This is a genomic window from Citrobacter sp. Cm046 (assembly GCF_030333065.1).
Classification (GTDB): domain Bacteria; phylum Pseudomonadota; class Gammaproteobacteria; order Enterobacterales; family Enterobacteriaceae; genus Citrobacter; species Citrobacter murliniae.
The window spans coordinates 57,672-115,342 of sequence record NZ_JAOWGP010000035.1; the positions used below are offsets into that span (position 1 = coordinate 57,672).

A 57,671-nucleotide genomic window follows, 5' to 3' on the forward strand; every position below is an offset into this window, starting at 1 on the left:
CGGAATTTCATCGCAAATCATTAGCACTGCCATTCCCTGTTCGGCCAGATCGCGGGCGATCTGGTAAATGCCCTCTTTGTTAGCGATGTCCACGCCAACGGTTGGTGAGTCAAGGATCAGGATGCGCGGATTAGTCGCCACCCATTTGGCAATGGCAATGCGCTGGGCATTGCCCCCGGAAAGTGTTTTCACTGGCAGATGCGGATCGGAGACTTTAATGTTCAGCTCGCGGATCAAATCAGAGACCAGCTTCTGCGCTTTGCGATGATCGAGCAGACCGCTGCGAGTGTGCAGTTGGTCAAATACGGTGACGATGGTGTTGTCGTAGATCGACTGCTCCATGATCAGCCCTTGCGTCAGGCGATCTTCCGAGACATAGCCGATCCCGTGTTTAATGGCGTCGTGGTTATTGCGAAGCTGAACCGGCTGACCGTTAATACGGATCTCACCGCTTTCAGGATGCGTCATGCCGAACAGGCTCAGGCATAGCTCGGTTCTCCCGGCTCCCAGCAGGCCGACAATGGAAACAATCTCACCGCTACGCAGAGACAGATTGATATTTTGGTATTTTCCTCTACGACTGAGATCGCGCAGTTCCAGTAACGGTTCCTGTTCGACGGGCGGTTTCTCTGGCAACGGGCTGTAGTGGAAGCGCTGCCCGGTCATCAGGAAGGCCAGTTCGTGACTGTCAAGTTCACTGGCAGGGAAAGTCCCCACCAGCTTACCGTCGCGCATTACGCTGATACGGTCTGCGACTTCCATCACTTCATCAAGGCGATGGCTGACAAAGACAACGCAGATCCCGGCTGCTTTTAATTCGTTGACTACCCGCAGCAGACCATTCACTTCCTGGCGGGTCAGGGAGGCGGTTGGTTCATCCATGATCACCAGACGGGCGTCGGCAGCAATTGCCCGACAAATAGCCACTAACTGGCGATCGGCAATAGAGAGTTTTTCGACTTTTTTATCAGGATCGATGGTCACACCGATACGCTTCATTGCGGCCAGAGCCTGTTGCTTCATGGACCCGCGACGCACCCAGATATCACCACCCGGCAGGTAGCGGTTGACCGCAATATTTTCCGCGACGCTAAAATTTGGAAATAACGACAGGTCCTGATAAATAACCTGAATGCCGTAATGTGAAGACAGCTGTGGCGTCAGGTGGTGGAACAATTTGCCGTCGAGTAAAATCTGCGCACCTTTTTCAGGATGATAAACCCCGGAGATCACTTTAATAATGGTGCTTTTGCCACAGCCGTTCTGACCTGCCAGACAGTGAACTTCGCCTTTTTTCAGCGTCAGATTCACGTTATCCAGCGCCAGCACGCCCGGGAATTGTTTGCTGATATTCTCAAGAGTGATAAATGCGGTGGTGTCTGTCATGGACAATACCCCTGCGAGCGTCCTGCTGGACGCTGAGTGTTAGTTTTGTGGATAACGCCGACCAGGCGGTCGGCGTGAGGTTCCCTGGTGTTGGCTAAGGCCTTAGAAACCGAGTGATTGTGCGTTATCTTTGGTGACTTCGAGGATCTTGTTAAAGCGGATCACTTTCTTCTCCATGTCGACATCGGCTTTCCCTAAACTATCGATACTTAGATCGGCGTTGACTTCTTTACCCTGCAACAGTTGATCGGCAACCGTGACCAGTGCGTAGCCAGCGTCTTTCGGATCCCACAGCAGCGCTTTTTTGATATCGCCGCGCATCAGGTAAGGTGCAGCCTGTGCTGGCATGGCGATACCAACAACGGCAATCTTGTCTTTAGCGCGTTTTTTCTGAACGGCCTGACCTGCTCCGATAGGACCCAGTGAGCCGAAACCAATGATGCCTTTCATCTGCGGATAGGTTTTCATCAGATCCAGCGTAGTGGAGTAGGATTTATCGATACTCTCCGCTACTGGCAGGCGCGAAGTGACTTCAAACATCTCAGGGTATTTTTCTTTCTGATATTTAATCGCGTAGTCAGCCCATGCGTTATGCAGCGGCACCGTCAGCGAGCCTACATAGATGGCATAACCGCCTTTGCCGCCCATATTTTTTGCCAGCTCATCGACGTTGGCCTGTGCGTATTTTTCACTGTCGATGGTTTCGATATCCCACTGACCAATTTGTTCGTCCGGGGATTCGTGGGTCAGAACGACAATGCCTTTCTCGCGAGCTTTTTTCAGGACAGGCTCAAGGACCTTGGCGTCATTCGGCACTACGATTATCGCGTTGACGTTTTTGGCGATCAGATCTTCAATCACTTTTACTTGCTGAGCCGGATCCGGCGTAGAAGGACCGGTCTGGTAAGCATTTACATCCAATTTTTTTGCTGCTTCATTGACGCCGGTTTCCATGCGGTTAAACCATGGAATACCGGTGACTTTAGCAACCACAGCAATCTCATATTTTTCCGCCGCAAAGGACGTACCGGACAACATGCATGCAGAAACCAGGGTTGCACTGAGTAATGCGAGTTTGAATTTCATAGTTGTACCTTTAGTAGGGGGCAGGGCATGTCACGGCGTGAAGTTAACAACGAATGGAAGAGGGAATGAATCATAAGTTTGGTAAATGTGATCTGCGCCCGTTTTTGTGATTTTTTAGATAAAAAATGGTTAAATTTTAGTTAAATATGAATGGTTGAGCATTCATGCACTTCAATTGTTTGTTAATAAACAATTAAAATGAAACCATTAATTAACAATTAATTATCATCTCCCTTAAGTTAATGCCTCATGGAAGCATTTTTGCCTTTATCGTCGGGAAACAAAATTTCAAAATTGAGAACTGAATCGAGACCACAAAGAGGGGCTAAATATTCTTCCGTTCAATGGTATGCTCACCACACTTTCGCCAAAGACGTCATCATTGCGATTGTGGCGGCCTGTATTTTTATCGTGGAGAACTCATGCAACGCGTTAAACATATTGTCATAACGTTGCTTCTCGCTGTTCTGTCCTTTAGTGCTGGCGCGCATCCGCATAGCTTTATTCATCTGAAAACCGAGATAGTCAGCGAAAATAACCAGTTTGTGGCGTTGAAAATGCGCTGGACAATGGACGAAATCACCTCGGCCGACCTGCTATATGACGCGGGCAATGCCAAACCGGGAGATGAAGTGTGGAAAAAACTGGCGGCAGAAGTGATGGCGAATGTACTCGGACAACACTACTTCACCGAAGTGTGGCATGCCGGGCAAAAGGTAAAATTTAAAAATCGCCCGACAGAATATGGCATGGAGCGTAAGGAACACCAGGCGGTGCTGACGTTTGTTTTGCCGCTGGCCGAACCGCAGCCGCTGGGTGGACAGACCTATGTCATATCCACGTTTGATCCAACCTATTACGTGGATATGAGCTACGACAAAGACAGCGATGCCACCCTGGCGCCGGCCATAAGCAAGCAATGCCGGATTAGCGTGCACACGCCTACGCCTGATGAAGAAACGCTGAGTTTTGCGCAGTCGCTGGATAAAGAAGATGCGCCGCCGGAGGATATGGATTTGGGTAAACAGTTTGCACAGAAGGTAACGGTGGAATGTCAGTAATCTGGCAACAACGCATATTCGGCCGCCGCTGGCTGACACTGTGGCCGCTGGTCGTGTTTTTGCTGCTGGCGACAGGCGGTGGGCTGTGGTTATGGCATGCCTGGCCGCAGGTCATGGTGAAAAGTATTCTCTGGCAGCGTGAGGTCAATCAGCAAATGAGTGGCTTGCTTAAAGCCGTCGCCGCCAGCCCCACCCAGGCAGGTGGTTCGTTGCTGTTGTTTAGTTTTGTTTATGGAGTATTGCACGCGCTGGGGCCGGGGCATGGAAAAATCGTCATCACCACCTGGCTGGCGACGCACCCTTCTAAGCTTAAATCGAGTATCGGACTGACGCTCGCCTCTTCCTTATTACAGGGGCTGGTAGCGATTGGGCTGGTGGTTGCGGTGCTGACAGTTCTGCAATTGCCGGCTCGACAGCTACACATGAGCAGTTTCTGGCTGGAAAAGGGGAGTTATGCGCTGGTGGGCACACTGGGCGTTTTGCTGTGCTGGCGGGCGCTGAAAAAATTAAGCAAGCTGTTGCGTCGCCCCAAATTTACCTCCTTCACGGCCCATCATGTACATCACGACGGTTGTGGTTGTGGGCATCAGCATTTACCTGACCCTGAACAGATACAGAGCGGTGATGACTGGCGCGCCCGGATGATGATTATTCTCTCAATGGGTATGCGCCCGTGTTCCGGGGCGATTATGGTGTTGCTGTTCAGTAAAGTGGTTGGTGTATTTAGCTGGGGAATGGCATCGGCGCTGGCAATGGCGGCGGGAACATCCCTTACCATTTCTTCTCTGGCATTACTGGTACACTTTTTCCGTACGCTGGCGGTGAGGCTCAGTAGAAATAAGGCACCGGTGTTATGGCGTCAGGTCGGCTGGAGCACGCTGGCATTAGCCGGGGGGGCGGTGTTGATTGTTGCTGCTGTGGTGATGTGGGTAAGTGCAGTACCGGTTGGCAGGGGATTAAGACCGTTTTGAAAAGTGCCGGATAGTTTTCAGGCCCGGCAGGCGGTAACGCCACCGGGCACTGCTGAGATTAACGCTTCAGCGCATCACTCAGTTCGTCACGCATGTTCGCCAGCATAGCTTTAACGACGCGCGGATTGCCTGCAACGATGTTGCCGGTTGACATGTAGTTATGACCACCGGTGAAGTCGCACACCAGTGCGCCTGCTTCACGAGCAATCAGTTCACCTGCGGCAAAATCCCACGGCTTAAGGCCGATTTCGAAGTAACCGTCAACACGAGCGGCGGCAACATAGGCCAGATCCAGCGCAGCAGAGCCGGTGCGACGGAAGTCAGCGCACTCGGTAAACATTTTGCCAAGGATCTTCATGTAAGAGGCGGCGTGTTGCTTCGCTTTAAACGGGAAACCAGTAGCGATGATAGTGCCGTCCAGATCGCGAGCGGTGCTACCACGCAGACGGTAACCATTCAGCTGTGCGCCCTGGCCGCGAGTTGCGGTGAAGAGTTCGTTACGCATTGGATCGTAAACAACAGCGACTTCAGTACGGCCTTTGATGCGTACTGCGATGGATACCGCGAAGTGCGGCAGACGTTTTACGAAGTTGGTAGTGCCATCCAGTGGATCGATAACCCATTGAACATCCAGATCTTCACCAACATGTTCACCGCTTTCTTCGGTGATGATGGTGTGCTGTGGGTAAGATTTGCGGATCGTTTCGATAATAATCGCTTCTGCGGCTTTATCGACGTTAGTCACGAAATCATTGCTGCCTTTCTGGCTGGTTTCTACAGAGTCAGGCGTTTCGTAGTGTTTGGCAATTACATTACCCGCCTTGCGCGCTGCGCGCACGGCGATGGTCAGCATCGGATGCATCGGTCTCTCTCACTGGATGTTAAAGAACGGGAAAACGGCGCAGAGTATAGCAGCGAGTTCGGAATATGTCTTCGTTTTATGATAATATGGCCGAATAATCTTAAGCTGAAGAAATACAATGCTGCAAAATATTCGAATTGTGCTGGTGGAGACTTCTCACACTGGCAATATGGGTTCTGTCGCCCGTGCCATGAAAACCATGGGTTTAACCAATCTGTGGCTGGTAAATCCACTGGTAAAACCGGACTCCCAGGCCATCGCCCTGGCGGCCGGTGCCAGTGACGTGATTGGCAGTGCGCAAATCGTTGACACGCTTGATGAAGCGCTGGCCGGTTGCAGTCTGGTTGTCGGTACCAGTGCGCGTTCGCGTACATTACCGTGGCCGATGCTCGACCCACGCGAATGCGGATTAAAAAGCGTCGCTGAAGCGGCGAATACTCCTGTGGCGCTGGTCTTTGGTCGTGAGCGCGTTGGGTTGACCAACGACGAACTACAGAAATGCCATTATCACGTCGCCATTGCGGCTAACCCGGAATACAGTTCGCTCAATCTGGCGATGGCAGTACAGGTCATTTCTTATGAAGTGCGCATGGCCTGGCTGGCAACGCAGGAAAGCGGTAAGGCTGCGGACTATGAAGAAACTCAGTATCCGTTGGTGGATGATTTAGAACGTTTTTACGGTCATCTGGAACAGACGCTGTTGTCGACGGGCTTTATTCGTGAGAACCATCCGGGGCAGGTAATGAATAAACTGCGCCGTCTGTTTACCCGTGCGCGCCCGGAGAGCCAGGAGCTGAATATTCTGCGTGGAATGCTTGCATCTATTGAGCAGCAGAATAAAGGAAAATAGACCAGCTTTAATGCTGGATGGCGCTGCGCTTATCCGGCGCTAAGAATAGCGCACTGAAAGTTAAATACTTGACTAAATTAGTCAAGTAAATAGTTGACTGATTTAGTCGGGAATGTCAGACTTGCCCCTGCTATGCAATACCCCCATTTTACAATAAAAAACCCCGGGCAGGGGCGAGTTTGAGGCTAAGTAAGACATGAGACTGACATCAAAAGGGCGTTATGCCGTGACCGCAATGTTGGACGTTGCGCTCAACTCCGAAACGGGCCCGGTACCGTTGGCTGATATTTCTGAACGTCAGGGAATTTCCCTGTCATATCTGGAGCAGCTGTTCTCCCGTTTGCGTAAAAACGGTCTGGTTTCCAGCGTACGTGGACCAGGCGGCGGGTATCTGCTGGGTAAAGATGCAGGTAGCATCGCAGTAGGTGAAGTAATCAGCGCTGTTGACGAGTCGGTTGACGCCACTCGTTGCCAGGGCAAAGGTGGTTGTCAGGGTGGTGATAAGTGCCTGACACATGCGCTGTGGCGTGATTTGAGTGACCGTCTGACCGGTTTCCTCAACAACATAACCTTAGGTGAACTGGTGAATAACCAGGAAGTACTGGATGTGTCTGGTCGCCAGCACACGCATGACGCTCCACGCACTAACCGTGCACAAGACGCGATCGACGTTAAGTTACGCGCTTAATAATAGTATTTCAGAATCAGGCCGGGGTGTTGCACACCCCGTTAACTCGGTCGTACATCCAGCCGGTTGCCTGATTCCTTGCATTGAAGCGATGTACGGAGTTTATAGAGCAATGAAATTACCGATCTATCTCGATTACTCCGCAACCACGCCGGTGGACCCGCGTGTTGCCGAGAAAATGATGCAGTTTTTGACCCTGGACGGAACCTTTGGTAACCCGGCCTCTCGTTCACACCGTTTCGGCTGGCAAGCAGAAGAAGCGGTAGATATCGCCCGTAATCAGATTGCTGATCTGGTCGGTGCCGATCCGCGTGAAATCGTCTTTACCTCTGGTGCGACTGAATCCGACAACCTGGCGATTAAAGGTGCTGCCAACTTTTATCAGAAAAAAGGCAATCACATCATCACCAGCAAAACGGAACACAAAGCCGTGCTGGACACCTGTCGTCAACTGGAGCGTGAAGGGTTTGAAGTGACTTACCTCGCCCCACAGCGCAACGGCATCATCGATCTGAAAGAGCTTGAAGCGGCGATGCGTGATGACACCATTCTGGTTTCTATCATGCACGTGAACAACGAAATCGGTGTGGTACAGGATATCGCGACTATCGGCGAAATGTGCCGTGCGCGTGGCATCATCTACCACGTTGATGCGACCCAGAGCGTGGGCAAACTGCCTATCGATCTGAGCCAGCTGAAAGTTGACCTGATGTCCTTCTCCGGTCACAAAATTTACGGTCCGAAAGGTATTGGTGCGCTGTACGTTCGTCGTAAACCTCGTATTCGCATCGAAGCTCAGATGCACGGCGGTGGTCACGAGCGCGGTATGCGTTCCGGTACGCTGCCTGTCCACCAGATCGTTGGTATGGGTGAAGCTTACCGTATCGCGAAAGAAGAGATGGAAACCGAGATGGCGCGTCTGCGCGGTCTGCGTAACCGTCTGTGGAACGGCGTAAAAGATATGGAAGAGGTGTACCTGAACGGTGACCTCGAGCATGGCGCACCGAACATTCTCAACGTCAGCTTCAACTTTGTTGAAGGCGAATCGCTGATTATGGCGCTGAAAGATCTGGCTGTTTCTTCCGGTTCTGCCTGTACGTCTGCAAGCCTGGAACCTTCCTATGTGCTGCGTGCGCTGGGTATGACTGACGAGCTGGCACACAGCTCAATCCGTTTCTCTTTAGGTCGTTTTACTACCGAAGAAGAGATTGACTACACCATCAATCTGGTTCGCAACTCCATCGGCCGTCTGCGTGACCTTTCTCCGCTGTGGGAAATGTTCAAACAGGGCGTGGACCTGAACAGCATTGAATGGTCACATCACTAATCGGTAGATAAGGAGAATTCATCATGGCTTACAGCGAAAAAGTAATCGATCATTACGAGAATCCACGTAACGTGGGCTCTTTTGACAATAGCGACGAGAACGTGGGCAGCGGCATGGTGGGTGCACCTGCTTGTGGCGACGTGATGAAGTTGCAGATCAAAGTCAACAATGAGGGTATCATTGAAGACGCGCGTTTCAAGACTTATGGCTGCGGTTCCGCGATTGCCTCCAGTTCTCTGGTCACCGAATGGGTGAAAGGGAAATCACTGGACGAAGCACAGGCGATTAAAAATACCGATATCGCTGACGAACTTGAACTGCCACCAGTGAAAATTCACTGTTCTATTCTGGCTGAAGACGCGATCAAAGCCGCGATTGCGGATTACAAAAGCAAACGTGAAGCAAAATAATTAAGAGTTGAGGTTTTATTATGTCGATTACCTTAAGCGACAGTGCAGCAGCGCGTGTAAATACCTTCCTGGCAAACCGCGGTAAAGGGTTTGGTCTGCGTCTGGGCGTGAGAACCTCCGGCTGCTCAGGTATGGCCTATGTACTGGAATTTGTTGACGAGCCGGCGGCTGAAGATACCGTGTTTGAAGACAAAGGCGTTAAAGTTGTGGTCGACGGCAAGAGCCTGCAATTCCTCGACGGTACGCAGTTAGACTTCGTCAAAGAAGGTCTGAACGAAGGGTTTAAGTTCACCAACCCGAACGTGAAAGACGAATGTGGGTGCGGCGAAAGCTTCCACGTGTAACGCGCTTACCGATAACCCCACCGTGGTCGCCTGCGTGTGGGGTTTGTTTTACCTGACTCTCTGGTTTTGCCACATCGAACAACAGAGAATCGATGCCCTGAGAATGTTATGGACTACTTCACCCTCTTTGGCTTACCGGCCCGTTATCAGCTCGATACTCAGGCGCTGAGCCTACGTTTTCAGGATCTACAACGTCAGTATCATCCTGATAAATTCGCCAGCGGTTCCCAGGCGGAACAACTCGCTGCTGTTTCGCAGTCCGCCACTATCAACCAGGCCTGGCAAACGCTGCGCCATCCCTTGATGCGCGCCGAATATTTACTGTCTTTACACGGCTTTGATATCCAAAGCGAGCAGCATACGGTGCGTGATACCGCGTTCCTGATGGAGCAGCTCGAACTGCGCGAAGAGCTGGATGAAATTGAACAGGCAAAAGACAGTGAACGTCTGGATGCATTGATGAAACGCATCAATGACATGTACACCGTTCGTCATCAACTGATGGTGGAACAGCTGGATAGCGAGGCGTGGGACGTGGCGGCAGATACCGTGCGTAAACTGCGTTTTCTCGATAAACTGCGAAGCAGTGCAGAACAACTCGAAGAAAAACTGCTCGATTTTTAATTTCGGAAGCGAAAATGGCCTTATTACAAATTAGTGAGCCTGGTCTGAGCGCTGCGCCACACCAGCGTCGTCTGGCGGCAGGCATCGACTTAGGCACCACCAACTCTCTGGTCGCGACCGTACGCAGCGGCCAGGCCGAAACGCTGGCTGACCACGAAGGTCGCCACCTGTTGCCGTCAGTGGTTCACTATCAGCAGCAGGGGTATTCGGTTGGTTACGATGCTCGTGCCAACGCTGCGCTTGATACGGCAAACACTGTTAGCTCGGTAAAACGTATGATGGGCCGCTCGCTGGCGGATATCCAGGCGCGCTACCCGCATCTACCTTATTCGTTCCAGGCGAGCGAAAACGGCTTGCCGATGATCGAAACCGCTGCCGGTTTGCTCAATCCGGTACGCGTCTCAGCCGACATACTGAAAGCGCTGGCCGCGCGGGCGACCGAAGCGCTGTCCGGCGAACTGGATGGCGTGGTGATCACTGTTCCGGCTTACTTTGATGATGCTCAGCGTCAGGGGACGAAAGACGCCGCGCGCCTGGCTGGCTTGCACGTGCTGCGCCTGTTGAACGAACCGACAGCTGCGGCAATCGCCTATGGCCTGGATTCCGGTCAGGAAGGTGTGATTGCCGTTTATGACCTCGGTGGCGGTACTTTTGATATTTCTATTCTGCGTCTGAGCCGTGGCGTGTTCGAAGTACTGGCGACCGGTGGTGATTCCGCGCTCGGCGGCGACGACTTCGACCACCTGCTGGCTGATTACATTCGCGAGCAGGCGGGCGTTGCCGATCGCAGCGATAATCGCGTGCAGCGTGAACTGCTGGATGCCGCCATTGCCGCTAAAATTGCGCTCAGCGACGCCGGGTCCGTGACGGTCAACGTGGCGGGCTGGCAGGGTGAAATCACCCGCGAAACCTTTAATGAACTGATTTCCGCACTGGTTAAGCGCACGCTGCTGGCCTGTCGTCGCGCGTTGAAAGATGCGGGCGTAGAGCCGCAGGATGTGCTGGAAGTGGTGATGGTCGGTGGTTCAACGCGCGTGCCGCTGGTGCGTGAGCGCGTGGGTGAATTCTTTGGCCGTACGCCGCTGACTTCTATTGATCCGGATAAAGTGGTCGCCATCGGCGCGGCAATCCAGGCTGATATTCTGGTCGGGAATAAACCAGACAGCGAAATGCTGTTGCTGGACGTTATCCCACTGTCCCTGGGGCTTGAAACCATGGGCGGTCTGGTGGAAAAAGTGATCCCGCGTAACACCACTATTCCGGTGGCGCGCGCACAGGATTTCACCACCTTTAAAGACGGTCAAACCGCGATGTCCATCCACGTGATGCAGGGCGAGCGTGAGCTGGTGCAGGACTGCCGTTCACTGGCGCGTTTTGCGCTGCGTGGTATTCCGGCGCTGCCAGCAGGCGGCGCACATATCCGCGTCACCTTCCAGGTCGATGCGGACGGACTGCTAAGCGTGACCGCCATGGAGAAATCCACTGGAGTGGAATCCTCCATCCAGGTCAAACCATCCTACGGATTGACCGACGGTGAAATCGCCTCAATGATTCAGGATTCGATGAGTTTTGCCGAGCAGGATGTCAAAGCCCGCATGTTGGCAGAACAAAAAGTCGAAGCGGCACGTGTGCTGGAAAGTTTATCCGGTGCGCTCGCTGCTGATGCCGCGCTGTTAAGCGCCGCAGAACGTCAGGCTATCGACGCCGCCGCCGCGCATTTGAGCGAGGTTGCACAGGGCGACGATGTTGACGCTATCGAACAAGCCATTAAAAACGTAGACAAACAAACCCAGGAATTTGCCGCTCGCCGTATGGATAAATCCGTCCGTAGCGCGCTGAAAGGCCATTCCGTGGACGAGGTTTAATATGCCAAAGATTGTTATTTTGCCTCATCAGGATCTCTGTCCCGATGGCGCAGTTCTGGAAGCTGAGACCGGCGAAACTATTCTCGACGTTGCCCTGCGTAACGGCATTGAGATTGAACACGCCTGTGAAAAATCCTGTGCCTGCACTACCTGTCACTGCATCGTACGTGAAGGTTTTGACTCTTTACCGGAAAGTACGGAAGAAGAAGACGACATGCTGGATAAAGCCTGGGGGCTGGAGCCGGAGAGCCGTTTAAGCTGTCAGGCGCGCGTCACCGGGGATGATTTAGTGGTCGAAATCCCACGTTACACAATCAATCATGCGCGTGAGCATTAACAGAGGGTAGTATGGGACTGAAGTGGACCGATAGCCGCGAAATCGGCGAGGCGCTGTATGATGCGTTCCCCGATCTCGATCCTAAGACCGTTCGTTTCACCGATCTTCATCAGTGGATCTGCGATCTTGAGGAATTTGATGACGACCCTGGCGCATCCAATGAAAAAATTCTGGAGGCGATTCTGCTAGTCTGGTTAGATGAAGCAGAGTAAGTCACATAACGGGCTGCCATATGGCGGCCCGTTTGCTAATAAGGATAAATAAAATGACAGAAGCCATGAAAATTACGCTTTCCACGCAACCGGCCGATGCTCGCTGGGGTGAAAAGGCGACATACAGTATTAATAATGACGGCATTACCCTGCACCTTAATGGAAAAGATGATCTGGGGCTTATTCAGCGTGCCGCGCGTAAAATTGATGGTCTGGGTATCAAACATGCCCAACTTGACGGCGAAGGCTGGGATATCGAGCGTAGCTGGGCATTCTGGCAAGGCTACAAAGGGCCTAAAGGCAGCCGCAAAGTTGAATGGGCAACCCTGGATGAGGCGCAGCGCAAAGAGCTGGACAGCCGCCTGAAAATCATTGACTGGGTACGAGACACCATCAATGCCCCGGCAGAAGAGCTTGGCCCGGAACAACTGGCGCAGCGTGCTGTTGACCTGCTGTGCAGCGTGGCGTGTGATAACGTTTCTTATCGCATCACCAAAGGTGAAGATCTGCGCGAACAGAATTATATGGGACTACATACGGTTGGCCGGGGTTCTGAACGCCCGCCGGTACTGCTGGCGCTGGACTACAACCCGACAGGCGATAAAGAAGCGCCTGTCTATGCCTGCCTGGTCGGCAAAGGGATTACCTTTGACTCCGGTGGTTACAGCATCAAACAAAGCGCGTTTATGGACTCCATGAAGTCTGACATGGGCGGTGCGGCAACGGTGACCGGCGCGCTGGCGTTTGCAATCACCCGTGGTCTGAACAAACGTGTGAAGCTGTACCTGTGCTGTGCGGATAACCTGATTAGCGGCAACGCGTTCAAGCTGGGCGATATCATTCGCTATCGCAACGGCAAAAATGTTGAAGTGATGAACACTGACGCTGAAGGGCGTCTGGTACTGGCGGATGGTTTAATTGACGCCAGTGCGCAGAAGCCGGAGCTGATTATTGATGCCGCTACCCTGACAGGTGCAGCGAAAACGGCGTTAGGTAATGATTATCACGCGCTATTCAGCTTTGATGACAAGTTAGCGGCTCGCCTGCTGGCAAGCGCTGCTGAGGAAAACGAACCGTTCTGGCGTCTGCCGCTGGCGGAATTCCACCGGAGTCAGTTGCCGTCTAATTTTGCGGAACTGAATAATACCGGTAGTGCTGCCTATCCAGCAGGTGCGAGTACCGCTGCGGGGTTCCTGTCACACTTCGTCGAAAACTATCAGCAAGGCTGGTTGCATATCGACTGCTCTGCAACTTATCGTAAAGCGCCGGTTGAGCAATGGTCCGCGGGTGCGACCGGTCTGGGTGTACGCACGATTGCTAACCTGTTAACCGCGTAACTTATGACTGTATTGCCGGATGGCGTTTCGCGCATCCGGCTTGCACGTATTCATCCAATTTGTGGTTCTTATGTCTGAAACAAAAAACGAATTAGAAACGTTGCTGGAAAAAGCCGCGACAGAGCCTGCGCATCGTCCGGCATTTTTTCGCACTTTGCTGGAGTCTACCGTCTGGGTACCGGGTACAGCCGCAGAAGGTGAGGCGGTGGTTGAAGACAGTGCGCTGGATTTGCAGCACTGGGAAAAAGAAGACGGCACTACTGTAATCCCGTTTTTCACCTCCCTTGAAGCGCTGCAACAGGCCGTTGAAGATGAGCAGGCGTTTGTCGTCATGCCGGTGCGTACACTGTTTGAAATGACGCTGGGCGAGACGCTGTTTCTCAATGCCAAGCTGCCGACGGGCAAAGAATTTATGCCGCGCGAAATCAGTCTGCTGATAGGTGAAGAAGGGAATCCGCTGAGTACCCAGGAAGTGCTGGAAGGCGGCGAGTCGCTTATCCTCTCTGAGGTTGCGGAACCGCCGGCACAGATGATTGACTCACTGACCACGCTGTTTAAAACCATTAAACCCGTTAAACGGGCATTTATCTGCTCGATTAAAGAGAGTCCTGATGCTCAGCCGAACCTGCTGATTGGCATTGAAGCCGATGGTGATATTGAAGAGATTATTCATGCAACAGGTAGCGTAGCAACTGACACGTTACCGGGGGATGAACCTGTTGATATCTGCCAGGTGAAGAAAGGTGAGAAAGGGGTAAGCCACTTTATTACTGAGCACATCGCACCGTTCTATGAGCGCCGCTGGGGCGGTTTCCTGCGCGATTTTAAACAGAATCGAATTATCTAAAAGATGTTGCCGGATAAGCGAAGTGTTATCCGGCATTTCAAACGTTATGCCGGTTCTACTGGTAAATCGTTGCGCGCTCCCCATTCGCTCCACGCGCCGTCATACAATGCGACGTTGGGGACACCCAGCGTGGCAAGTGCCAGCACCACGACGGCAGCCGTAACGCCGGAACCACAACTGGCAATGATTGGTCTGTCGAAACTGACGCCGTGGCTAAAGAAAATGGCATCCAGCTCGTCGGTTGTTTTTAATTCCCCGTCACGAACCAGTTCTGTCCACGGTACGTTCAGTGCACCGGGAACATGGCCGCGCTTCAGGCCAGGACGCGGTTCGTCAATCTGCGCATTAAAACGTGCAGCCGGACGGGCATCCACGATCTGTGCCGTTTTTTCATGGCTGGCCAACAGGACATCGGTCACCTTAACTACAGCTTCTGGTGTAAACGCCACGTCAAACTCACCCTCTGGTAAATCAACGATTCCTTCCTGCAGCGGTAGCTCATCACGCTGCCAGCCCGCCAGCCCGCCCGCCAGAATAGAGACATTTTCTACGCCAAATGTCCTCAGCATCCACCATGCGCGCGGGGCAGAGAACAGATTGCCTTCGTCGTAGATCACCAAATGTTTATCCTGATGAATACCAGACTCGCGCATGGCGACGGCGAAAGCTTCCGGGCGCGGCATCATATGCGGTAACGGTGATGTATGGTCGGAGAGTGCTTCGATATCAAAAAAGATCGCGCCGGGAATATGGCCAGAACGATACTCTTCGCCAACATCGCGATCTTCCTGTCCTGGCGGTGCCATACGGGCATCAAGAATTTGTATTTCCGGATCGTCAATATGTTCGATAAGCCAGTCGGCAGCGACAAAGAAGGCGGTGGTCATAGGCATCTCCATTTTTACCAGGTTTCGGCAAATTGTCGGATGTTTACCTGAAAGGGACAAGTAAAAGAGGCTGATTTGTCAGGCGGATCCACATTAATCACGAAAATTTAGACTACGCGGACGAGTTACTGGCTTCCACAACCTGAAATCTCACGCATAATAGTTGTTCTACGTAGCTAACAGGCCACTACGGCCAGGGATGAAAAATGAAATATATACGCGTAGCGGCCTGTATGCTGATGTTGGCGCTGGTGGGGTGCGATAATAACGATAAGCCGCCGACGGACGGGAAAAATGATGCACCAGCCCCGCAAACCGCCCCGGCAAAAGATAAGGCCCAGTTAGAGAAACTGACGCAGCAAAGTCAGGGTAAGGCGTTGACGCTGCTCGATGCCTCTGAAGTTCAGTTAGACGGTGCGGCGACGTTGGTGCTGACTTTCTCCATTCCGCTCGATCCAGAGCAGGACTTTTCCCGTGTCGTGCACGTTGTTGATAAGAAAAACGGCAAAGTTGATGGTGCCTGGGAACTGGCGCCAAATCTGAAAGAATTGCGTTTACGTCATCTGGAACCTAACCGCGAACTGGTGGTGACCATTGAGCGTAATTTGCTGGCGCTGAATAAGGCAACATTTGGCATCGATTATGAAAAAAACATCACCACGCGCGACGTCCAGCCGAGCGTAGGATTTGCCAGTCGTGGTTCTCTGTTGCCGGGTAAAGTTATCGAAGGGCTGCCGGTGATGGCGCTGAATGTCGATCGTGTGGACGTGAACTTCTTTCGCGTGAAGCCGGAGTCGCTCGGAGCGTTTATCAGCCAGTGGGAATACCGCAACTCCCTGTCCAACTGGGAGTCCGACAATCTTCTGAAGATGGCCGAACTGGTCTATACCGGGCGCTTTGACCTCAATCCTGCGCGCAATACCCGTGAGAAGCTGTTGTTGCCGCTGGGCGATATCAAACCGTTGCAGCAGGCAGGCGTTTACGTTGCGGTGATGAATCAGGCCGGGCATTACAACTACAGCAATGCCGCCACGCTGTTCACCCTCAGCGACATTGGTGTTTCCGCACACCGTTACCACAACCAATTGGATGTCTTTACCCAGAGCCTGGAAAATGGAGCTTCCCAGCAGGGAATTGATGTCACCTTGCTGAATGAGAAAGGGCAGACGCTGGCGCAGGCGACCACTGATGCACAGGGACACGTTAAGCTTGAGACCGATAAAGAAGCGGCGTTACTGCTGGCGCGCAAAGACGGGCAAACCACGCTGTTGGATCTGAAGTTGCCCGCTCTGGATTTGGCTGAATTTGATATTGCGGGCGCGCCGGGATACAGCAAACAGTTCTTCATGTTCGGCCCGCGCGATCTTTATCGTCCTGGTGAAACGGTGATACTTAATGGATTGCTGCGCGACAGCGACGGCAAAACGTTGCCCGATCAACCGATTAAACTGGAAGTGATAAAACCCGATGGACAGGTGTTACGCACTGTAGTCAGCCAGCCAGAGAACGGTCTTTACCGTCTGAGCTGGCCGCTGGACAGTAGCGCGCCAACCGGAATGTGGCATATCCGGGCAAACACCGGGGATAACCATGCGCGGATGTGGGATTTCCACGTCGAAGATTTTATGCCAGAGCGGATGGCGCTCAATCTCACCGCCAGCAAGATGCCGATAGCGCCGACTGACGACGTGAAGTTCTCGGTTGTTGGTTACTATCTGTACGGTACGCCAGCGAATGGCAATGCCTTGCAGGGACAGCTTTTCCTGCGGCCACTGCGTGAGGCGGTGCCGGCATTGCCAGGATTCCAGTTTGGTAATATTGCCGAAGAAAACCTCTCCCGCAGCCTGGATGAAGTTCAGCTCACGCTGGATGAAAACGGTCGTGGTGAAGTGGTAACGAATAGCCAGTGGCAAGAAGCGCACTCCCCTCTACAGGTTATTTTGCAGGCGAGTTTGCTGGAATCGGGCGGTCGTCCGGTGACGCGCCGGGTCGAACAGTCTGTCTGGCCTGCCGATATTCTGCCGGGCATCAGGCCACAATTTGCAGCGAAATCTGTATATGACTACCGTACGGATACCACCGTTAATCAGCCCATTGTTGATGAAGACAGCAATGCAGCTTTTGATGTTGTGTATGCTGATGCCCAGGGATCGAAAAAAGCCGTTTCAGGTTTACAGGTTCGTTTGATTCGTGAACGCCGGGATTACTACTGGAACTGGTCAGAAGGCGAGGGGTGGCAATCACAATTTGATCAAAAGGATCTGGTTGAAGGTGAACAGACGCTGGATCTTAAGGCCGATGAAACCGGTAAGGTTAGCTTCCCGGTTGAGTGGGGGGCTTACCGTCTGGAGGTCAAAGCGCCGAACGATACGGTGAGCAGCGTGCGCTTCTGGGCCGGATACAGCTGGCAGGATAACAGCGATGGTAGCGGTGCGGTGCGTCCCGATCGCGTAACGCTGAAACTGGATAAACCCAACTATCGTCCTGGCGATACCATGAAGTTACACATCGCTGCGCCAACCGCTGGCAAAGGCTACGCGATGGTGGAATCCAGCGAGGGGCCACTGTGGTGGCAAGAGATAGATGTACCTGCTGATGGACTGGATCTCTCTATCCCGGTCGATAAAACCTGGAATCGACACGACCTTTATCTCAGTGCACTGGTAATTCGTCCTGGTGACAAATCGCGTTCTGCAACACCAAAACGCGCAGTCGGATTGCTGCATCTGCCGTTGGGTGATGAAAACCGCCGTCTTGATTTGACGCTGGATAACCCTGCCAAAATGCGTCCAAATCAGCCTCTGACCGTTAAAGTGAAGGCCAGTGTTAAAAACGGTGCAGTGCCAAAACAAGTTAACGTACTGGTTTCTGCGGTGGACAGCGGAGTGTTGAATATTACGGACTACACCACGCCGGATCCATGGCAGGCGTTTTTCGGGCAGAAACGCTATGGGGCGGATATTTACGATATTTATGGTCAGGTGATCGAAGGGCAGGGCCGTCTGGCGGCGCTGCGTTTTGGTGGCGATGGCGATGAGTTAAAACGTGGCGGTAAACCGCCGGTCAATCACATCAATATCGTGGCACAACAGGCGTTGCCGGTAATACTCAACGATCAGGGTGAAGGCACGGTGACGTTGCCGATTGGTGATTTTAACGGTGAACTGCGGGTGATGGCCCAGGCCTGGACGGCGGATGATTTTGGCAGTAGCGAAAGTAAAGTGATTGTCGCCGCGCCGGTCATTGCCGAACTGAATATGCCGCGCTTTTTAGCCGGAGGCGATAGTTCGCGCCTGACGCTGGATGTGACTAACCTGACTGACAGGCCGCAGACGCTGAATATCAAGCTTACCGCCAGTGGATTACTGGAGCTGATTGGTCAGGCCCCTGCGCCGGTGAATCTTGCCCCGGGAGTGCGTACTACGTTGTTTATCCCGGTGCGGGCGCTGGAAGGGTTTGGCGATGGCGATATTCAGGCGGTTATCAGTGGTCTGGTGTTGCCAGGAGAAACGCTCCCGGCTCAGCATAAGCAGTGGAAGATTGGTGTTCGTCCGGCATTCCCGGCGCAGACCATCAATAATGGCGTGGCGCTGCAACCTGGTGAAACGTGGCAGATCCCGGGGGAGGAACTGATCAATTTTTCCCCTGTAACCATGCAGGGGCAACTACTGTTCAGCGGTAAGCCGCCGCTAAATCTGGCACGCTACATCCGTGAACTAAAAGCCTATCCGTACGGTTGCCTGGAGCAAACGGCAAGCGGATTATTCCCGTCTTTGTATACCAATGCCGCGCAACTGAAGGCGTTAGGTATTGCTGGCGATAGTGATGAGAAGCGTCGTGCAGCGGTTGAGATTGGTATTTCCCGGTTACTGCAAATGCAGCGTGACAACGGAGGTTTTGCTCTGTGGGACAAGAACGGTCCTGAAGAGTACTGGCTGAGCGCGTATGTGATGGATTTCCTCGTTCGCGCTAACGAACAAGGCTACAGCGTTCCGGCAGAAGTGATTAACCGGGGTAACGAACGACTGCTGCGCTATTTGCAGGATCCGGGCATGATGTCGATTCGCTACACCGACGATACACCGGCAAGCAAATTTGCCGTGCAGGCATACGCCGCGCTGGTACTGGCTCGTCAGCAAAAAGCACCGCTTGGGGCACTGCGTGAGATTTGGGAGCGTCGTGCTCAGGCCGCTTCCGGTTTACCGTTGCTGCAACTGGGGATTGCGCTGAAAAACATGGGTGATGCGAATCGCAGTGAACAGGCGTTGACGCTGGCGCTGAATACTCCGCGTCGCGATGCACAACAGTGGATGGCGGATTACGGCAGTCAGCTTCGTGATAATGCACTGATGCTGGCATTGCTGGAAGAGAATAAGCTTAAACCTGATGTGCAGAACACGTTGTTGAATACGTTGTCGGAACAGGCTTTTGGTCAGCGTTGGCTCTCAACTCAGGAAAATAACGCGCTGTTCCTGGCCGCGCGTACCCTACAGGATCTGCCGGGAACCTGGCAGGCGCAGACCTCGCTCTCCGAACAACCGTTGGCAGGTGAAAAATCGAAAACCCATAATCTGGATGCCGACCAGTTATCCACGCTGACGGTAACCAATACGGGGAATCTGCCGCTGTGGCTGCGCCTGGATGTGAGTGGTTATCCGCAAACTTCACCGCTGCCGGCAAGCAATGTGCTGAGTATTGAGCGTCAGGTGCTGGGTACGGATGGACAAAGTAAATCACTCTCGACGTTGCGTAGTGGGGAACTGGTGCTGGTATGGCTGATGGTGAAAGCTAACCAGAATGTACCGGATGCACTGGTGGTTGATTTACTGCCTGCCGGACTGGAGCTGGAAAACCAGAATCTGGCTAACGGCAGCGCGAGTCTGCAGGACAGCGCAAGCGATGTGCAGAATCTGCTTAATCAGATGCAGCAGGCGGATATCCAGCACGTTGAATTCCGTGACGATCGCTTTGTCGCTGCAGTGGCTGTCAACGAAGGGCAACCTGTCACGTTGGTGTATCTGGCGCGAGCGGTAACGCCGGGAACGTATCAGGTTCCCGTCCCGCAGGTGGAATCGATGTATGTTCCGCAATGGCGAGCCACCGGTACGGCAGAGGGACCACTGATTGTCAGACCGTAAATGATGCGCTGGGTTGGTAAACGCGGCCGCTGGCTTTGGCTGGCAGCCGCACCGCTTTTGATGGCGGCAGTTGTCTGGGGTGCAGACAAAATCTGGCCACTGCCGCTCACTGAGGTCAACCCGGCACGCGTGGTGGTGGCGCATGACGGTACGCCGCTGTGGCGCTTTGCCGACGCTGAGGGTATCTGGCGTTATCCGGTAACCATTGATGAAGTATCGCCCCGTTACCTTGAGGCGTTGATCAACTATGAAGATCGCTGGTTCTGGAAACATCCCGGCGTCAATCCGTTATCAGTGCTCCGCGCTGCCTGGCAAGATCTCTCATCGGGGCGAGTGATTTCTGGTGGCAGCACGCTCACCATGCAGGTGGCCAGGCTGCTCGATCCTCATCCGCGCACCTTTGGCGGCAAGTTTCGCCAACTCTGGCGCGCACTCCAGCTTGAGTGGCATCTCTCCAAAAATGACATTCTGACACTGTATCTGAACCGTGCGCCGTTTGGCGGCACGCTTCAGGGGGTCGGCGCGGCAAGCTGGGCGTATCTTGGCAAATCACCTGCGCAACTGAGTTACTCCGACGCTGCTTTACTGGCTGTTCTGCCACAGGCACCAAGTCGTCTGCGCCCCGATCGTTGGCCGGATCGTGCCGAAGCCGCGCGCAATAAAGTGCTCGAGCGCATGGCGACGCAGGGTATCTGGTCAGCTAAGCAGGTGCAGGAATCCCGTGAAGAACCGGTCTGGCTGGCACCAAGACAGATGCCGCAATTAGCACCATTATTCTCGCGCATGATGTTGGGCAAAAGTCAGCGTGACAAAATTGTGACCACGCTGGATGCAGGACTGCAACGCCAACTGGAAGAACTGGCGCAAAACTGGAAAGGACGGCTTCCGGCGCGCAGTTCGCTGGCAATGATTGTCGTTGATCATACCGATATGAGCGTCCGTGGCTGGGTGGGGTCAGTGGATATGAATGACGACGCCCGCTTTGGTCATGTGGATATGGTGAATGCGATTCGCTCGCCAGGCTCGGTGCTTAAACCCTTTGTCTATGGTCTGGCGTTGGATGAGGGACTGATTCATCCGGCTTCCCTGTTGCAGGACGTACCGCGACGTACAGGAGATTATCGTCCCGGTAATTTTGACAGCGGTTTTCATGGCCCAGTGAGCATGAGCGAGGCGTTGGTACGTTCGCTGAATTTACCTGCTGTCCAGGTGCTTGAAGCCTATGGCCCGAAGCGATTTGCCGCTAAATTGCGTAACGTCGGTTTACCGTTGTACTTACCAACCGGAGCGGTGCCGAATCTTTCGTTGATCCTGGGAGGTGCAGGTGCAAGGCTTGATGACATGGCGGCGGCGTACAGCGCATTTGCCCGGCATGGCAAAGCGGGGACATTGCGCTTGCAACCAGACGACCCACTGCTGGAACGTCCGCTGATGTCACCGGGGGCGGCATGGATCATTCGTCGGATTATGGCGGATGAAGCCCAGCCGTTACCGGATAATGCCCTGAGCAGAGTTGTGCCGCTGGCATGGAAAACCGGTACCAGCTACGGCTATCGCGATGCGTGGGCGATTGGTGTTAACGCGCGATATGTGATGGGTATCTGGACTGGCAGACCGGATGGTACTCCGGTGGTCGGGCAATTCGGTTTTGCCAGTGCTGTGCCTTTGCTGAATCAGGTTAATAATCTGCTGCTGGCGCGCGGGGCGAATCAGCCTGAAGATCCACGTCCAGATTCTGTCAGCCGTGGTGTGGTGTGCTGGCCTGGGGGGCAATCGCTTCCAGCCGGTGATAGCAACTGTCGTCGTCGTTTAGCCACCTGGCTACTGGATGGCAGCCAACCGCCCACGCTGTTATTACCTGAGCAGGAAGGGGTCAGTGGTATCCGTTTTCCAGTCTGGTTAGATGAGGCGGGAAAACGAGTGGCTGCGGATTGCGAACAGGCGCATGAACAAACGTTAATCGTCTGGCCTTTACCACTGGAATCCTGGCTACCACCTTCTGAACGCCGTACTGCGCGGCTACCGCCAGTTTCATCAATTTGTCCTCCGCTGGGACAGGACGCTCTGTTACCGCTCCAGTTGACAGGTGTGCGTGATAGCGCGATTGTGAAGCGCTTACCCGGCTCACCGGAAGTCTCAGTACCGGTGTATATCAGCGGTGGAGCAGGTGAGCGCTGGTGGTTTCTTAACGGCGAGCGACTGGAGGAGCGAGGACGCTCTCTTACCTTGCGGTTGGCGGTTAAAGGGGAATATCAGTTGCTGGTCATGGATGATGCCGGGCAGGTTACGGCGGTGAGATTTTCTTTGCAATAGACTCGTTTGATAGCGGTTGTTGCTAAAATTCATCTTATTTTAAAGAAATGTTACCTTCGTCAATAGTCAACCGCCGGGATGCTCTTTATAATCCGCGCCAGGTAAACCACAACAAAACATCTTTTTTCAGAGGTAATCATGGCTATTGAACGTACTTTTTCCATCATCAAACCAAATGCGGTGGCAAAAAACGTTATTGGGAACATCTTTGCGCGCTTTGAAGCTGCAGGGTTCAAAATTGTCGGTACTAAAATGCTGCACCTGACCGTTGAGCAGGCTCGTGGTTTCTATGCCGAGCACGACGGTAAGCCGTTCTTTGACGGTCTGGTTGAATTCATGACCTCTGGTCCAATTGTTGTTTCCGTGCTGGAAAGCGAGAATGCCGTCCAGCGTCATCGTGATCTGCTGGGCGCTACCAATCCGGCGAATGCGCTGGCGGGTACCCTGCGTGCGGACTACGCTGACAGTTTCACCGAGAACGGCACTCACGGTTCCGACTCGGTAGAATCTGCCGCGCGCGAAATTGCCTATTTCTTCGGTGAAGGCGAAGTGTGCGCTCGTACTCGTTAATTTAACGGGTTCGTTTACATATTATTTTCGCTAATGCTTCGTGCAAACGTGGCATCCCTGCGCCAGACTTTGTACAATGCAACGCCCCGGAAGAGCAGACCGCTTGCCGGGGCGTTTCTTTTTAACCCTCCACGGGCCATAACGTGTAACAACGAGGCCGGAAAATATTATGTCTGAATTAGTTAACACCTCTGAAGTCGCCATTGCTGCGGTTCCAAATAAAAATGGAAAAATTAACCTGCTGGATCTGAACCGTCAGCAGATGCGCGAATTCTTCAAAGAGATGGGCGAAAAGCCGTTTCGTGCCGATCAGGTCATGAAATGGATGTACCACTATTGCAGCGACAACTTTGATGACATGACTGACATCAATAAAGTGCTGCGTAACAAGCTGAAAGAAGTGGCTGAAATTCGTGCGCCTGAAGTTGTTGAAGAACAACGTTCGTCTGATGGCACCATCAAATGGGCCATCGCGGTTGGCGATCAGCGCGTTGAAACGGTCTACATCCCGGAAGATGACCGCGCTACCCTGTGTGTTTCTTCACAGGTTGGTTGTGCGTTAGAGTGCAAATTCTGCTCTACGGCTCAGCAGGGCTTTAACCGCAACCTGCGAGTATCGGAAATCATTGGTCAGGTCTGGCGCGCGGCGAAGATCGTCGGGGCGGTGAAAGCGACGGGCGTGCGCCCGATTACCAACGTAGTGATGATGGGCATGGGTGAACCGCTGCTCAATCTGACTAACGTGGTACCGGCAATGGAAATCATGCTTGATGATTTCGGTTTTGGCCTGTCAAAACGCCGCGTGACGCTGTCTACTTCAGGCGTTGTACCTGCGCTGGATAAGCTGGGTGATATGATTGACGTTGCGCTGGCGATCTCTTTGCATGCGCCGAACGATGAAATTCGTGACGAGATTGTGCCGATCAACAAAAAATACAATATTGAAACGTTCCTGGGGGCTGTGCGTCGTTATCTGGAGAAATCCAATGCGAACCAGGGGCGCGTTACGATTGAGTATGTGATGTTGGATCACATCAACGATGGTACCGAACATGCCCATCAGCTTGCCGAACTGCTGAAAGATACGCCGTGTAAGATCAACCTGATCCCATGGAACCCGTTCCCTGGCGCGCCGTATGGCCGTAGCTCCAATAGCCGTATCGATCGTTTCTCCAAAGTGTTGATGAGCTATGGTTTCACGACCATTGTGCGTAAAACACGTGGTGACGACATTGATGCAGCCTGTGGTCAGCTGGCGGGTGATGTTATTGACCGCACCAAGCGTACTCTGCGTAAGCGTATGCAGGGTGAGTCTATCGATATCAAGACCGTTTGATGTTGAGCGCACTACGGTATAATTAATGTGCCGTAGTGCGATATAAGTACATGAGGTTCTTTGTTGTCGCTGCCTCGACAATAATAACGGTGCGTTTTTGTCGACTTTAAGGCAGTATGTAGCGGCGCAACAAGAGTTTAGCCCTCAGGTTTACGCTGTTTTGTCATTGATAGTCAGACCGTTTTATACTGTCAGACTAAGGTTAACTGACCAGATGTTTCGCGGTGTGGGTGAGCATTGTGACTCACCGGCATCAGAACCCCAATTTACGCAGCTGTAGCGAATGAATACTGAAGCCACGCACGACAAAAATGAAGCACTAACCACCGGCGTTCGTCTGCGCAATGCCCGTGAACAACTCGGATTCAGCCAGCAGGCAGTCGCGGAGCGACTTTGCCTGAAGGTTTCCACGGTACGTGATATTGAAGAAGATAAGGCGCCAGCCGATCTTGCTTCAACATTCCTGCGTGGATATATCCGTTCCTATGCGCGTCTGGTGCATATTCCTGAAGAAGAACTGTTGCCAGGGCTGGAAAAACAGGCTCCGATTCGCCCAGCCAAAGTTGCCCCGATGCAAAGCTTTTCGCTGGGTAAACGTCGTAAAAAACGTGACGGCTGGTTAATGACCTTTACCTGGCTGGTGCTGTTCGTCGTTGTAGGACTGACAGGTGCCTGGTGGTGGCAGAACCATAAAGCGCAGCAGGAAGAGATCACCACGATGGCCGATCAGTCTTCTGCTGAGTTGAATGCCGGTAAAGATAATGCACAAAGCGTGCCGCTGGATACCAGCGCAGCAGCAAGCCAGGATAATACCCCGGCTCAGGAAGAGAGTGCAGTAGCCGGTTCAGCGCAAACGCCTGATGCTGCTACGACACCAGCACCTGCTACAGATGCTTCGCAAAATGCTGTTGTGGCACCTTCCCAGGCGAATGTTGATACTGCGACCACAGCCCCCGTTGCGCCAGATACAGCTGCGCCGTTGCCTACTGATCAGGCGGGTGTCACAACACCTGCTGCTGATGCTAATGCCCTGGTAATGAACTTTACCGCCGACTGCTGGCTGGAAGTTACGGACGCGACCGGTAAAAAACTGTTTAGCGGCATGCAGCGTAAAGATGGCAATTTAAATCTTACCGGCCAGGCACCGTACAAACTGAAAATTGGTGCTCCGGCAGCAGTGCAGATTCAGTATCAGGGTAAACCTGTCGACCTGAGTCGTTTTATCAGAACTAACCAGGTTGCGCGTCTGACCGTTAATGCCGAACAATCACCGGCTCAGTAACAGACGGCAATGCGGGAGATTTTTTAATGCATAACCAGGCTCCAATTCAACGTAGAAAATCGACACGCATTTACGTTGGGAATGTGCCGATTGGCGATGGCGCACCCATCGCCGTACAGTCTATGACGAACACACGCACCACTGATGTGGCGGCGACGGTCAATCAAATCAAAGCGCTGGAACGCGTAGGCGCTGACATTGTTCGTGTCTCAGTACCGACAATGGATGCCGCCGAAGCGTTCAAGCTCATCAAACAGCAGGTATCTGTCCCGCTGGTTGCCGATATTCACTTCGACTATCGCATTGCGCTGAAGGTGGCGGAATACGGCGTCGATTGCTTGCGTATCAACCCTGGCAATATTGGTAACGAAGAGCGTATCCGCATGGTGGTGGATTGCGCTCGTGATAAAAATATTCCTATCCGTATTGGCGTAAATGCCGGATCGCTGGAAAAAGATCTACAGGAAAAATACGGCGAACCTACGCCGCAGGCGTTGCTGGAATCAGCTATGCGTCATGTGGATCATCTCGATCGTCTGAACTTCAACCAGTTCAAGGTCAGCGTTAAAGCTTCGGACGTTTTCCTCGCGGTAGAATCCTATCGTCTGCTGGCGAAACAGATCGATCAGCCGTTGCATCTTGGGATCACCGAAGCCGGTGGCGCGCGCAGTGGTTCGGTTAAATCTGCGATCGGACTTGGATTGTTGTTGTCCGAAGGGATCGGCGACACGCTGCGAGTCTCTCTGGCAGCCGATCCGGTCGAAGAGATCAAAGTGGGATTCGATATTCTGAAATCGCTGCGCATCCGCGCGCGCGGGATCAACTTTATCGCCTGTCCAACCTGTTCCCGTCAGGAATTTGACGTCATTGGTACGGTTAACGCGCTGGAGCAACGTCTGGAAGATATCATCACGCCAATGGATGTTTCGATTATCGGTTGTGTGGTAAATGGACCTGGTGAAGCACTGGTTTCGACGCTGGGCGTGACCGGCGGCAACAAGAAAAGCGGCCTGTATGAAGACGGCGTGCGTAAGGATCGTATCGATAACGACGATATGATTACGCAGCTTGAAGCCCGCATTCGTGCCAAAGCCAGCATCCTGGATGAAACGCGTCGAATTGATGTGCAGCAGGTTGAAAAATAATAACGTGATGGGAAGCGGCGTGCTTCCCGTGTATGATTGAACCCGCATGGCGCCCGTAGTATTCGGGTTAGCGTTGAGGGTTCATTTTTATATTCATAAAGAGAATAAACGTGGCAAAAAACATTCAAGCCATTCGCGGCATGAACGATTATCTGCCTGGCGAAACCGCCATCTGGCAGCGCATTGAAGGCACACTCAAAAACGTGCTCGGTAGCTACGGTTACAGTGAAATCCGCTTGCCGATTGTAGAGCAGACCCCGTTATTCAAACGCGCGATCGGTGAAGTTACCGACGTGGTTGAAAAAGAGATGTATACCTTTGAGGACCGTAATGGCGACAGCCTGACTCTGCGTCCTGAAGGAACCGCGGGCTGCGTACGCGCCGGCATCGAACATGGTCTCCTGTACAATCAGGAACAGCGTCTGTGGTACATCGGGCCGATGTTCCGTCACGAACGTCCGCAAAAAGGACGCTATCGCCAATTCCATCAGTTGGGTGTCGAAGTGTTTGGCCTGCAAGGTCCGGACATCGATGCAGAGCTGATTATGCTGACAGCTCGCTGGTGGCGCGCGCTGGGTATATCCGAGCATGTTAGCCTGGAGCTGAACTCTATCGGTTCACTCGAAGCGCGTGCAAATTACCGCGATGCACTGGTGGCCTACCTGGAGCAGCATAAAGAAAAGCTGGACGAAGACTGTAAGCGTCGCATGTATACCAATCCGCTGCGCGTGCTGGACTCTAAAAACCCTGAAGTACAGGCCCTGCTTAATGATGCTCCTGCACTGGGTGACTACCTGGATGACGACTCTCGCGAGCATTTCGCGGGTCTGTGCAAGCTGCTTGAATCTGCTGGAATTGCCTACACCGTTAACCAGCGCCTGGTTCGTGGCCTCGACTACTACAACCGCACCGTGTTTGAATGGGTAACCAGCAGCCTGGGTTCGCAGGGTACCGTGTGTGCGGGTGGACGTTATGATGGCCTGGTAGAGCAACTTGGCGGACGTGCGACTCCGGCAGTGGGTTTTGCCATGGGTCTGGAACGACTTGTTTTGTTAGTTCAGGCAGTTAATCCGGAATTTATTGCTTCCCCTGTTGTCGATATATACCTGGTCGCTTCGGGCGTGGATACACAGTCGGCGGCAATGACGCTGGCTGAACGTCTGCGTGATGAAGTTCCCGGTGTGAAACTGATGACCAACCACGGTGGCGGCAACTTTAAGAAACAGTTTGCCCGCGCCGATAAGTGGGGCGCCCGCGTTGCACTGGTACTGGGTGAGTCCGAGGTGGCTGACGGTACTGTTGTAGTGAAGGATTTGCGCTCTGGTGAGCAAACGGCAGTAGCGCAGGATAGCGTTGCCACGCATTTGCGCACTTTACTGGGCTAAGGAGAAGGACAGCGTGGAAATTTACGAGAACGAAAACGACCAGGTTGATGCGGTTAAACGCTTCTTTGCTGAAAACGGCAAAGCACTGGCTGTTGGGGTAATTTTAGGGGTTGGCGCGCTGGTCGGCTGGCGTTACTGGACCAGCCATCAGACGGAGTCCGCACGCTCTGCTTCTCTGGCATATCAAAATACGGTGACTGCGGTAAGCGCAGGTAAACCGGATAGTATTCCTGCAGCAGAGAAGTTTGCCGCGGAGAACAAAAATACATACGGCGCGTTAGCTTCAATGGAACTTGCGCAGCAGTTTGTTGACCAAAATGAACTTGAGAAAGCCGCTACCCAATTGCAACAAGGACTGGCGGCCACCAGCGATGAGAATCTCAAAGCGGTGATTAATCTGCGTCTTGCACGCGTGCAGGTTCAGCTTAAACAAGCCGATACTGCGCTGAAAACACTCGATGCTGTTAAAGGCGAAGGGTGGGTGGCTATCGTGGCCGATCTGCGTGGTGAAGCGTTGCTGAGCAAAGGCGATAAACAAGGTGCGCGTAGCGCATGGGAAGCTGGCGTGAAAAGCGATGCCTCTCCTGCTCTGAGCGAAATGATGCAGATGAAAATCAATAATTTGTCCATCTGAGAGGGACCCGATGCAATTGCGTAAATTACTTCTGCCAGGGCTGCTTTCCGTTACCCTATTGAGCGGCTGTTCACTGTTTAGTGGCGAAGAAGATGTCGTTAAGATGTCCCCATTACCGGTGGTCGAAAATCAGTTTACTCCGTCTACAGCCTGGAGCACCTCTGTAGGCAACGGTATTGGTGATTTCTATTCTAATCTTCATCCTGCGCTGGCGGATGACGTCGTTTATGCTGCCGATCGTACTGGTGTAGTTAAAGCATTGAACGCGGCCGATGGTAAAGAAGTCTGGTCCGTCAATCTGGCGGAGAAAGACGGCTGGTTCTCCAGAACGTCAGCACAGCTTTCCGGTGGTGTGACGGTATCCGGTGGTCATGTTTATATCGGTAGCGAAAAAGCACAGGTTTACGCATTGAATACCAGCGATGGTACTACGGCGTGGCAGACGAAAGTCGCCGGTGAAGCCCTGTCTCGTCCGGTTGTCAGCGATGGCGTGGTGTTGATTCATACCAGCAATGGTCAGCTACAGGCGTTAAATGAAGCGGATGGTGCCATTAAATGGACCGTTAACCTGGACATGCCTTCCCTTTCTTTACGCGGCGAGTCAGCCCCAGCAACCGCTTTTGGCGCAGCCATTGTGGGTGGGGATAACGGTCGTGTGAGTGCCGTGCTGATGCAGCAAGGCCAGATGATTTGGCAGCAGCGTATTTCTCAGGCAACGGGTCCAACTGAAATCGATCGTCTGAGTGACGTTGATACCACGCCGGTTATCGTCAATGGCGTTGTTTACGCCCTGGCTTATAATGGTAACCTGACGGCGCTTGATCTGCGCAGCGGTCAGATTATGTGGAAACGCGAACTGGGGTCAGTGAATGACTTCATCGTTGATGGAAACCGTATCTATCTGGTTGATCAGAATGACCGCGTGCTGGCGTTAACTACTGACGGCGGCGTAACGCTGTGGACGCAAAGCGATCTGCTGCACCGTCTGCTGACGTCTCCGGTGCTGTACAATGGCAACTTAGTCGTGGGTGATAGCGAAGGCTATCTGCACTGGATTAACGTTGATGACGGTCGTTTTGTGGCCCAGCAGAAAGTTGATAGCTCAGGCTTCCTGACCGAACCTGTTTCGGCTGATGGTAAACTGCTCATCCAGGCGAAAGACGGTACGCTGTATTCCATTACACGTTAATCGTCCCGGCCGCTCGCTTTGAAAAACGGCTCCTGGTGCAGGGGCCGTTTTACTGTTTTTAACAACGGCGCAAAAATGCGTCCGTTGTCTGATGATTTTTTAAATGAGGCTTTAAACATGGTACCTGTGGTCGCGCTTGTCGGGCGCCCTAACGTTGGCAAATCCACGTTATTTAACCGTCTAACTCGCACCCGAGATGCGCTGGTTGCGGATTTCCCGGGTCTGACTCGTGACCGTAAGTACGGTCGTGCGGAAATTGAAGGCCGCGAGTTTATCTGTATTGATACCGGCGGTATTGACGGCACTGAAGACGGTGTCGAAACCCGAATGGCTGAACAGTCATTGTTAGCCATTGAAGAAGCTGACGTTGTGCTGTTCATGGTGGATGCTCGTGCTGGACTGATGCCGGCAGACGAAGCCATTGCCAAACATCTGCGTTCCCGCCAGAAACCCACTTTCCTCGTCGCCAATAAGACTGACGGGCTCGATCCGGACCAGGCGGTTGTCGATTTCTATTCGCTGGGCCTGGGTGAAATCCACCCGATCGCGGCTTCCCATGGTCGTGGTGTTCTCAGTCTGCTGGAACATGTTCTGCTGCCGTGGATGGATGACGTAGCTCCTCAGGAAGAAGTCGATGAAGATGCGGAGTACTGGGCAAAACTCGAAGCTGAAGAAAACGGTGAAGAGGAGCCAGAAGATGATTTCAACCCGCAAGATTTGCCGATTAAACTGGCGATTGTTGGCCGTCCTAACGTAGGTAAGTCCACACTTACTAACCGTATTCTGGGCGAAGACCGCGTTGTGGTTTACGACATGCCGGGAACGACGCGCGACAGTATTTATATCCCGATGGAACGTGATGGTCGTGAATATGTGCTGATTGACACCGCGGGTGTTCGTAAGCGCGGTAAAATTACTGAAGCGGTAGAAAAGTTCTCCGTTATCAAGACGCTGCAGGCGATTGAAGACGCCAACGTAGTGATGTTGGTGATTGACGCACGCGAAGGTATCTCTGACCAGGACTTGTCGCTGCTCGGCTTTATCCTCAATAGTGGGCGCTCACTTGTCATTGTCGTCAACAAATGGGACGGCCTGACGCAGGAAGTGAAAGAGCAGGTAAAAGAGACGCTGGACTTCCGTCTGGGCTTTATCGATTTTGCGCGCGTACACTTCATCTCTGCGCTACACGGTAGCGGTGTGGGTAACCTGTTTGAATCCGTACGTGAAGCGTATGACAGCTCAACGCGTCGCGTCAGTACCGCAATGCTGACTCGCATCATGACCATGGCGGCAGAAGATCATCAGCCACCGCTGGTACGTGGACGTCGTGTGAAGCTGAAATATGCTCACGCCGGTGGCTATAACCCGCCGATTGTGGTGATTCATGGCAACCAGGTGAAAGATCTGCCAGATTCTTACAAACGCTATCTGATGAACTACTTCCGTAAGTCACTGGAAGTGATGGGGACGCCGATCCGTATTCAGTTCAAAGAAGGGGAAAACCCGTTTGCGAACAAACGTAATACACTGACCCCAACCCAGATGCGTAAACGTAAGCGTTTGATTAAGCACATTAAGAAAAGCAAATAATATTTGCTGAGTTCGAAAAAACCGCGCTCGTCGCGGTTTTTTTTTGTTTTTTTAAAGCGTATTTTTGTCTACGCGATGTCAAACACTATTCTTCATTCGCCAAGTTTAAATCTAAGAAAGTAGACAATTGTCGAATTTTCATCTTAAAGTCCTGGGGTTGGTACTAGACAAAACTAGCATCAGGTTATCAAATGGTTAAATTATTCTTCGCCGCATGTAAAAAATCGGCCAGATAAGTAACTGGCTGGCGTACATCGCGGTGTTTATAAGCACAACGACATACCTTTTCGGGAGAATTATGCAATCCTCTGTTAATCAAAAAGAAAGCCGAACGTTCCTCGGTCATCCTTATCCGCTCGGCTCACTGTTCTTCACTGAGATGTGGGAACGTTTTTCGTTTTACGGTATTCGTCCGCTACTGATCCTGTTTATGGCCGCCACCGTTTATGATGGCGGCATGGGGCTGGCACGTGAAAATGCCTCAGCGATTGTCGGTATCTTTGCCGGCACCATGTATCTCGCCGCGTTGCCTGGCGGGTGGCTGGCGGACAACTGGCTCGGTCAGCAGAAAGCAGTCTGGTATGGTTCTATCCTGATTGCGCTTGGCCACCTGTCGATTGCGCTCTCAGCCGTAATGGGTGACAACCTGTTCTTTATCGGCCTGATGTTCATCGTGCTCGGCTCCGGCCTGTTCAAGACCTGTATCTCTGTTATGGTCGGTACGCTGTACAAAAAAGGCGATGCGCGACGTGACGGCGGTTTTTCACTGTTCTACATGGGCATCAACATAGGCTCCTTCATTGCTCCATTGATCTCCGGCTGGCTGATTAAAAGCCATGGCTGGCACTGGGGCTTTGGTATTGGCGGGATAGGGATGCTGGTAGCATTGCTCATCTTCCGTATCTTTGCTGTGCCAGCAATGACACGTTACGACAGTGAAGTCGGACTGGATTCCACCTGGAACAGTCCGGTGGTGAAGAGAAAAGGTGTGGGCGCGTGGTTGCTGGCACTGGCAGCAGGTGTGGCAATTGTTGTTACGTTGATCGCCCAGGGCGTGATTGTGATTAACCCGGTCGCAGTAGCCAGCATGCTGGTGTACGTGATTGCGGCATCCGTTGCCCTCTACTTTATCTACCTGTTCTTCTTTGCCGGATTGAACCGTAAAGAGCGTGCCAGACTGCTGGTTTGCTTTATTCTGCTGATTTCTGCTGCATTCTTCTGGTCGGCGTTCGAGCAAAAGCCAACCTCATTCAACCTGTTCGCCAACGACTACACTAACCGTATGATTGGCGATTTTGAAATCCCGGCAGTCTGGTTCCAGTCGATCAATGCGCTGTTTATCATCCTGCTGGCACCCGTGTTCAGCTGGGCGTGGCCGAAGCTGGCCAGCATGAACATTCGCCCGAGCAGTATCACCAAATTCGTTATTGGCATTCTCTGTGCTGCGGCGGGCTTTGGTCTGATGATGATGGCGGCGGAAAACGTGCTGAGTAACGGCGGTGCGGGCGTTTCACCTTTCTGGCTGGTGGGCAGTATCCTGATGCTGACTCTCGGCGAACTGTGCCTGAGTCCGATTGGTCTGGCTACTATGACGCTGCTGGCACCAGAAAGAATGCGTGGTCAGATGATGGGACTGTGGTTCTGCGCCAGTGCGCTGGGTAACCTGGCGGCGGGCCTGATTGGTGGTCACGTGAAGGCCGATCAGCTAGATATGCTGCCGGATCTGTTTGCGCGCTGCTCCATTGCGCTGCTTATCTGTGCCGCAGTACTGATTGTTCTCATTGTTCCGGTACGCCGCATGCTGGAGAATGTGCAGACTAAACCGGCAACCAACACCTGATAAAACCTCAACTTTGTCGGGGCAGGTGTTATGCCCCGGCAATTCAATCGATGAGGTGAGTACATGCTGTTAGGGTTTGTTGGGCTTGGCGCAGTGGTTGAAACGGCATATTTGCCCACAATACGAAACCTCTTCGGGAATTCAGCCAGTTGTCTCGGATTTGATGTGCAACCTGTAAAGCAGCCAGAAGGTGTGACACGCTGCTCGTCACTCGCTGAACTTTTAACCCAGCCTCTTGATACGTTGTTTGTCACGACCGCATCCCTTCACCATCTTGACGTTCTTGAACTGGCGCTGGCCTCACCCATATCACGCATAGTGGTCGAAAAACCGATTGTCGCTACGCTTCCTCAAATAGAAAAACTGAAAACGTTACTTGCGGTGCCCGGCGTCGCGTCTCGTGTGTTGGCGCTCGATCACTGGATGGCACGCACCGGCGCGATGCAACTGGCATTGGGGAAACTCGATCCGCAGTGGCGCGGTGATAACCGCCCGCAGGCTCTTATCTCTCGTTTTTCCGACATCGTCAGAATCGAAGGTTTTTTGCAGGAGCCGAGTGGATTTAACGCAACAGGGGAGCCAATAGCGCTCAACTTTGCTACTGGTGAGCCGGATACACGCGAACTTCGCCATCCGGATGGCGTGATACTGGATATTGGTACGCATGTGCTGGCGATGCTGCGTGAAACAGTGCGTTACCTGGGGGGAAATGACGACATCACGTTGCAAGTTATGAAGGCCAAAGACCGTCCTGGACGTGATATTAGCCAGGGCGATCTGCACACCGCAGAGGGAGAGGCTCATCTCCAGGGGCAAATTAGCGGTATTGCGCTGGATATCTGGCTAAACAAATACGCGGGTCCGGCTGGTGGACAAAAAGGTTTGCGACTTCATTTAAGTGATGGACGAATCATCAGCTATGACCGACGTGGCGCAGAAGATGCACTTGAACTTATTGATGGTGACACTGTGCTGCGCTGGAGTCTTCCAGGTACGATTTACGCTCATTGCCTGGCAGAGCACATTCTGGGGGCGCAAAGTCTGTTTGAACGCAGCCCGCAAGAGGTGGGGCGCACGACACAACGCAGGCTTGAAGAAGTCGAGCACTTGCTAACGTTGCAGCAACAGTTGCGTGGGCCACATTAAGTGTATCGTGTTAATATCAAAGCAATAATGAATTCCCTGTAAGGAGTCTCCATGTCGATTAACTGCCCGGATTGTCATGCTCAACTGGAACCACAAAACGGTGTGGCACACTGTGAGCGCTGCAATAAAGATGTCCAACTGGAGGCGCATTGCCCGGAGTGCCATCAGCCACTCCAGGTACTAAAAGCCTGCGGTGCAGTGGATTATTTTTGCCAGAATGGCCATGGGCTCATCTCTAAAAAACGTGTGGAGTTTATTGCACGTTGACTGAATGATTTTAATCAGATGTCATTATGTCCCGAAATATTCATTTTATGAATATTTCGGGACAAGGATGAATATAATCTTAAAAAACGTGTTTAGTTATTTTTAAGAATTAATTTAGGTTTTCTGAAGTGCATGTTTTCGTAGTTCCATAATATAATATTAATGAGGCTGATTAATTTCATATTAATAATGGAAGCCTTAATTCATAGGGATATATTATGGTGCAATGGATGCGCTTTATTATTTTTATGCTCATTTCTGGTGCGGCATATGCAGTACCGGAGACATCTGCGAACAAGGGTGAGTCCTCTTCTGATAATTCATTTCCCGATTTGGCAAGTGAATCCACGCAGGAAGAACAAGAACACAAAAAAAGTTCACTTAAAGAGCAAAGTGCCGACTATGTCATGGGGTCTGCGACACAGGGATTTACGAACCTTACTCCTGAAGCGCTGGAGTCGCAGGCCAGAAGCTATCTGCAAGGGCAGATAACCTCAACGGCTCAATCCTCTCTTGAGGGGCTGATGTCTCCTTATGGTAAGGTGCGAACCAATTTGTCTGTTGGAGAAGGCGGTGATCTGGACGGTTCTTCAATCGATTATTTCGTTCCCTGGTATGAGACCCGGCGTACTGTTTATTTCAGTCAATTTTCAACCCAGCGAAAAGATGATCGTACTATTGGAAATATGGGGTTTGGTGTAAGACATGATTTAAATGAATGGCTGCTGGGTGCAAATATATTTTATGATTATGATTTTACCCGTGGGCATCGTCGACTTGGTTTAGGCGCAGAAGCATGGGCAGATTATTTAAAACTCTCCGGAAATTATTATCACCCGCTTTCAGACTGGAAAGATTCTGAAGATTTGGATTTCTATGAAGAGCGACCGGCGCGTGGCTGGGATGTTCGCGCAGAAGCCTGGCTGCCCGCGTATCCTCAGTTTGGCGGCAACATTATTTATGAGCAGTACTACGGTAATGAAGTTGCCCTTTTCGGGAGCGACAATTTAGAAAAGGATCCTCAGGCTATTACGCTGGGCCTGAACTATCAGCCTGTTCCATTACTGATCATCAGTACGGATTACAAAGCCGGTACGGGTGACAACAACGATCTCGCCATCAATGCTGCACTGAGCTACCAGTTCGGCGTGCCTCTAAAAGATCAACTCAATGCAGACAATGTAAAAGCATCGCATTCGCTAAAGGGGAGCCGTCATGATTTTGTCGAACGTAACAATTTTATTGTGCTGGAATATCGTGAGAAAGCACCACTAGACGTCACGCTATGGCTGAAAGCTGATGCAACTAATGCGCATCCGGAGTGTGTGATTAAGGATTCCCCGGAAGAAGCCATCGGGCTGGAGAAATGCAAATGGACGATCAACGCGCTTATTAGCCATCACTACAAAATCATAGCTGCATCCTGGCAAGCGAAAAACAACGCCGCGCGTACGTTGGTTATGCCAGTCATCAAAGAAGAGGCGATCACCGAAGGTAACAATAACCACTGGAATTTGACGCTGCCTGCCTGGCAGTACAGTTCTGACGAAGCGGAACAGCAGAGGATCAATACCTGGCGAGTACGGTTGACGCTGGAAGATGAAAAGGGCAACCGACAAAACTCCGGCGTGGTTGACATAACCGTTCAACAGGATCGCAAAATCGAACTTATCGTCAATAACATTTCCAGCGTACCGGATGAGAACAATCACAACCATGATGCCCGTGCTCAGGCAGATGGTGTCGATGGCGTAGTGGTTGATCTTGACGTTACCGACAGTTTTGGTGATGGCACTGACAGCAAGGGGAATCCTTTGCCGGATGATAACCTTAGTCCGGAACTGTATGACGCGAATGATAAAAAAATCAGCCTGGCGAAGAAATCCTGTCCAGGTGAAACGCCCTGTGTATTTATTGCGGCACAAGATAAAGAGAAAGGTACTCTCACGCTGGCCAGTACGCTGGCGGGTACTTTCCGCTGGAAAGTTAAAGCACAGCCTTACAACGACAGTAACTATATCAATGTGACGTTTTTTGATGCTGGCTCAGGGGAATTAAATGCGCTTATTTATCGGATTGGCGCGGCTAAACCTGTGAATTTAATCGGCAGTAAAGAGCCTCTTCTTCTCGATAGTACCTACCGTTTTATTCTTTGGCGCGATGCCAACAAAGATAGTCACTTCCAGCAGTCAGAAAAATTAAGCGACAACGAAATGGCGCAATATGACTACCGTTGGCAATTCACCGGACAGAGCGCGCATGGTGAAACGGGAGCCCAGGCTAATACCGATAATAAAGATATGGTTATTCCTGCCAGCAATCGAGAGGCAGCACAGATGTTTGGTGCGGGGGCCGGTGATGGGGTGCAAGGCTATGGGCTGCGCGTCATGTATCGCAAGAGATGAAATGGGCGTAATGGCCGATCGGCCAGCAGCTGAAGTTTAACTAAGGAGAGTAAATATGCAGCAGGAAACAAAACAGCATTTGACCAAAGTCGCGCTGGCATTGGCTTTAGCGGGTTATTGTGCAGTGCCAGCGATAGCGGCAGATGGGCAACTGAAAGCCGGGCAATGGCAGTCAGTGACAGAGAATACCGGGAGCATTCAAGGGACGGTGCCGTGGATCACCCGAAGCGCGACAGATATTGCCGATACTGATAAAGCGCATGTCACTGTTACTGTTGATCGCGGCAGTCGTACAGTCAGCTCTGAAGGTGACAGGCAGTTCCATGTCGGCGACAAAGTGACGATAAACTGGGCCATTGGCGATGAGCAGGGTGACCTGGATAACAATAACACAGCGACAAAAGCAACCGTGCAGTGGATGAGTTACAGCGATCAGTCTGGTGCAGATCCTCAGGAGATCGGTTCGAAAGGCAGCGATAGCTACACGATTGTAGACGCGGATGCAGATCGCTATATCGGTATCAAAATAACACCGACAACAACCACCGGCGATCCTAATGTGGCACAGGAGATTTTGCTGAACGATTTGTCAGCCAATACGGGTGGGGGATCGGACAGCGATGATATCCCAGAGGGCCCGGTATTTGATGATGCAGTGCATGCTGTTATCTATGAAACCGGCTCAACCACCAACCTGCTTGGCACAACCACCAAACTTAAAACCAATACCACCTATAAGGTCCTGCTGTGGAAAGATAAAGCGGGGGGAACGCCTGATAAATACGATACGGGCGAAGAGGTTACCAACCAGTATAACTATCGCTGGCGGTTCACCGGCACCAGCTTGCAGTTGGGTACAGCGGGTGGGTTGGTCAATCCTGGCAACAACAACCAGGATCTGGTTATTCCGCTTACCAATGCCGAAGCGAAGGCAGCTTTCGATTATACCGGAGATGGCATCACCATTGGCAACGACGGTGTTCAGGGCTACGGTTTGTCTATCGATTTCCAGCGCAAGTAACATCAATAAATGTCATCCCTTATGGGATGGCATTTTCCATACGTTTTGCTTAGCGAAAGCCTCTAATCAAAACGTATTGAACAAAGATGATGAAAAGGTGGTTTTTACTCATGGATGGGTATCAGAAGCTTGCTAAATGGATGATTTTTTTGTTGCTTACTCCTGCGGTGATATTCCCTTCACAGGCGGCGTTAAAAGGAGGGCAATGGATACAACCAGGGATTTCAACCGGGGTGATCAACGGCACCAGCCCCTTTGCTGATAGTGCCAGCGTGCCGGTCTATCAGGGCAGCGTCCAACTTGATCCCACCACAGAGCACGCGGTCGCTTTTGATGCAATGCCCAGGGACTTTAGCGTGGATGCAACAGCTACCAGTATGGTGCTTATTAACCCGCGCGATACGGAGGGCGACATCTTCGGTAGTCCACCCATGCTACGTTGGGCAAATCAGACTCTGCCCGCTGTTTCACTGGTCTGGACCGAAGCCGCTACGCCGGATATACCGCTCAACCCGCAACCCCGGCCGGATCGTTCCTTCTGCGCACAAAATCTGGCAGGACATAAACTGGCAGCGATCCCACAGTTTGATCCGAATGAAAGCTTACCCTCGCTGGATCTGTTCACGTTGACCGGTACACCAAATCAAGGTCCGGTTGTACTCAGCGAAAAGCTGGTGACGTTGAATATTGCGCCAGCGCAGGGCGATCTGGTTACCGTGAACGTTGCTGGCTATGACGACACGCTTAACGCTGCGAAAGCCAAAGTCGGTGATGCCATTACGTTGATCGTCACCACGAAAGATTGCCAGGGAAATCCCGCGGGCAATATTCCATTTATCATCAAGCGCGGTGATGCAAAAAACCGTCAGGGTGTGGTGAACAATGCCGGGCCGGTAATGCTGGAGACCACGGAGCTGACCACCTCCGCGACGGAATATCATGGCACTACCAATGCCAGTGGTGTGGCGATGGTGAAGGTGACGCAGCAGAATGGTCCGGGGGTTAAAACATCTCTGACTGTCCATTTGCCGGGGATCGCACAGACCAGCGAAACAGCAGTGATCTTCACCGTCCTTACCAGCCCCGATGTATCGCAGGCTAACATGTGGGGCCATATGGAAGACACATTGACGGCGCAGCAGTACACCTTTACCCGCCCGAAACTGGCGGCTGAAGTGAGCAATGAAGACGGTACGGTTGAGGATCACAACGAAACCTGGTCGACATTTATCTGGAGCGGGGCTGATAAACACTGCGCTATTCTGCCAGGGATGCGCCAGTTCGGCGCGCTGGCAACGGTGGTTCCGACCTCCATTCAGGAAGTCGCAGGCTGGCCGATGCAGGGTAACTACTACTGGTCATCTCTGGCTGGTATGACCGGGCAGCATCATGCGGCAGACGTGTCTGACCGCAGCGAAGCGCAAAAGCCGGACAGCACAAAATTCATCGTGAGCTGCGTGGATAAAACAGAGCCTGATGTCGAGCCGGAGCTTACGCTGACGCTGGAACAGTATGATAAGAGTCTACAGGCGACGAAAGTGCAGGTGGGCGAACAGGTTGCCATGCGTCTGTCCATTACCGATAAGAAAGATAATAATCAGCCGCTGTCATACTACTACTTCTCGCTGCATCTGGATGATGGCGTCAACCGCAAGGGCGAAACCAGTCCGGACTGGGAGATTCACCCGGTACAGCTCACGGGCGACAGTAATTTGCGGAAGATGGACGAGCACAACTATGAGGGGATGACCGACGTCAATGGCCAGGCGACTGTGCTGCTGACGAACGCCGGTGGCGCTGGGGTAAAAACGCATATCACGGCGAAGATGCGCAGCAACTTTACCGCCACGGACGCAAAAGACGTGATCTTCACCGTCGTCACCAGCCCGGACAGCTCATATGCCCGAATGTGGGGACATATGGGCAATGGGATTATGGAAGCGGGTCATCTCTACAAACGCCCACGTTTGGTGGATGAAACGACTAACGAAGTCGGTTCGGTGCGTGAAAATAACGAGGACTGGGCGCTGTTTGATCAAGGCACCAGCATGGAGACAGAATGCGGTGCCGGACATATTCCTGAACAACGCTCTCTGGAAAGCTTATATGCAGACCACCAGGAAAACACCATCAGTACCGAACACGGCTGGCCGACGGCAAAGCAGGATTATCTGACGGCCGTGGCGCAACCTGACACGCATGTCTCCGTTGACCTGGGGAGCGGGGCGGTCGATTCCTATTCAGGGCTTAAGCCAAACTACCTCACCTGTTCTGCCGACGAGCTGATAGCGAAAGTGGTCGTCGATACCGACAAAGATACTGCGCCGGACTCAAAACTTGCCAAAGCGAAGGTCGGTGAAAAAATCACTATGACGGTGCATACCGTCAATGCTGCCAATAATGCGCCAGTCCCTAATGCGGCTTTTACGATTACCAAAGGAATGGGGCTTGATCGGGCTGGTCAGGCGTCAGGCTACACCGATCCGACCAGTGGTGTTATCACCGTGAACGGCACACAGTACGGTACCGGGGAGACATCAACAGTCTATTCCGGCTCCACAGATGCGCAGGGGATCGCTACGATAGAAATTGAACAGCCGCAGGGGGTGGGTTTAAGAACACCGCTTACCGTTATGCCGGTCAATTCCTCCCTGCCGAATACCGTTAATTACTCCGTCGTTTTTACCGTCCCAACCAGCCCGGATGTTTCCGGCGCGCAAATGTGGGGGCATATGGATGACACCATTCATGTCGGCCCCCTGACCTTTGAACGCCCGAAATTAGCCTCAGAAGTGGCAGGCGAGCAGAGTTCGCTAACCGAAAATAATGAAATCTGGGCGCGTGTTGCGCAGGCAGATATCGACGATATCTCTGCAGGCGGTTGCGAACCGAATAAGGTACCGGGCAGAACGCAGCTGGCCGCGCTATACGATGCCAACAGCAATAACGCCATTCAGGCCGTACACGGCTGGCCGACCCAACGCGAGGAATACTGGAGTAGCACACCAGCCGATAAAGTACCGCATCTCTACGCCACCTGGCTGAACAACGGCACGCTGGTAAATAACAACAGCTCACCCGTCTATATGAGCTGTCTGACCACCGCGAATCCCTCTGCTCAGAACATCACCCTGGAGGTGGTGGATCAGGCGCAGTGGAGTAGTTCACTGAACGCCGCGAAGCTTAAAAAGGGCGAAACGTTACAGGTGAAGGTGACGATAAAAGATGCGGCAGGCAATCCGATGCCGGATATGCCATTTACCCTTAATCGTGGCGATGGATATACCCGATCCAATGAAAAACACATTGCCGGTAGCGGTGACGGCATTGTTGCTCCGGTGGTGGTGGAAGGAACTTCGCTGAACGATGTTGCAACGCTCTACACCAGCATAACTGGCAATGATGGCAGCAAAATTCTTACTATTACCCGGCCAGACACCCACGGCACCAAAACGGCTATCACTGCTACGCTTTACTCTGATCCGACCAAAAAAGCCTCCATAGATACTATTTTCACCGTGCCCACCAGCCCGGATACCAGTAAAGCGAAAATGTGGGGCCATATGCCGCAAACGTTAGTGGCAGACGGTATAACTTTTAAGCGCCCAATCTTATTTGCTGAACTTACGGGTAATCCCGGCAATAAACGTAAAGGGCCGGAGGAAGATAACGAAATCTGGGCGCTGTTTACCGAAGCGCAGGCGGAGAAGAGCAGCAATGGTGGCTGCGGGGCGGCATATATTCCCAATGTGGATTCGCTGTCAGGTTTATCAGGTAGCTGGAGAGGGCATGAGGTTGATGGCTGGCCTGTCCTGAAAAACTATGGCTCCAGCTCTGCGAATCCCGCAAATTCAGGGGATCGACGATACAAAAGCGTCCAGCTCAGTAATGCAACCAGTACCGTCCTGTCTGCAAGTGACATGAGGTATATGACCTGCCAGACCACCGCTAATTTGATGGTGGCAAAGGTTGAGCTGACTTCGAGTGATGCGGTTAAAATTGACGGCTACGATGTGGTTAAAGTCAAAACCGATGAACCAGACAACCATGAGCGCGCAGTCTTTAAGGTGACCACGCGTGACAGTAAGGGCAACCTTTTGGGAAATGCGCCCTTCATGATTAATCATGGCGTAGCGGTAAACCGCCAGGGCGTTGAATGGCATGATTATCAGTCAGTGCTGATTTGGGTCACAGATAATGCCAGTCAGATCGTTGGATTGTTGACCGACGATAATTTTTACGGTGTTTCCGGCCCCGACGGTACCGTCATGCTGGACGTTTACCAGACTGGCAGGGGGCAGGGTGTCAGAATACCACTGCAGGCGACACTGGATGATGGAAGTGCTGCATCGCAAACACTAAGCGCCGTTTTTACCACGCTCACAAGCCCGGACACCCCAGAAGCGAACTTCTGGGGTCATATGCCGGAAACGTTCACCAGTAGCGCTGGCGTGAAGTTCCGACGTCCGCAGCTTAAAGCTGAACTGTCGGGGGCATCCTTTATCACTATTAATCGTGAGGATTGGGCGAAACCGTCGGGAGTCGATAAATCAGACAGCAGCCAGTCAGGGTGTAGCGAGGAGTATCAGCCGCTGCGCAGTGAACTACAGGTTTTGTATAACGATCACCCGAACTCGAAGATAGAAACTGACCTGGGGTTACCGCTTTTCACTGGCGCTAACTGGTGGGCGTATGACCAGATGCAATCGGGAAGTAAATGGGATAACCAGTCTATCAGTTTCATTGACGGTAAGTGGCGGCGGGATATCAGTACGACAATCACAAACCTGATTCTTTGTCTGGTGGATCCACATCCTAAAGCGGAAATGATTGAACTGACCTCGACGGCGTTTGATACAGGTACTCAGGCTGCGAAAGCGAAAAAAGGAGACGCTCTGCCCGTCACCGTAACGGTGAAAGATAGTGCCGGGAAAACGGTGCCAAATGTCGCCTTTACTCTGACGCGTGGTGATGCCTTGCCCCGGAATGTGGGAGAAACGCTGTACGGCGACGTAGATGCGATGGACGATCTCACCGTTCAGCCGCCATCCGGTGCTGCGGTTACACTTGCCGACAACGGTAACTCAGTAAAAGGTACTACCGGAGCAGACGGTACGGCGACCTTTACGATTAAGCAGAACAATACGCCGGGGTATAAAACGACGCTGAAAGTTACGCTCGATAATAACGCCAGTATTAACGCGACGCTGGACGCCATTTTTACCGTGGTCACCAGCCCGAACGTAGCGTCGGCAAATTTCTGGGGACACATGCCGGATACGGTTACAGTAAATGGCAAACAGTTGCATCGTCCATTACTGACCTCTGAAATGCGCTCAGGCTTTACCGCTCCGCTCAGCCTGAATCTGGATAATGAGCATTGGGTGCTGGCCTATACCCACAATACCGGTCAGTACGATTTGGCTGCGCAATGTGGCAGCTTGAGCGATGCACCTGATATCAACGACTTGAACGCCTTGCACAACCAGATGAGTAGCACTGGCTGGCCAACAACGCCGAGCTATCTCTATTTATCTAATACGACGAGTTCGAGTTACTTCTGTGGATACAATGAATCCAACGGGACGGAGAACTGCATTGTTCATCCGGCAACGGACAAAGGTTTCGCCACCTGCATACAGTAACGTTTACGGTCAGTGAATTTAGCTTACTTTGCGCGAACGTGGTTTTTTGAGCGGGGTGATTTTTTTCACCTCGCTTTCCACCCAGCCATCGCTAAGGCGTGTTGTGAGCGTTTCGCCGGGTTTTACCTGCTTCGCTTTTGTCAGAGCCTTTCCGTCCGTTGCGGTAGTGACACTGTATCCTCGCGCCAGCGTTGCCAGTGGGCTGACGGCTTCCAGATGTGTTACCGCATTGCCAAAACGTTCGCGTGTTGCACTCATTTGTGCGCGGACGAGCTCTGCCAGACGATACTCGAGCTGTTGGATACGCGTCTGCCCGCGATGAATACGCGGCTGCGGGTTTTGCTGGTTCAGTCGCTGTGCCAGTCGCAGCTGTTGCTGACTGGTGCGTTTGAGTTGGTTTTCCAGCGCAAAACTCATGCGTTTTTGCAGGCGATCCAGCGTGGTTTGCTGACGTGCCAGGCGTAGCTGAGGGTGTTGTTGCTGTAAGCGGTGATGAATCTGGGTAAAGCGACGACTGCGATTAGCGAGAAAATAATCCATCGCCATTTCCAGACGCTGTTGTGCGGACTGCACCTGGCGTAGTAATTCCTGCTGGTTGCGGCTTACCACTTCGGCGGCGGCTGACGGCGTTGGCGCACGCAGGTCACCAACAAAATCGGCGATGGTTACATCGGTTTCATGGCCGACGGCGCTGACTACCGGAATGCGGCTGGCAAAAATTGCCCGTGCTACACGTTCGTCGTTAAAGCTCCATAAATCTTCCAGCGAACCGCCGCCCCGACCAACGATCAATACGTCGCACTCGCTACGCGCATTCGCCAGTTCAATGGCGCGAACGATTTGAGCAGGCGCTTCATCACCCTGAACGGCAGTCGGATAGATGATAACGGGCAGGGAAGGATCGCGTCGTTTCAACACGTGGAGAATATCGTGCAATGCGGCCCCGGTTTTCGAGGTGATCACGCCGACGCAATGGGCCGGAGAGGGCAGAGGTTGCTTATGCTGCTGATCGAACAGCCCTTCAGCCTGAAGTTTGGCTTTGAGTTGCTCATATTTTTGCTGTAACAAGCCTTCACCTGCAGGCTGCATGCTTTCAACAATAATCTGATAGTCGCCGCGCGGTTCATACAACGTAATGTTGGCGCGAACCAGCACCTGCTGTCCGTGCTGCGGGCGAAAGGTTACACGGCGGTTGCTGTTGCGGAACATCGCACAGCGTACCTGGGCACCATCGTCTTTTAAGGTGAAGTACCAGTGACCTGATGAGGGCTGGGTAAAGTTAGATATTTCGCCGCTGATCCATACCTGCCCCATTTCTTGCTCGAGCAGCAGACGCACCGTCTGGTTAAGGCGACTTACGGTAAAAATTGAAGAGGTCTGGGAGGATAACATGTGAGCGGGATCAAATTCTAAATCAGCAGGTTATTCAATCGATAGTAACCCGCCCACAGGGGATCGCAAGGTTTTTTTGCAAAAAAGTGTGGATGCAATCGGTTACGCTCTGTATAATGCCACGGCAATATTTATTAACCACTCTGGTCGAGATATTGCCCATGCTACGTATTGCCAAAGAAGCCCTGACGTTTGACGACGTCCTCCTCGTTCCCGCTCATTCCACCGTTCTGCCGAATACTGCTGATCTCAGCACGCAGCTGACGAAAACCATTCGTCTGAATATTCCTATGCTCTCCGCAGCCATGGATACCGTGACTGAAGCGCGCCTTGCAATTGCACTGGCACAGGAAGGCGGCATCGGTTTTATCCACAAAAACATGTCCATTGAGCGCCAGGCGGAAGAAGTTCGCCGTGTGAAGAAACATGAATCAGGCGTAGTGACTGATCCTCAGACTGTATTGCCAACCACAACTCTGCGCGAAGTGAAAGAACTGACTGAGCGTAACGGTTTTGCGGGCTACCCGGTTGTGACTGAAGATAACGAACTTGTCGGTATCATCACCGGTCGCGACGTGCGTTTTGTAACCGACCTCAACCAGCCAGTTAGTGTTTACATGACGCCGAAAGAGCGTCTGGTGACTGTGCGCGAAGGTGAAGCGCGTGATGTTGTATTTGCCAAAATGCACGAAAAACGCGTTGAGAAAGCATTGGTTGTTGACGATGGTTTCCACCTGATTGGCATGATCACCGTAAAAGATTTCCAGAAAGCTGAGCGTAAACCTAACGCCTGTAAAGATGAGCATGGTCGTCTGCGTGTAGGTGCTGCAGTAGGTGCTGGCGCAGGTAACGAAGAGCGTGTTGACGCGCTGGTTGCCGCGGGCGTTGACGTTCTGCTGATTGACTCCTCTCACGGCCATTCTGAAGGTGTGTTGCAGCGTATTCGCGAAACGCGTGCCAAATACCCGAATCTGCAAATCATCGGCGGTAACGTAGCGACTGGCGCAGGTGCACGCGCCCTGGCAGAGGCTGGCGTAAGCGCAGTGAAGGTAGGGATCGGTCCTGGCTCTATCTGTACTACTCGTATTGTTACCGGCGTAGGTGTTCCGCAGATTACTGCGGTTTCTGACGCGGTTGAAGCGCTGGAAGGCACTGGTATTCCGGTTATCGCCGACGGCGGTATCCGTTTCTCTGGCGATATCGCCAAAGCTATCGCCGCTGGTGCTGCTGCTGTCATGGTTGGATCCATGCTGGCAGGTACTGAAGAATCTCCGGGCGAGATTGAACTGTACCAGGGCCGTTCTTACAAATCTTACCGTGGTATGGGTTCTCTGGGTGCGATGTCCAAAGGGTCTTCCGACCGTTATTTCCAGAGCGATAACGCCGCTGACAAACTGGTTCCGGAAGGTATCGAAGGTCGCGTAGCCTATAAAGGCCGCCTGAAAGAGATCATCCACCAGCAGATGGGCGGCCTGCGCTCCTGTATGGGCCTGACCGGTTGTGGTACTATCGACGAGCTGCGCACTAAAGCAGAATTTGTACGCATCAGTGGTGCCGGTATTCAGGAAAGTCACGTTCACGATGTGACCATCACCAAAGAGTCCCCTAACTACCGCATGGGCTCCTGATATGTTTCCGCGCCTGGCTATATGCCAGGCGAATTTGTTTCACTTGCCTCGGAATTAGCGTCAATGACAGACAATATTCATAAACATCGCATTCTCATCCTGGATTTCGGATCGCAATACACTCAGTTGGTGGCTCGTCGCGTACGTGAACTGGGCGTCTACTGTGAACTGTGGGCATGGGATGTTACGGAAGCACAAATTCGCGAATTCAACCCAAGCGGTATTATTCTTTCTGGTGGGCCTGAGAGCACCACCGAAGACAACAGTCCGCGCGCGCCGCAGTACGTGTTCGAAGCTGGTGTACCGGTATTTGGTGTCTGTTACGGTATGCAGACCATGGCGATGCAGCTTGGCGGTCATGTAGAAAGCTCAACCGAGCGTGAGTTCGGCTATGCGCAGGTGGAAGTGAAGACCGACAGTGCCCTGATCCACGGCATCGAAGACTCCCTGACAGCAGACGGCAAACCGCTGCTGGACGTGTGGATGAGCCACGGCGATAAAGTGACGGCAATTCCTTCTGACTTCGTCACCGTTGCCAGCACTGAAACCTGTCCGTTCGCTATTATGGCAAACGAAGAAAAACGTTTTTACGGCGTGCAGTTCCACCCGGAAGTTACCCACACTCGTCAGGGCCTGCGTATGCTGGAGCGTTTTGTTCGCGACATCTGCCAGTGTGAAGCTCTATGGACGCCGGCAAAAATCATTGATGACGCCGTTGCCCGTATTCGTGAGCAGGTTGGCGACGATAAAGTGATCCTCGGCCTGTCCGGCGGTGTTGACTCCTCCGTTACTGCAATGCTGTTGCACCGTGCAATCGGTAAGAACCTGACCTGCGTATTTGTTGATAACGGCCTGCTGCGCCTGAATGAAGCTGAGCAGGTGATGGACATGTTTGGTGACCACTTTGGTCTGAATATCGTTCACGTCCCGGCAGAAGAACGCTTCCTGAGCGCACTGAAAGGCGAGAACGATCCAGAAGCTAAACGTAAAATCATCGGTCGCGTATTCGTCGAAGTGTTTGACGAAGAAGCCCTGCGTCTGGAAGACGTGAAGTGGCTGGCGCAGGGGACAATCTACCCTGACGTGATTGAATCTGCCGCTTCTGCAACCGGTAAAGCACACGTTATCAAATCTCACCACAACGTGGGCGGTTTGCCGAAAGAGATGAAAATGGGCCTCGTTGAACCGCTGAAAGAGCTGTTCAAAGACGAAGTGCGTAAGATTGGTCTGGAACTGGGCCTGCCGTACGACATGCTGTACCGTCACCCGTTCCCGGGGCCAGGTCTGGGCGTGCGCGTACTGGGCGAAGTGAAGAAAGAGTACTGCGACCTGCTGCGTCGTGCGGATGCTATCTTCATTGAAGAGCTGCACAAAGCTGACCTGTACAACAAGGTAAGCCAGGCGTTCACTGTGTTCCTGCCGGTTCGTTCGGTTGGCGTTATGGGCGATGGCCGTAAGTACGACTGGGTTGTTTCCCTGCGTGCTGTTGAAACTATCGACTTTATGACCGCTCACTGGGCACACCTGCCGTATGATTTCTTAGGCCGTGTTTCCAACCGTATCATCAACGAAGTGAACGGTATTTCCCGCGTAGTGTATGACATTAGCGGTAAGCCGCCAGCTACGATTGAGTGGGAATAAGCCGATAACCCTTCCTGAGTTTTCATGAACAGGTAAAAATGCAATCAACCCTCTGTTTTTACAGAGGGTTTTTATTTATGTGCATTCATGAATTTTCTATGTGGCGCACAGTTCCTGACGGTAAATTTGACGTAATCGTCGAAAAAGTAGACAGTCCTCTTTAGTCAATACGTACAGTAATTAGTCAATTCTGACGGTATTTCCGGAGGGCGTATGCTTACCGATATCCAGCTTAAAAGACTTAAACCGCAGGAAAAAATCTACAAAGTTACCGATCGTGATGGGCTCTATGTGGCCGTATCGCCCACCGGAACTCGCTCATTTCGTTACGATTATCGGATTAATGGCCGTCGTGAAACCCTGACCATTGGACAGTATGGCGCTGACGGTATTTCACTGGCTGAAGCGCGTGAACAACTCATTGCCGCCAAAAAGTTGATCAAGTCAGGCGTGTCGCCTGCTGTGAAGAAACGTGACGGTAAAAATCAGATCAGAAATGCGGAAACTTTCGCAAATTTTACCGTCACCTATATGAAGCGTGCCTCCCTTGCTGACAGCACGAGGTCGATGAAGCAGGCCGTTATTGACCGGGACATCATTCCTTTTCTGGGTAACAAGCAAATGGCGGAGATTACGCCATCAATGGTTCGAACCCTGTGCGATCGCATCGTGGATCGTGGCGGTAAGGCCACGGCGGTACAGGCGCGTGAGATTATCAGTAGCGTTTATACATACGCGAAAAATCGGGGACATGACTTTAAGAATCCCGCTCAGGATATCAAGGCCAGTTCGATAGCCACATTTCTTCCTCGTGACAGAACCCTTTCTCTGCCGGAAATATCTATCTTCTTTAATACGCTGGATACCGTTGCTGGCATGCCCACGCTCAAACTGGCCCTGAAGCTGATTTTTCTTACCCTAGTGCGTAAAAGTGAATTTACTCAGGCGACCTGGAATGAAGTGAATTTCAATACTAATGAATGGACCATACCCAAAGGCCGTATGAAAGGGGGACGGCCTCATGTAGTCTATCTTTCCCGTCAGGCTTGCGATCTGCTGGTGGCGCTGCAAATGTGTGCTGGAGGAAGTCCTTACTTACTTGCCGGGCGCTATAGCATCAACAAACCGCTGTCTAATGCAGCTCTCAACGGTGTTATCACCACGACGGTAAAAGTTGCACAGTCGCAGGGGAAGGCGCTGGAGCATTTTACCGTCCATGACATGCGACGAACCGCCAGCACTTTATTGCACGAGGCAGGGTACCCATCAGACTGGATAGAAAAATGCCTCGCGCATGAGCAAAAAGGGGTGAGGGCAATTTACAACAAAGCGAAATATGCACAGCAGCGTGCTTACATGTTGCAGCAGTGGGCGGATATGGTTGATGGCTGGATCGCCGGGACGTTGGTGAGGCTTAGACCGTTTTCGCCGAGTAAGTATGAGGAGTGGCTGAAGCTGGAAGAATCGCAGGCTTAAAATTAATGGGAGATAGATTAGACGCGATTTCATTTCTTTGACGCAATGATATTGCTCAGTATCAATAGCCTTTTTTGTGACTAGCATCAACCTTTTCTCACGTATGATGTCAATTTAGTGTGAAAAATAGACAGGTATTGAGTTATTTATGCTCGATTTTTTGTTTTTTTTACTATGTATATGATTGTATTAGATATTTTCGATGCTGTAAATTGCTCAACTACTTGATAGAATGCGATTATTCTTATGTTTTTTTTCTTCATATCCATAAATTCGGGGGTTGGGTGGACGATTTTAAATGCAATCTTCTTTTTGAACATTATAAATCAAATGTTGAAACGCTTAAAACATCTAATAATAGACGAGACTTATTATTTTTAATGTTAATTGTTTCAATTATGCTTATTGCTATTCAAACTGTAAACTCAGATTTTGTTAATGGTGTTTTAGTTAGTGTTGGTAAAATTAATGATAAAAAACTTCCGGGTGATCAATTATTGCTCTTGACTTTTGGTATAGCTTCTTTTGTGTTATTCGTAAAATATACACAAGCGTGTTTTTTTGCTGACATGCTCTATAAATATATATCGAGTATTGAAGTTGAATTAAATAAATTATTTCCAACTACAAATCTTTTTACTTTTGAAGGTGACTTTTATAAAAGAGAAAAAATCTTTTATAGAAGAATCATTTCATTTTTCTATAAGCGTATTTTTCCAGCTATTCTTCTAGCATTTTTATCGTTGAAGTTATATTTTGAAATTCATTACGCTAAATTATATGATGTTTATTTTATTATAACCAATGTGGTGTTTATTGTTTATTGGCTTTATGTAACCGTATATCTTATTAGGAAGTGATGCTAATTATGAATGATAAAATTCGTGTTTTTATAAGTTATAGCCATGATGATAAAGAACATAAAGAAAATATATTAAAATATCTTAAGCCAAATCAAAACATGGAGATTTGGTATGACAAAGAGTTGATGGCTGGTGATGTGTTTGATGATGTTATTTCTTCTAAAATAGAAGAGAGTGATGTATTTATTTTCCTCATTACACAGGATTTTCTAACATCAAAATATTGCATAGACATAGAAGTTAGTAAGGCTTTAGAACGTAAATCTCTTGATGATGGTTTACGAATTATTCCTGTAGTTTTAGATTACTGCACATTTAAAAAATCGAATTTATCGAAATTTAATGCTCTCCCTAATGATGCAAAACCTGTTAAATCATATCAAAACATAAATCAGGCTTACCTAGAAATTTCGGAAGGTATTGAGGAGGTGATTAACTACCTTCTTGAAAAGAAAAAATCTTTAGTATTAGCAAGTACAGATATGATAGAAGATGATGGAAGAACATTAAATCCAACATTTAAAACATATCTTGCTGAACTGGGATTTACAATTCAGCATCGGAGAAAAGAGTGCTTATTCCTTAATGATCTTTTCATTTATCCTGATTTGAAAAGAACAAAATACGACTTTGATGACTATGATGTTTTTGTAAATTCTAAAAATGCACTTAATGAAACTAAAGTTACTGATAATAAAATATTATTGATCGGCAGTGAGCAGTCAGGTAAAACAACCTTAGCTAAAATATTATTTAAAACATATCATGATGCTGGCCTGATGCCTGTATTAATTAAAGGTGACGCGTTTAAAAAAATCGCAGAAATTGATTCTGTAATCAATGGTTCTCTAAATGAACAATATTTATCAGTTGATAAAGTAATTAGTGATGAACTTATTGTTATTATTGATGATATAACTGAGTCACCAATGAATGAGAAATTCCAACGAGGATTATTAAAAAAAATAACTAAAGATTATAAAAATATTTTAATTATTGCTGACTCTAAAATTAGATTTAGCGATCAATTATTAAAAGATTTTGAACAATTTACAGTATATGAGATTGCTGAGTTTAGTCACCTGCAAAAATCTGAATTAGTTGAAAAATGGAATCAGATTGGAATCGATGAAACCTGTTTTGTTGAAGATATACAGAATCAAAATGATAATCTAAAAAGAAATATAGATTCTATTTTAATGAAGAATATAGTTCCAAGTAAGCCAATATTTATTTTAATGATATTGCAAATACTGGAATCTAATACGCAAAGCAATTTTTCACTTACATCTTATGGGCATTGTTACCATTCGCTGATCATTCAGGCGTTCAATAAGGCTAACGTTAAAGCCGATGAGTTAAATGATTATTTTAATTATCTTGGTGAATTGTCCTATTTTATTTATCAGAAAGGTAATCATGCTATCAATTACAGTGAGTTAGAAGAATTTAAAACGTATTATTCTAATAACTATTATATTGTTTCACATGATGAAATACTTGAAAAGTTAAAACGTTCAAAAATAATTCATATGTGGGCCGAAACTGTAAAATTTCAATATAAATATATATATTATTTTTTTACAGCAAAAAAGATAACGGAACTATCAAGTGAAGATGCTCTGAGTATCATTGAGACGTTATGTGATAGGATCCATACTGAGAAAAATGCCAATATATTGATATTTATAACACATCATACTAAAGATACCAAAATTATTGAATGTATAACATCACGATTAAGTAATATTTTTAAAGAGTATGAGAAAGCTACATTAGGTAAAGCAGATGTTGATTTTTTAAACGAAATGGCAGGTGAAATACCTCAGATAGTATTAGAAACAAGAGACGTAGAGAAAGAAAGAGTTAAAGCTCTTGAGCAACAAGATAAAAAAGAACGCTTATATGATGCAGATATAGGAGATGAAGAAGAAGATGTGTCTGCTATTAATAATGATTTGTTAGATGTTAATAGATCTTATAAGGCAGTTGAGGTATTAGGGCAGATAATAAGAAATAGGAAAGGTTCTATACCAATTCCACAATTGGAAAAATTAGGTATGGAAACATATTCAATTGGTTTTAGATTCTTAGGCTTCTATTATTCAATTACGAGGGAGTTAAAGGATGAAATTATATCTGAAGTGCATCGTCTGATATCTGAAAAGAAAAATTGGAGTATGGATAAAATAGCAAAAGAGGCAAGTTTATTTTATTGGACGTATAGCTACATAATGTCACTGAATGTAATTAAAAAAATTGCCTACTCAGTGGGACATAAAGATCTTACCTCCTATTATTCAAAGTTATCAGAGAAATTTGGAACTGAAATAAGTAAATTAGTTGAAATCACAATTCAACTGGAGTTTACAAAGAAGATAAATCGCAACGATATTGGAGATATTTGGCTGTTGGTAAAAGATAACTTGATGACACGAAGACTTTTACAGGAAATAATGATTACGCATCTACACATGCATTATACTAACCATGAGGATAAAGCATGGATAGCTGAAAAATTAAATATCCCTATTAAAGATCAGCTAGCTATGCAGCAGAGGAATGCACTAAAAACACCTCAGATAAAAATAGAACAGAAATAAATTTATAATAGATTGGGTTATTATATTCATCGTAATGACCCAATGTATTTATTTTGGGTTTTATAGCATGTTTCTATTAAGGATATTTATAGTTGCTAACTATGTTATGATTTATCTTGAATTATAAATCTGTTCAATATACCTCCCCCGCCCATCCCCATGTCCCAGATCAGTGGATGTCACCGCCAGCGCCTCTTTGTGGCTCAGTCCCTGTTCCTCGTAATAGCGGATCGCGTCCTGCGCCCTGGCATAGCGCAGAGAGTGGGGTGAGTATTCGCCCGTCAGTCCGGCATTGCGGAGATGGTTGTGCCAGTAGTCCATCGCTGATTTCAGAGCCGGTTTATCGATCAGATGCCCGCCACGCTCCCCGGTAATATTCAGCGCCTCTTTCACGGCCTGACGAACAGCGTCCCGATTAATCACCTGCGTCATACGCGGTCGTCCGCCTTTGGTGCCAAAGATCACCGGCAGACGTTCAGCCCCTTTTTCCAGCTGTTTGTCCCAGGTTTTCAGAGACTGGCAGCACTGTACTGCTTCCTGACCGCGCAGCCCCATCACCCGCGCCAGTTGCAGGCTGGCTGCGAGGCCTACGTCGATATGATGAACCCGGTCCAGTACCTGATGGTAAAGTGCATCCGGAATGGCCCGGTGCGTCCCGTTACGGCTGGCACCACTGATACCGAGCGACTGGTTGCTGATTAATTCTGACTGGCTGAGGTGTGTGCGTCCGGCTTCAGCTAGAATAGAGCGCACCATCGCCATCTCATTCTGTAGCGTTCGCAGAGAAATACCCTGCGCCAGCCGTTCATGGATATATCCCGTGATGTGTCTGGCTTTGAGCTGGCTGGTGCGGATGACCTGAATATTCTGCCCCAGCAGATGACGGGCAAAACGCTGCGCCATCTGTTCGCGGTCGTGGACGGTTTTGTGGCTGCCACCTGCGCGGTGCGCCAGTTTTTTCATATCCTGTGCCAGTCGCGACATGCTGACTCCTCCGCCCGATGCGGTAGCAATATTTTCCGGCGCGTGGTGGATGCTGTCGCAGTAAAAACTGCGCCATGCTGAACAATACCGGTGCGCCGGAAGGCGAGAGTTGAGGTATGGTGGGGTACGGTACTGCACGGTGTGCAGGCCGCCTGCCTCAGCAGGGATGCCCCCGGATCGTCGTGATCCGCCTCCGGTACTGTTCATTCCTCCTTGTTATCTTTTTGACGCAGAAATGATGGCGTCAGAGGGTTAATACAACGATAAGCCTGATAAAACGGCGGCTGGCGCAGCGGTGTGCGTCGGCGTCACTTTGTTTTGCTTCGCCTCCAAAGTGACGCGCCGCCGTTTCAGGCAACCTGTTTACTGGCGCAGAGATACGCCCCGTCTAAAGACGCGGTACCAACCTGCCTCTTGCTGGCACAGGTTATAGCAGCAACAACGACCGGACTGCGTCAGAGACGCCCCCGCCGTATTGTCCGGCTTGCGGGGTTAAGGGCTTGACCAACCTGACATAGCAGCCAGGCACAGTCCTCTAAGGTCATGGCTGTCTCGGGTGCAGTCCCAGGACTGCGGCAGTTACCGTAAAAATAGCACTGTGGATACGATGGTCAAGCTGATTTATTTCCATAATACACTGATAATAAATAACTTTATCATCATGATGCAGTATGAGGTTTCATGAGTATCAGAAGGTAAAAATCATCTTTACCGGAGAATGCCATGGCAGGAAGGACTGATGAAGGAGTTGTGAACCCGGTGCTTACGGATCCACTGTGAAGGTGCTTTCATGGCTAATTACCCTGAAATGCCGCCCGCAATGGCTCGCTTAAGCGAGCCTTTGCGGGCGTAGATTTTGCGTCACTTGGCTAGATGCGATGTGTTTAGCCAGTCTAACTGGACGAAGATTGTTTTTGTTTGACCATCAGGGCTATGAGTAATGAGACGTTCAGTGTGAGTAAGATGACCGCCGGGGGGCTTATTGGTATGTTAAATAGCGCTATCTGCACAAAGATGGAGCACAATGGCGACAGTGCAATACCGATAGTTGTTATGCTGGTCCCCAGATTTTTAATGCAACCCTGAAGAGCCAGTTGTGGGATCAGAACAAACCAGAAGCTGAAGATCAGCAGGTGATATCCCTGGGGGAAGGAAATATCAAATTCGTGTTGCCAGACACATACAATGAATGCGCCTGTAAGAACCAGTAATGAGCGAAAGGTATTAATGTTAACAGGACTTTCTTTCGCCTGGCTTAGTTTTCTTGATAGCGACGTATTGATAAAAATAGAAATACCACATAACAGGGAAAGGAGTATACCAAATAACAGAGCATAACTATTATTGCTATGAAGTGTGATCACGACAGAATTCATTCCTGAAAAGGTAGCGGATATCGCCAGAATGGCTATCGCTATACACCACTCCGGTATAGATGCCGTTTTCTTGAAAAACACAAGGTACAGTATTGGTCCAATTGAAACGGCAAAACTGGACATGACCGCCGGAACGATATAATAAATAGCCAGATAACCAGAAACCCAACTGATACAGGTGAAAACATTCAGCCAGAAATAAAGTCGTAGTACATTGTTTGTACATGGATTTTTATCAGTTTTTTTTCTGCTAATCAAATTTACTGTGATCGTAACCAGAAACGAGAGGAGCGATGCTGCGAAAATAGTTAAGGCAGGACTTACCTCCTCATACAGAGCATAAGTGGAATAAATTGCTCTTGCAGCATCGCCCATTAAGAATAAAGCGAAAAGAAATGTATTGATAATTATTTTTATATTGTTGGTCATCATATCTCCAGTGTGGTTTTACTTACCATATCAATGCATCCTTCCAGTATGTTTTCCCCTGCTTTTGATAATTTGGCATGTTTCTTTATTACATCAACCGTTTGAAAGAATTTAATCTTGAAAGGCGTATCATTCCCTTGTTCATTATAGTTGCTTCTGATCGCACTGAAATCAATAAGAGCTTTATCCGTTCTATAAATTTTGTCAAATGCATATATGGTTCGGCATAGAACAAACATTGCGTGATAAATAGCACTCATAGGTCGATGATCTTTTCGAAAAGGTGTGAAATAAAGGTCATCTGTTTCGTTGATAAGGAGAGGGGTGTTGGCCCAATGTGCATATAAAAGATTATGTGCTGCTTCATGGACAACATGTTCAATGTACCGGGATACATTATCACCATCTTTTATCTCGCCAATGTATACCAGACCCAGGGTGTTAAAGCCTGTTCCAGCACGAACATTGACCGCATCAAATAGCCTGATTTCATCCACAATAAATCTGGTTTCTTCATAGAGTTTCTTATCTGCAAGCTCGATAATCTGTATGGCATACTGGAGTAAATTTTTTGAAACACAGTAAGAGCGTTTATTTGAGCAGGGGGTTAATAAGTAATCATGGTTGTGAATATAACTTGGGTAGGTATCTGACTGGTCAGAGATGAGTGCCCATCGACAAATTCTGTCTTGAGTAGATGAACTCTCTTCGTAAAAAGGAAGGATATCCATTTCATTATGGTGGGTATAATCCTCTATTTCCAGTAGTTCTTCAATAAGTGATGGATTAATCAATGGGGTTTTATTGACATAATATTGCACCAATAAATGATGGGCAGCAACAAAGAACGGAGAAGGCTTCTTATCTTTAGCGTGTTTATTTACAAGAGATGCCAGTTTTGAGTTATTATTTCCTGTAACATCAAGGATATGTTGGTAACTACTCCACAAGCGGCTGGCTATATTTCTAAAAAGCAGAAATGAAACTGCTTTATCAGGCATTGAAGGATTTTTTATCATAATGTTTTCCTTATTTAAAATAGAGTGATTGTTCAAGTGAGATACTGACAATAACAGGAGATTCCAGTTTTATTACATTAATTTTAGCTGACTGGCTTATCAATAATCTGGATAAGGCGTCATTACCATTTTTTTTCCGAAGACAAGACAGTGCTTCATCAAAAGCAGATTTTAATGAATGAGATAAGTTATTTCCGAAACCAAAAAAATGGATGTTATTATTTTCTAATAAGTGCATTTTTTTAGATAAACCATTTTTG

Annotated in this window: 43 protein-coding genes (2 of these 43 cut by a window edge); 34 read left to right on the top strand and 9 right to left on the bottom strand. The window is 50.4% G+C overall.

Annotated elements, in window-relative coordinates; all coding sequences use genetic code 11:
* Together OGX98_RS06425 and OGX98_RS06430 are read right to left on the bottom strand one after the other, a co-directional pair.
* Positions 1-1,386, bottom strand: partial view of a sugar ABC transporter ATP-binding protein gene (locus OGX98_RS06425; protein WP_045446187.1) — the 5' portion only. It extends 123 nt beyond the left edge of the window; the window shows 1,386 of its 1,509 coding nt (coding positions 1-1,386); it begins with the start codon at positions 1,384-1,386; the stop codon falls past the left edge of the window.
* Between the two features lie 102 nt (positions 1,387-1,488).
* The gene (locus OGX98_RS06430; RefSeq protein ID WP_045446184.1) at positions 1,489-2,472 is read right to left on the bottom strand and encodes an autoinducer 2 ABC transporter substrate-binding protein; all 984 of its coding nucleotides are present in this window, start codon (positions 2,470-2,472) and stop codon (positions 1,489-1,491) included.
* Between the two features lie 422 nt (positions 2,473-2,894).
* On the opposite strand from OGX98_RS06430, the gene OGX98_RS06435 reads away from it, so the two are divergent.
* The gene (locus OGX98_RS06435) at positions 2,895-3,533 is read left to right on the top strand and encodes a DUF1007 family protein (RefSeq protein WP_200010321.1); all 639 of its coding nucleotides are present in this window, start codon (positions 2,895-2,897) and stop codon (positions 3,531-3,533) included.
* A complete protein-coding gene (locus OGX98_RS06440) occupies positions 3,524-4,504 on the top strand; it encodes a nickel/cobalt transporter (RefSeq protein ID WP_200010319.1) in 981 nt (326 codons plus the stop codon). The genes OGX98_RS06435 and OGX98_RS06440 overlap by 10 nt, the downstream gene beginning before the upstream one ends.
* 58 nt (positions 4,505-4,562) lie before the next feature.
* Here the strand turns inward: OGX98_RS06440 and suhB are convergent, their stop codons facing one another.
* Positions 4,563-5,366, bottom strand: coding sequence for an inositol-1-monophosphatase (suhB, locus tag OGX98_RS06445; RefSeq protein ID WP_045446176.1), 804 nt, complete (start codon positions 5,364-5,366; stop codon positions 4,563-4,565).
* Between the two features lie 118 nt (positions 5,367-5,484).
* On the opposite strand from suhB, the gene trmJ reads away from it, so the two are divergent.
* The 11 genes from trmJ (at position 5,485) to sseB (ending at position 14,207) form a co-directional block, all read left to right on the top strand.
* Positions 5,485-6,216: a tRNA (cytosine(32)/uridine(32)-2'-O)-methyltransferase TrmJ gene (trmJ, locus tag OGX98_RS06450; protein WP_045446173.1), complete on the top strand. Its 732-nt coding sequence runs from the start codon at positions 5,485-5,487 to the stop codon at positions 6,214-6,216.
* 196 nt (positions 6,217-6,412) lie between these two features.
* Complete coding sequence (gene iscR, locus OGX98_RS06455; protein WP_003037674.1) at positions 6,413-6,904, top strand: Fe-S cluster assembly transcriptional regulator IscR; 492 nt, start codon at positions 6,413-6,415, stop codon at positions 6,902-6,904.
* A gap of 112 nt (positions 6,905-7,016) precedes the next feature.
* Positions 7,017-8,231, top strand: a complete 1,215-nt coding sequence (gene iscS / locus OGX98_RS06460; RefSeq protein ID WP_286594994.1) for a cysteine desulfurase — start codon at positions 7,017-7,019, stop codon at positions 8,229-8,231.
* 23 nt (positions 8,232-8,254) lie between these two features.
* Positions 8,255-8,641, top strand: coding sequence for a Fe-S cluster assembly scaffold IscU (iscU, locus tag OGX98_RS06465; protein ID WP_002913991.1), 387 nt, complete (start codon positions 8,255-8,257; stop codon positions 8,639-8,641).
* A gap of 20 nt (positions 8,642-8,661) precedes the next feature.
* Positions 8,662-8,985, top strand: a complete 324-nt coding sequence (iscA, locus tag OGX98_RS06470) for an iron-sulfur cluster assembly protein IscA (protein WP_003037681.1) — start codon at positions 8,662-8,664, stop codon at positions 8,983-8,985.
* Positions 8,986-9,093: 108 nt separating this feature from the next.
* A complete protein-coding gene (gene hscB, locus OGX98_RS06475; protein ID WP_045446165.1) occupies positions 9,094-9,609 on the top strand; it encodes a co-chaperone HscB in 516 nt (171 codons plus the stop codon).
* Between the two features lie 14 nt (positions 9,610-9,623).
* Positions 9,624-11,474, top strand: a complete 1,851-nt coding sequence (gene hscA / locus OGX98_RS06480) for a Fe-S protein assembly chaperone HscA (RefSeq protein ID WP_286594995.1) — start codon at positions 9,624-9,626, stop codon at positions 11,472-11,474.
* 1 nt (position 11,475) lies between these two features.
* Positions 11,476-11,811, top strand: coding sequence for an ISC system 2Fe-2S type ferredoxin (gene fdx, locus OGX98_RS06485; protein WP_042317595.1), 336 nt, complete (start codon positions 11,476-11,478; stop codon positions 11,809-11,811).
* An 11-nt stretch (positions 11,812-11,822) separates the two neighbouring features.
* The gene (iscX, locus tag OGX98_RS06490; protein ID WP_045446157.1) at positions 11,823-12,023 is read left to right on the top strand and encodes a Fe-S cluster assembly protein IscX; all 201 of its coding nucleotides are present in this window, start codon (positions 11,823-11,825) and stop codon (positions 12,021-12,023) included.
* 53 nt (positions 12,024-12,076) lie between these two features.
* Positions 12,077-13,360: an aminopeptidase PepB gene (gene pepB, locus OGX98_RS06495; protein ID WP_045446154.1), complete on the top strand. Its 1,284-nt coding sequence runs from the start codon at positions 12,077-12,079 to the stop codon at positions 13,358-13,360.
* Positions 13,361-13,430: 70 nt separating this feature from the next.
* Complete coding sequence (sseB, locus tag OGX98_RS06500) at positions 13,431-14,207, top strand: enhanced serine sensitivity protein SseB (RefSeq protein WP_286594996.1); 777 nt, start codon at positions 13,431-13,433, stop codon at positions 14,205-14,207.
* 44 nt (positions 14,208-14,251) lie between these two features.
* Here the strand turns inward: sseB and sseA are convergent, their stop codons facing one another.
* Positions 14,252-15,094 carry a 3-mercaptopyruvate sulfurtransferase gene (gene sseA / locus OGX98_RS06505; RefSeq protein ID WP_045446151.1) on the bottom strand — a complete coding sequence of 281 codons (843 nt, stop codon included), beginning with the start codon at positions 15,092-15,094 and terminating at the stop codon, positions 14,252-14,254.
* Between the two features lie 206 nt (positions 15,095-15,300).
* Here sseA and OGX98_RS06510 point away from each other — a divergent pair, with 206 nt between their 5' ends.
* The 16 genes from OGX98_RS06510 (at position 15,301) to OGX98_RS06585 (ending at position 44,000) form a co-directional block, all read left to right on the top strand.
* Positions 15,301-20,232: an alpha-2-macroglobulin family protein gene (locus OGX98_RS06510; protein ID WP_286594997.1), complete on the top strand. Its 4,932-nt coding sequence runs from the start codon at positions 15,301-15,303 to the stop codon at positions 20,230-20,232.
* The gene (pbpC, locus tag OGX98_RS06515) at positions 20,233-22,545 is read left to right on the top strand and encodes a peptidoglycan glycosyltransferase PbpC (protein ID WP_286594998.1); all 2,313 of its coding nucleotides are present in this window, start codon (positions 20,233-20,235) and stop codon (positions 22,543-22,545) included.
* A gap of 138 nt (positions 22,546-22,683) precedes the next feature.
* Positions 22,684-23,115, top strand: a complete 432-nt coding sequence (gene ndk / locus OGX98_RS06520) for a nucleoside-diphosphate kinase (RefSeq protein ID WP_045446143.1) — start codon at positions 22,684-22,686, stop codon at positions 23,113-23,115.
* A 169-nt stretch (positions 23,116-23,284) separates the two neighbouring features.
* Entirely contained in the window at positions 23,285-24,451 is a 1,167-nt protein-coding gene (rlmN, locus tag OGX98_RS06525) for a dual-specificity RNA methyltransferase RlmN (RefSeq protein ID WP_045446140.1), read from the top strand.
* 283 nt (positions 24,452-24,734) lie between these two features.
* Positions 24,735-25,733 (top strand): cytoskeleton protein RodZ, encoded by a 999-nt coding sequence (gene rodZ, locus OGX98_RS06530; protein WP_286492274.1) that lies wholly within the window; start codon positions 24,735-24,737, stop codon positions 25,731-25,733.
* 26 nt (positions 25,734-25,759) lie between these two features.
* On the top strand, positions 25,760-26,878 hold the full coding sequence (gene ispG / locus OGX98_RS06535; protein WP_286594999.1) for a flavodoxin-dependent (E)-4-hydroxy-3-methylbut-2-enyl-diphosphate synthase: 1,119 nt from the start codon (positions 25,760-25,762) through the stop codon (positions 26,876-26,878).
* Positions 26,879-26,988: 110 nt separating this feature from the next.
* A complete protein-coding gene (gene hisS / locus OGX98_RS06540) occupies positions 26,989-28,263 on the top strand; it encodes a histidine--tRNA ligase (RefSeq protein WP_045446131.1) in 1,275 nt (424 codons plus the stop codon).
* Between the two features lie 13 nt (positions 28,264-28,276).
* Positions 28,277-28,897 (top strand): YfgM family protein, encoded by a 621-nt coding sequence (locus OGX98_RS06545; protein ID WP_045446128.1) that lies wholly within the window; start codon positions 28,277-28,279, stop codon positions 28,895-28,897.
* Between the two features lie 10 nt (positions 28,898-28,907).
* A complete protein-coding gene (bamB, locus tag OGX98_RS06550; protein ID WP_045446125.1) occupies positions 28,908-30,086 on the top strand; it encodes an outer membrane protein assembly factor BamB in 1,179 nt (392 codons plus the stop codon).
* Positions 30,087-30,203: 117 nt separating this feature from the next.
* Positions 30,204-31,676, top strand: a complete 1,473-nt coding sequence (gene der / locus OGX98_RS06555; RefSeq protein ID WP_045449743.1) for a ribosome biogenesis GTPase Der — start codon at positions 30,204-30,206, stop codon at positions 31,674-31,676.
* Between the two features lie 298 nt (positions 31,677-31,974).
* Positions 31,975-33,516 (top strand): peptide MFS transporter, encoded by a 1,542-nt coding sequence (locus OGX98_RS06560; RefSeq protein ID WP_045446122.1) that lies wholly within the window; start codon positions 31,975-31,977, stop codon positions 33,514-33,516.
* 63 nt (positions 33,517-33,579) lie between these two features.
* Entirely contained in the window at positions 33,580-34,662 is a 1,083-nt protein-coding gene (locus tag OGX98_RS06565; RefSeq protein WP_286595000.1) for a Gfo/Idh/MocA family oxidoreductase, read from the top strand.
* Between the two features lie 51 nt (positions 34,663-34,713).
* Positions 34,714-34,929 (top strand): zinc ribbon domain-containing protein, encoded by a 216-nt coding sequence (locus OGX98_RS06570; RefSeq protein WP_045446115.1) that lies wholly within the window; start codon positions 34,714-34,716, stop codon positions 34,927-34,929.
* Positions 34,930-35,147: 218 nt separating this feature from the next.
* The gene (sinH, locus tag OGX98_RS06575) at positions 35,148-37,334 is read left to right on the top strand and encodes an intimin-like inverse autotransporter SinH (RefSeq protein ID WP_286595001.1); all 2,187 of its coding nucleotides are present in this window, start codon (positions 35,148-35,150) and stop codon (positions 37,332-37,334) included.
* Between the two features lie 55 nt (positions 37,335-37,389).
* Positions 37,390-38,355 (top strand): SinI family autotransporter-associated protein, encoded by a 966-nt coding sequence (locus OGX98_RS06580; protein WP_045446108.1) that lies wholly within the window; start codon positions 37,390-37,392, stop codon positions 38,353-38,355.
* 110 nt (positions 38,356-38,465) lie between these two features.
* Positions 38,466-44,000, top strand: coding sequence for an adhesion domain-containing protein (locus OGX98_RS06585; protein ID WP_286595002.1), 5,535 nt, complete (start codon positions 38,466-38,468; stop codon positions 43,998-44,000).
* Positions 44,001-44,018: 18 nt separating this feature from the next.
* On the opposite strand, the gene xseA is transcribed toward OGX98_RS06585, so the two are convergent.
* Entirely contained in the window at positions 44,019-45,392 is a 1,374-nt protein-coding gene (gene xseA / locus OGX98_RS06590) for an exodeoxyribonuclease VII large subunit (protein ID WP_284096376.1), read from the bottom strand.
* A 161-nt stretch (positions 45,393-45,553) separates the two neighbouring features.
* Here xseA and guaB point away from each other — a divergent pair, with 161 nt between their 5' ends.
* From guaB to OGX98_RS06615, 5 genes are all read left to right on the top strand, one after another.
* Positions 45,554-47,020: an IMP dehydrogenase gene (guaB, locus tag OGX98_RS06595; protein WP_045446098.1), complete on the top strand. Its 1,467-nt coding sequence runs from the start codon at positions 45,554-45,556 to the stop codon at positions 47,018-47,020.
* A 63-nt stretch (positions 47,021-47,083) separates the two neighbouring features.
* The gene (guaA, locus tag OGX98_RS06600) at positions 47,084-48,661 is read left to right on the top strand and encodes a glutamine-hydrolyzing GMP synthase (protein WP_045446095.1); all 1,578 of its coding nucleotides are present in this window, start codon (positions 47,084-47,086) and stop codon (positions 48,659-48,661) included.
* 213 nt (positions 48,662-48,874) lie between these two features.
* Entirely contained in the window at positions 48,875-50,137 is a 1,263-nt protein-coding gene (locus OGX98_RS06605; protein WP_286595003.1) for a tyrosine-type recombinase/integrase, read from the top strand.
* 284 nt (positions 50,138-50,421) lie between these two features.
* Complete coding sequence (locus tag OGX98_RS06610) at positions 50,422-50,997, top strand: hypothetical protein (RefSeq protein WP_286595004.1); 576 nt, start codon at positions 50,422-50,424, stop codon at positions 50,995-50,997.
* Between the two features lie 8 nt (positions 50,998-51,005).
* The gene (locus OGX98_RS06615) at positions 51,006-53,603 is read left to right on the top strand and encodes a TIR domain-containing protein (RefSeq protein WP_286595005.1); all 2,598 of its coding nucleotides are present in this window, start codon (positions 51,006-51,008) and stop codon (positions 53,601-53,603) included.
* Between the two features lie 111 nt (positions 53,604-53,714).
* Here OGX98_RS06615 and OGX98_RS06620 read toward each other — a convergent pair whose 3' ends face one another.
* From OGX98_RS06620 to OGX98_RS06635, 4 genes are all read right to left on the bottom strand, one after another.
* Positions 53,715-54,587, bottom strand: coding sequence for an integrase domain-containing protein (locus tag OGX98_RS06620; RefSeq protein WP_286595011.1), 873 nt, complete (start codon positions 54,585-54,587; stop codon positions 53,715-53,717).
* A gap of 893 nt (positions 54,588-55,480) precedes the next feature.
* Positions 55,481-56,395, bottom strand: coding sequence for a hypothetical protein (locus tag OGX98_RS06625; RefSeq protein WP_286595006.1), 915 nt, complete (start codon positions 56,393-56,395; stop codon positions 55,481-55,483).
* Positions 56,392-57,411 carry an aKG-HExxH-type peptide beta-hydroxylase gene (locus OGX98_RS06630; protein WP_286595007.1) on the bottom strand — a complete coding sequence of 340 codons (1,020 nt, stop codon included), beginning with the start codon at positions 57,409-57,411 and terminating at the stop codon, positions 56,392-56,394. Before OGX98_RS06630 ends, OGX98_RS06625 begins: the two co-directional genes overlap by 4 nt.
* Before the next feature lie 10 nt (positions 57,412-57,421).
* Positions 57,422-57,671 carry the 3' end of an acetamidase/formamidase family protein gene (locus tag OGX98_RS06635; RefSeq protein WP_286595008.1) on the bottom strand. The gene runs 647 nt beyond the window's last position, so only the last 250 of its 897 coding nucleotides appear in the window; its start codon lies beyond the right edge, outside the window; the stop codon is at positions 57,422-57,424.

Excerpts from the sequence above, each read along its gene's own strand:
- OGX98_RS06430 (WP_045446184.1), bottom strand. The coding sequence starts at position 2,472 with ATGAAATTCAAACTCGCATTACTCAGTGCAACCCTGGTTTCTGCATGC.
- OGX98_RS06435 (WP_200010321.1), top strand. The coding sequence starts at position 2,895 with ATGCAACGCGTTAAACATATTGTCATAACGTTGCTTCTCGCTGTTCTG.
- OGX98_RS06440 (WP_200010319.1), top strand. The coding sequence starts at position 3,524 with ATGTCAGTAATCTGGCAACAACGCATATTCGGCCGCCGCTGGCTGACA.
- suhB (WP_045446176.1), bottom strand. The coding sequence starts at position 5,366 with ATGCATCCGATGCTGACCATCGCCGTGCGCGCAGCGCGCAAGGCGGGT.
- trmJ (WP_045446173.1), top strand. The coding sequence starts at position 5,485 with ATGCTGCAAAATATTCGAATTGTGCTGGTGGAGACTTCTCACACTGGC.
- iscR (WP_003037674.1), top strand. The coding sequence starts at position 6,413 with ATGAGACTGACATCAAAAGGGCGTTATGCCGTGACCGCAATGTTGGAC.
- iscS (WP_286594994.1), top strand. The coding sequence starts at position 7,017 with ATGAAATTACCGATCTATCTCGATTACTCCGCAACCACGCCGGTGGAC.
- iscU (WP_002913991.1), top strand. The coding sequence starts at position 8,255 with ATGGCTTACAGCGAAAAAGTAATCGATCATTACGAGAATCCACGTAAC.
- iscA (WP_003037681.1), top strand. The coding sequence starts at position 8,662 with ATGTCGATTACCTTAAGCGACAGTGCAGCAGCGCGTGTAAATACCTTC.
- hscB (WP_045446165.1), top strand. The coding sequence starts at position 9,094 with ATGGACTACTTCACCCTCTTTGGCTTACCGGCCCGTTATCAGCTCGAT.
- hscA (WP_286594995.1), top strand. The coding sequence starts at position 9,624 with ATGGCCTTATTACAAATTAGTGAGCCTGGTCTGAGCGCTGCGCCACAC.
- fdx (WP_042317595.1), top strand. The coding sequence starts at position 11,476 with ATGCCAAAGATTGTTATTTTGCCTCATCAGGATCTCTGTCCCGATGGC.
- iscX (WP_045446157.1), top strand. The coding sequence starts at position 11,823 with ATGGGACTGAAGTGGACCGATAGCCGCGAAATCGGCGAGGCGCTGTAT.
- pepB (WP_045446154.1), top strand. The coding sequence starts at position 12,077 with ATGACAGAAGCCATGAAAATTACGCTTTCCACGCAACCGGCCGATGCT.
- sseB (WP_286594996.1), top strand. The coding sequence starts at position 13,431 with ATGTCTGAAACAAAAAACGAATTAGAAACGTTGCTGGAAAAAGCCGCG.
- sseA (WP_045446151.1), bottom strand. The coding sequence starts at position 15,094 with ATGACCACCGCCTTCTTTGTCGCTGCCGACTGGCTTATCGAACATATT.
- OGX98_RS06510 (WP_286594997.1), top strand. The coding sequence starts at position 15,301 with ATGAAATATATACGCGTAGCGGCCTGTATGCTGATGTTGGCGCTGGTG.
- pbpC (WP_286594998.1), top strand. The coding sequence starts at position 20,233 with ATGATGCGCTGGGTTGGTAAACGCGGCCGCTGGCTTTGGCTGGCAGCC.
- ndk (WP_045446143.1), top strand. The coding sequence starts at position 22,684 with ATGGCTATTGAACGTACTTTTTCCATCATCAAACCAAATGCGGTGGCA.
- rlmN (WP_045446140.1), top strand. The coding sequence starts at position 23,285 with ATGTCTGAATTAGTTAACACCTCTGAAGTCGCCATTGCTGCGGTTCCA.
- rodZ (WP_286492274.1), top strand. The coding sequence starts at position 24,735 with ATGAATACTGAAGCCACGCACGACAAAAATGAAGCACTAACCACCGGC.
- ispG (WP_286594999.1), top strand. The coding sequence starts at position 25,760 with ATGCATAACCAGGCTCCAATTCAACGTAGAAAATCGACACGCATTTAC.
- bamB (WP_045446125.1), top strand. The coding sequence starts at position 28,908 with ATGCAATTGCGTAAATTACTTCTGCCAGGGCTGCTTTCCGTTACCCTA.
- der (WP_045449743.1), top strand. The coding sequence starts at position 30,204 with ATGGTACCTGTGGTCGCGCTTGTCGGGCGCCCTAACGTTGGCAAATCC.
- OGX98_RS06560 (WP_045446122.1), top strand. The coding sequence starts at position 31,975 with ATGCAATCCTCTGTTAATCAAAAAGAAAGCCGAACGTTCCTCGGTCAT.
- OGX98_RS06565 (WP_286595000.1), top strand. The coding sequence starts at position 33,580 with ATGCTGTTAGGGTTTGTTGGGCTTGGCGCAGTGGTTGAAACGGCATAT.
- OGX98_RS06570 (WP_045446115.1), top strand. The coding sequence starts at position 34,714 with ATGTCGATTAACTGCCCGGATTGTCATGCTCAACTGGAACCACAAAAC.
- sinH (WP_286595001.1), top strand. The coding sequence starts at position 35,148 with ATGGTGCAATGGATGCGCTTTATTATTTTTATGCTCATTTCTGGTGCG.
- OGX98_RS06580 (WP_045446108.1), top strand. The coding sequence starts at position 37,390 with ATGCAGCAGGAAACAAAACAGCATTTGACCAAAGTCGCGCTGGCATTG.
- OGX98_RS06585 (WP_286595002.1), top strand. The coding sequence starts at position 38,466 with ATGGATGGGTATCAGAAGCTTGCTAAATGGATGATTTTTTTGTTGCTT.
- xseA (WP_284096376.1), bottom strand. The coding sequence starts at position 45,392 with ATGTTATCCTCCCAGACCTCTTCAATTTTTACCGTAAGTCGCCTTAAC.
- guaB (WP_045446098.1), top strand. The coding sequence starts at position 45,554 with ATGCTACGTATTGCCAAAGAAGCCCTGACGTTTGACGACGTCCTCCTC.
- guaA (WP_045446095.1), top strand. The coding sequence starts at position 47,084 with ATGACAGACAATATTCATAAACATCGCATTCTCATCCTGGATTTCGGA.
- OGX98_RS06605 (WP_286595003.1), top strand. The coding sequence starts at position 48,875 with ATGCTTACCGATATCCAGCTTAAAAGACTTAAACCGCAGGAAAAAATC.
- OGX98_RS06615 (WP_286595005.1), top strand. The coding sequence starts at position 51,006 with ATGAATGATAAAATTCGTGTTTTTATAAGTTATAGCCATGATGATAAA.
- OGX98_RS06620 (WP_286595011.1), bottom strand. The coding sequence starts at position 54,587 with ATGTCGCGACTGGCACAGGATATGAAAAAACTGGCGCACCGCGCAGGT.
- OGX98_RS06625 (WP_286595006.1), bottom strand. The coding sequence starts at position 56,395 with ATGATGACCAACAATATAAAAATAATTATCAATACATTTCTTTTCGCT.
- OGX98_RS06630 (WP_286595007.1), bottom strand. The coding sequence starts at position 57,411 with ATGATAAAAAATCCTTCAATGCCTGATAAAGCAGTTTCATTTCTGCTT.